Raw genomic sequence first — 57,315 nt, 5'->3', positions numbered from 1 at the left:
TACGGCTCCCAGGTCCAAGCAGACATAAGCAAAATCCACTACGTGGCGAAAAAGCATGCCACTCCGTGAATTCTGCTTATGCTGTCGGACCTAACCGGTCGCCTTCGCTTTTCTATTTATGTTATAATATTGTAATAGATAATTAATGAAAATTCCTTTTTAATCCGGAGTTGAGATAAATAATGAGATGTCCGAACTGTCAATACAAAAATACGAAAGTGCTCGATTCAAGGCCTATTGAGGAAGGCGGGTCTATTAGGCGTCGGCGTGAGTGCGAAAAATGTCAATATCGTTTTACAACATTTGAACGGATTGAGGAAATTCCGTTGATTGTTGTAAAAAAAGAAGGGACGCGCGAAGAATTTAGCAGAGAAAAACTCTTACGGGGGTTAATTAAAGCCTGTGAGAAGAGACCTGTTGCACTTGAGAAGATTGAGAATGTGGTTTCGGATGTAGAAAAAGAGTTGCGAAATCAAGGAGATTCAGAAGTTCAGAGTGATAATATCGGTAAGATGGTAATGGATCGCTTAAAGGAAATTGATGAAGTGGCATATGTCCGATTTGCCTCTGTCTATCGTCAATTTAAGGATTTGAATGTTTTTATGCAGGAATTAGAGGAATTAATTAAAAGGACTAATCGTAATGATCAGGATATTTGAGTTAAAGGAGTCTGTTCCTTATGAATGAACGTATAAAAAATTTACTACCGAATGATTGCTATTCCATTCAGCTTCAAACACCATGTCATGAGGACTATGTAATGGCTTTGACTCATTTGTATCAACCATTAATCGGCCTGCAAGCTGTCTCGATTTATCTTACTCTTTTAAATGAAGCCAAAATGAATCAAAATTATACTACACATCATCACATAATGAATATTGTAAATATTGATTTAGATGAATTCTACGAAGCTAGAATTAAATTAGAGGCGATTGGACTGTTAAAAACCTATGTGGAGGATAAAGATGTACGCACCTATCATTACGTACTGATTCCCCCTTTTTCTACCACACTTTTTTTCGAGGACTCCATGTTGTCCATATTATTAGCGCATCATATTGGTCAAAAACAGTATGATAACTTAAAGCAAAAACTTTGTTCAACAACCTTGCCTAACCAGGCATTTGATCAAACAAAATCATTTAAAGATGTATTCTCAACACTTCAAACCCCAACTATTTTTCCACAAGAGAAAGATAAAGAAATGGAGCCAAACGGTGCATCAGAATCTTCTTTTGATGAAGAAGCGTTAATCGTTGATTTTGAATGGTTAGAGCAAAGTATGCGAAAAAATAATATAGATATCGACAAAGTCTTAACAAAGGAAAATAAATCTTTTATTAATAATCTGGCCAAAATCTATCATGTGGATATGATTTATCTAGAGAAAGCCTTCTTATGGTCTGTGAATGAAAATATGGATTTAGTGAAGGACGAACTGCATGAGGCATGCAAAGACTACTATGCCAAAACTTTCCACACAGAAAAACCTGAACTTCAACTCAAGATAAATCATACAAAGGAAAGAAACCAGGAGCAGAAGCAGTCTCCTCAATCCAAAGAGGGAAAGTTAATTCAGCATTTTGAAAATATAACCCATCGTGAAATTCTTGAAGACTTTTCCCGGACGGGAGTTGCGTCTGAACAGGAAGTTAAAATGATAACGAATGCCATGTTTAAACACGGTTTACCCCAAAGTGTGATGAATGTGCTTGTCCATTATGTACTTCAAAAGTCTGATATGAAGCTGACACGTAATTATATAGAAAAAATAGCAACTCATTGGGCACGTAAAAATGTAAAAACCGCTAAACAGGCTATGCAATTAGCAAAATCTGAGGCAAACCTTTATCAATCATGGGGAAATAAAAAGAAAACTTCCTATAAGAAAAAAGAAGTACTTCCAGAGTGGTTTAAAAAAGAGGAGAATTCGGAACAACCCAAAACAAAGAAGCAGGCCAAAAGTGACCAGGAAATTGAAAAAGAGAAACAGGAATTACAAAAAGCATTGAATAATATGACCACGAAATCTTTTAATCGTTAAGGGTGATTGGGAATGGAATCAATACAGTCAGCACTCAAAAAATGGCTAAATGAAAGCAATAGCTTCCAGGAATCCTATGAAAAAATGAAGAGCGAAATTTTGAAAGAACCAGAAGTGCAGGAATTTCTAGAGGAGAATAATCAATTAAAAAGCAGTGACATAGAGCGACAGTTGATTAAGCTGTATGAATATACTTCGCAATCTAAAGCATGCGAAAAATGCCCGGCATTGAATGAGTGCTGTAATTTAGTACAAGGTTATGCACCAAAAATTTCAACGGAAGGTAAGAAGATTCAGTTAACCTATGATAAGTGTCCCCGTAAGCTGCAGCATGATGAACAGCTTCGTAAAAAATCATTCGTACAAAGCCTTCATATGCCAAAACGGTTATTGGAAGCAAGCCTGGATCAAGTGGACTTGGATGATCCAGAGCGTTTTGAAGCCATCCGTAAAATGGAGCGTTTTCTGCATGAAGCAGAAAACAATCCTTCCAAAGGTCTATACTTATATGGACCATTTGGTGTTGGGAAAAGCTACTTATTAGGCGCACTAGCCAATGCATTAGCAGAACTACAAATTCAATCTTTATTTATTTATATGCCTGAATTCGTCAGGGAAATTAAATCATCCATAAACGACTCAACCATTAACCAAAAAATTGACCGTTTTAAACGTGTACCCGTTTTAATTCTTGACGATATTGGTTCTGAACATCAATCTCCCTGGTTCCGTGATGAAGTGTTAGGTGCTATATTACAGTATCGGATGATGGAAGAATTGCCTGTTTTCTTCACCTCTAATTATAGTTTGAAGGAGCTGGAGGTGGTGTTAGCCTCCGCAAACAAGGTGGAAGCGGAAGAATTAAAAGCCAGGAGAATTATCGAGCGAGTGAAACAGGTAAGTGAACCAATAGCAATGCTTGGTGAAAATAGAAGATCTTAAATTAAAATCAAATGGGTTATCCAAACATAGTATATGAAGTGAAATTTTTGTTCGGTGGGACAGTGACAAATCTCGGCGGATAGAAGTTTCACTTTATTTTTTGTTCATTTTATTTGTCTTTATCCCATATAATGTAACAGTTTGTATCGGAAAGAGGGATGAAGTTCATGGGTTTGGTGATTCATTTTTTTAGCGAAGAAGAAGCAGAAGCATATTTTCATCGAATCTACAGCGATGACGAGCATCGAATACAATTTGAAAGAGGGGAGGGACCAGCGTATTTTGTTAGAGTAGATGGGCAGTTTGAAAAACCTATGTTGGAGAAAGTGATTTATGGACTCCTTTATGTATTTATTCAATACCGATTGCCTGCTCTCTCAAAGGATATTTTAAAAAAGGTATATTACTTTTCGGATGAACACGAACTGATGCATATTATTCCTATATTACAATCTGTGATGCAAAATCCGAAAGGCTATGGTACACAGTCTGAGCTGCAATCGGCTATGGAGTTTTACTACATATTCGAACAGCAAATTGGTCAGAATCAGATTGTATCATTTGACGTTATGATGGAGAATAATCAGCAGTATTTCAAGGAACAATTGATAGAAGTGACGGGCTATGCGATTGAGGAATGGAAAAGAGAAGAAGATTATCAGGATTTTATTCAACGTTTACGCGATTATTTAAAAGACAAAGAACCAAAAACGAAATTGCTTGTGATTACATATCATCACGAATTTCATTTTTTTAAAGAAGATGGAAGACGTTATACAACAAATGAGCTGAAGGCTCTGCAAAATAAGGAATCTTTACATTTTATTGATTTATTATCATCTGAATTTCCTTTACCATCAATACTTGGTGTTGCGCCAAAGAGGGTTGTCGTTTATACATCTAGACCTTCAGATCCTAAAATTATCTTTCTTCAAAGCATCTTTCAGGAACATGTAAAAGTATTATCGATGGAAAAATTCCCTTTTATCGGGAAAAAAGCTTGACAAAAAATTTAATTATCCATATAATTCATTCATAATTAAAAAGTAAAAAATGCATTCGGTAATGATAAGGACATGAGCAATGGAATTCGACTTCACAGAGAGGGAGGTCACAGGCTGCAAGCTTCCTAAGACGAGACATTGTTTACCACCTTTGAACTCTGATTATGAATGAAGTAATAATCAGCGCTTGGTCCACGTTACGGATTCCATAAGTGCCGCATGTTAGCGGAACTAGGGTGGAACCACGGGTAAGAACAAGCTCGTCCCTTTTTACAGGGACGGGCTTTTTTTATGTATATATCCATTTAAAAATGATAAAGGAGTGATTCAAATGGCTGAACAAGTAAAGATTACATTCCCTGATGGTGCTGTAAAGGAATTTCCTGAAGGTACCACGAGTGAAGATATTGCTCAATCCATAAGCCCTGGTCTTAAAAAGCAAGCTTTAGCTGGAAAGGTAAATGGCGAGCTTTATGATTTACGCAGACCAGTTCACGAGGATGCGAGTGTTGAAATTGTGACGTTACGTGATGAGGAAGGGATAGATATCCTTCGTCATTCAACAGCTCACCTTATGGCTCAGGCGATTAAACGATTATATAAGAATGTTAAGCTTGGAGTAGGACCTGTTATCGAAAATGGCTTTTATTACGACCTTGATATGGAAGAGAAAATAACTCCAGAAGACTTAGAGAAAATCGAGAAAGAGATGAAAAAAATTGTAGATGAAGCTCACGAGGTTCAAAGAGTGGAAGTGAGTCGTGAGGAAGCTAAGGAAATGTATCGTGAAATTGGCGATAACTTAAAACTGGAGCTCATTGATGATATTCCAGAAGGTGAGCCGATTACGATTTACAAACAGGGAGAGTTCTTTGATTTATGCCGAGGTCCCCATGTTCCTCATACGGGTAAAATCAAAGTGTTTAAGCTCTTGAATATTTCCGGTGCTTACTGGCGTGGAGATAGTGATAACAAGATGCTTCAACGTATTTATGGAACTGCCTTTGAGAAGAAAGGTCAGTTAGAAGAGTATTTGAAGATGCTTGAGGAAGCAAAGGAACGGGACCATCGTAAGATTGGAAAAGAATTAGATTTATTTACAGTTAATCAAAAAGTCGGACAAGGTCTGCCTCTATGGTTACCTAAAGGGGCAACGATTCGCCGTACTATTGAACGCTATATTGTAGATATTGAAGAAAGGTTGGGCTATAACCACGTTTATACACCTGTACTTGGCAGTGTGGATTTATATAAGACTAGTGGGCATTGGGATCATTATCAGGACGATATGTTCCCAACATTAGAAATGGATAATGAAGACCTTGTATTACGGCCAATGAACTGTCCGCATCATATGATGGTTTATAAAAATGAGCTCCACAGTTACCGCAACCTGCCAGTACGAATCGCAGAATTAGGTACGATGCATCGTCATGAAATGTCAGGAGCGTTAGCAGGATTGCAGCGTGTGCGAGCAATGACGCTAAATGATGCCCATATTTTTGCTCGTCCAGATCAGTTAAAAGATGAATTTACCCGTGTGGTTAATCTGATAAGAACGGTCTATAAGGATTTCGGAATTAAAGATTATTACTTCCGTTTATCCTATCGTGACCCGGAAGATAAAGAAAAATATATTGACAATGATGAAATGTGGAATAAGGCACAATCCCTGCTAAGAGAAACGATGGAGGAAATGGAGCTTGACTATGTAGAAGCGGAAGGTGAAGCGGCATTTTACGGTCCTAAACTTGATGTACAGGTCAAAACAGCAATGGGTAAAGATGAAACGCTATCAACTGTGCAATTAGATTTCCTTCTCCCGGAACGCTTTGATCTGACTTATATTGGAGAAGATGGAAAAGAACATCGTCCCGTTGTTATTCACCGCGGTGTCGTATCTACTATGGAGCGATTTGTAGCTTTCCTTATTGAAGAATACAAAGGAGCATTCCCAACCTGGCTTGCACCAGAACAAGCACGAATCATTCCCGTTTCCATGGATGCACATTTTGACTATGCAAAAGAGGTACAGGATAAACTGCGAATGGAAGGATTACGTGTAGAAGTCGATGAAAGAGATGAGAAAATCGGCTATAAAATTCGTGAAGCACAAACGCAAAAGATTCCTTATGCTTTGGTCGTAGGGGATAAAGAAATCGAACAAAATGCAGTAAATGTCCGCAAATATGGACAGCAGGACTCCGAGACCATCGAGCTACAACCATTCATCGAAAATATGAAAGAGGATGTAGCAGATAAATCTAAATAAAATGATTCTTATAGAGGGGATGATGATCCCCTCTGTAAAAAATATTGACAAATGAGTCATGTCCGTCATATAATACTAAGAGTGAATTGAATAAGGTCTATGTAAAAAGTAGAAGCACCCGCTTCTCGCCTGATCGACGCTAAAAAGCAGTTGGCAGGTTAAAAAACGTTTCTTCGTTTATTTGAAGAATATGTGAAGTGTGGGTGCAGTATGTGTACCGACACTTTTTTTGTTTAGTGGCAGGGTTAAATAGAGGCCCTTCTACTTTTCTTGATAAATTGTCGGACTGCCAGACCTGATCTTTTTTAAATTATTTATGGAGGTGGCTTACGATTAGCAAAGGCGAAACATTAATTAATGAGCGAATTCGAGCACGCGAAGTCCGTTTAATTGGTGCAGATGGAGAACAAATCGGCGTGAAATCACGTCAGGAAGCTCTAAAAATTGCAGACCAGGCAAATCTTGACCTTGTATTAGTGGCTCCAAACGCAAAACCACCTGTTTGCCGAATTATGGATTATGGTAAATACCGTTTCGAGCAACAGAAGAAAGAAAAAGAGAAACGTAAGAAGCAAAAGGTCATCAATATTAAAGAGGTACGCTTAAGTCCTGGGATTGAGGAACACGATTTCAACACCAAATTACGGAATGCCCGCAAGTTCCTTCAAAAAGGTGACAAGGTGAAGGCAGCTGTTCGATTCCGCGGTCGTGCTATTACCCATAAAGAGCTTGGTCAAGAGGTTCTAGAGCGTATGGCTGAGGAATGTAAAGATATTGCTACGATTGAGACCAAGCCAAAAATGGAAGGTCGTAACATGTTCATGATGCTTGCCCCTACCAATGAAAAATAAGCTGGCGTAACAGAGCAGCACTAAATCAAAGGAGGATAACATTATGCCTAAAATGAAAACCCATAAAGGTACACAAAAACGTTTTAAGAAAACTGGTAATGGAAATGTAAAACGTGCACATGCGTTTACAAGTCACTTATTTGCCAATAAAACGACAAAACAAAAGCGTAAATTGCGTAAATCTGCACTTGTTTCAAACAGTGATATGAAGCGTATTAGCTCAATGCTACCTAAAAAGTAAGTAAAAACAACGATGATATAAGAATATTAGGAGGGAACAACTATGCCACGTGTAAAAGGCGGTACAGTAACACGCAGACGTCGTAAACGTGTTCTAAAGTTAGCGAAAGGTTATTATGGTTCAAAGCATGCTTTATTTAAAACAGCAAAGCAGCAAGTAATGAAGTCCGGTCAATATGCATACCGTGACCGTAAACAAAGAAAACGTAATTTCCGTAAACTATGGATTGCTCGTATTAACGCAGCGGCTCGTATGAACGATATTTCTTATAGCCGTTTGATGCACGGTCTAAGAGAAGCAGGCATTGAAGTAAACCGTAAGATGCTTGCTGATTTAGCTGTAAACGATGAGCAAGGCTTTGCTAACCTTGTAACAAAAGCGAAAGAAGCACTTAAATAATAACAATAATATGAAAAAGACTGGCTTCTGTAAATTGACCTCTATAAAGGGTACACTTTATTGATCCAGTCTTTTTTATGTTCCTCAAGTGGATATAATTCGTTTATAAAGATATGATAATGATAAGAGAGTCATTTTAGTTGCAAGGGAATATGAATGTTTGTATAATCAATTTTGTTCAAAATAGAAATCCAACTAAACAGATAGGGGAAATAGACATGAAAAAAGGATTATGGATATTGATGTTAGGTATAACACTTGTACTTGCAGCATGTGGAACAAGTGATGAAGATAATTCTACATCTAATCAGGACACAAACGCAGAAGGTGCAAGTTTATATGACGAAATTATGGAGAAAGGTGTAATTAATGTCGGAACAGAAGGAACCTATGCTCCATTTACTTTTCATAATGATGAAGATAAATTGACTGGATATGATGTGGAAGTAATGAGAGAAGTGGCAAAACGTATGGGGATAGAGGTTAATTTCATGGAAACCCAATGGGATTCCATGTTTGCTGGATTAAACTCTGCACGATTTGATGTGATTGCAAATCAAGTAGGAATTAATCCTGAGCGAAAAGAAAACTATGATTTTTCAAATCCTTATACTGTATCATCAGCTGTTGTCGTTGTACCTGAGGATAATACCGATGTTACTTCGTTTGACGATATAGAGGGAAAAACTTCTGCTCAGTCTCTTACAAGTAATTATGAAAAAATAGCAAAAGAACATGGTGCTGAAATCCAGGGTGTTGAAGGTCTGGCACAAGCCATTGAAATGATTAAGCAAGGTCGTGTACAGATAACTGTAAATGACCGATTGGCTGTATTAGATTATATGCAGCAGCAGCCTGACGCAGGTATAAAAATAGCGGCACAACAAGACGAGGTGTCTGAAACCGCGTTTGCATTTCGAAAAGGAAATGAAGAGTTAGTACAAGCGTTCAATGAACAGCTGGAAGCCATGAAAGAGGATGGTACTTTAACAGAAATCGCGAAGAAATGGTTTGGTGAAGATGTTTCTCAATAGTCTTTTGTTTACTATATCAGCAAATATGAAAGGTTGGGATTTATTTGTTAATTCCTTATGGCCCATGATTCAAGGGGCCATTAAGGGAACAATACCTCTAACCTTGATTTCATTTACAACCGGAATTATGCTTGCTCTAATAACCGCCATCATGCGATTATCAAGTTATAAATTCCTTACCATTCCTGCGCGGGTTTATGTTTCAGCTATTAGAGGAACACCCATGCTTGTACAACTCTTTATTGTGTTCTATGGTTTAGGACAGCTTGGTTTTACCATTAATCCCTTTCCTAGTGCGATTATTGCGTTTTCACTAAATGTTGGTGCCTATGCATCAGAAGTGATTAGGGCATCTATTTTGTCAATTCCTAAAGGACAGTGGGAAGCTGCACAGACTGTTGGGATGAGCTACGGGCAATCCTTAAGGCGAATTATACTTCCTCAAGCTGCTCGTGTCTCTATTCCTCCATTATCAAATACGTTTATTAGTCTGGTAAAGGACACATCATTAGCATCATTAATTTTAGTAACTGAGTTATTTCGAAAATCCCAGGAAATCGCTGCGCGGACTTATGATTTTATGTTGCTTTATGTTGAAGCTGCACTTCTTTACTGGGTTATTTGTTTTATCCTATCACTTGTGCAGGATCGTATTGAACAACGCCTTGAACGTTATGTGTCTTAGGTGGGAGGAATTTTTTTGTTTTTAAGTGTAAAAGGATTAAAAAAGGCATTTGGGGACCAAGAGGTGCTCAAAGATATTAATTTGGAAATAGAGAGAGGAAACATTCTTACTATTATTGGTCCTTCTGGTTCAGGAAAGACAACGCTATTACGGTGTTTAAATGCATTAGAAAGACCAGATAAAGGCACGTATTCGTTTGATGATGGCCTGGAGCTTCATTTTTCTGATCATATCAAGAAAAATGATATGACGCGCTTACGTCTGAAATCTGGTATGGTATTTCAGTCCTATAATTTATTTCCACATAAAACAGCGTTAGAGAATGTAATAGAGGGACCTTTAATTGTACAGAAAAGGAATAAGGATGCAGTCATGACGTTAGCTAGGGATTTATTAGAAAAAGTTGGACTCTCAGATAAGATGGATTTATATCCTCATCAATTATCCGGAGGCCAGCAGCAAAGGGTTGGAATTGCCAGAGCTTTAGCGATTCAACCTGAATTAATGTTATTCGATGAACCAACGTCTGCGCTTGATCCTGAATTAGTAGGGGATGTATTAAAAGTCATAAAAGATTTGGCCAATGAAGGATGGACGATGGCTATTGTTACCCATGAATTGCGATTTGCTGAACAGGTTTCTGACCGCGTTTTATTTATGGATAATGGCTATATCGTTGAGCAGGGTTCTCCAAAAGATGTACTAAGGAATCCAAGTGAAGAACGTACTAAACAATTTATTCAAAGGATTATGAATCCATAAAACTATGTATTAAACCAAGTTTTTCTTTTTTGGTCATTTTCTTAGCTTATGCTGGCCTTGAGCCTGGAAGTCACAGCAAGATACGGAAAAGCGACTGGTCAGGTCCAGAACAACATTCTTCAAAAGAAAAGAAGTCCCCTGCCATAGATTAGACAGCGGGACTTCTCTTTTATGATTAACTAACCCTGTTCATAGGGGGGGATCCTTGGCCCATTTCATCGTCTTTATGGAAAAAATCTTCCCATCGCACAACAATCTCTTTTTGTCTTAATAAGTAAATCATAGGGAGAATTGCAATTACAACTGCACCCATAATCATTGGTGACAAACTTGCAATCCACTGACCAAAAGATGTATAAATAACCGCTAAAGGAACATTTGAGAGCAATGATAGCTTAAAGTACTCCTTATAATTTCGTGATATTTCCAGGATACACAGGGACAACAAATGAAAATGGATAAATGGCATTAGACGTAACAGGACGATTTGCCCTTTGGAAATTTGCCTTTGTTTTCCTAAGATCTTCGTTTTAAGTCTCACTAATCTTTTGAAGGTTTTGGGCATGAATACCAGAAAACGATAAAAGAAAATACTTGATAAGGTAATGCCAATCACCGAATAAATTGTCCCAGATACCATACCAAATAATATACCACCTGATACACAAATAAAGGCAACAGGCATGAATATAAGGGGTCTTAATAAATGCATGCCAATAAACAGTACCGGAGCAAACATTCCACTGGACTCTACGATTGTAAATACCCAAGAAGTCAGCTGTTCCATGATAGAGCCCCTTCCCTGATGGTGTTTGTTTCATGTATATGACATAAGACGAGCCTTTATGACAGGTTCTTATATAGAGAAAATAACGCAGCAATGGTTAACCCAGTCAATAATGGAAATCCTGCTTTAAATTTCAGCTTATTTGTTTTATGTCTAAATAGAAACATACCAAAAGTACTTCCAATTGCACCGCCAATAAAAGCAATAAGAAATAGTTTTGCTTCTGAAATCCGCCATTTGCCTTTAATTGCTTTCCGCTTGTCCCACCCCATGCTTAGAAATCCAATTCCATTCATCATAACAATATAGGATACGAAAAATCGTTCAAGCATTGCTCTTTCCTCCATTAAATAAACAACTTATGATATGCGATAAACTCGGGGCCTGACCAGTCATCTTCGCTTTTTTGTGTCCAACTACGGCCCCTAGGTCCATCTCCTCCGCTTTTCTATTCATCAGTAAATATTTTTTTGATTGGGTGGCGCCATTCAACTTTTGCATGGGGATAGTGGATGAGAATTTCTTTTTCTATGAAAAAAAGATCTTCGCGGGAAATCCCGACTAATTGATCAGGATTGCTTGTACTTACCGAGATGGTAACGACTTCAAAGGCTGTTTCTGTAGTTCCTAAGTATTTCTCTCCTTCAAATAGAGCTCCTTTATACGTAAGTAAAAAGTTTTTCTTTACATTCTCTTCATCATAAAAATAAAAGGATTGATTTTCTTGAGCGATTTCAAGTTTACGTTTAGGATTTACGATATACTTATAGGCCGCATAGATAAAAAAGATAATGGCGAAAATGATCAATAGGCGAAACAAAATGATGATCATGATGAAATCGACTCCTACAATAAAATTTTTAGACTATATTATATATGATTACGGTTAATAAGGAAATAAGGTTTCACTTTTTGATATAATTAAGTAGATATTAGAATTCAGATTTTACGGACTGTTTACCTATGTTTGTATGGAGGAATTCTTAGTCCAATATATATATAAAGGAGTTAGACATAATGAACTGGGATCTTCTATTTAAAATGCAGGACGAATTAGATCAGCGAATTAAACAGGAGCATCAGCTTGAAAATACAGATGTTGTTCATGAAAAAATTCTTGCTTTACTTGTTGAAGTTGGTGAATTAGCTAACGAAACAAGATGCTTTAAGTTTTGGAGTCATAAAGGCCCTAATGATCATGCTGCCATCTTAGAAGAATATGTAGATGGTTTGCATTTTATCATTTCCCTGGGACTGGAACTTGGCTTTTCTTATGAAGGTTCAAGAAATGAAGTACAGGAAAGTCTTGCAAGTACTTCAGATGAGTTTCTTCAAGTATACGAAAATACGATTGCGTTGAAAAATAAACAGACTGAAGCAGCTTATGAGCAATTATTTCATTCCTTTCTAGTATTAGGAGAGGGTCTTGGGTTTGAGGAGGAAATGATTAAAAGAGCTTACGTAAACAAAAATGAAGTTAATCATCAGCGCCAGGATACAGGGTATTAATAATCCTTCCTTTTTGTTAAATAAATGAAAGATAGGTATAATAAGGAATGGATGTATACATATAAAGGAGGAGCAAATAGATGGTAAAACTCGATGAAACCTTGACTATGTTAAAAGATTTAACCGATGCTAAAGGAATTGCAGGTCATGAAAAAGAACCAAGAGAAGTTATGCGTAAATACATAGCTCCATATGCAGATGAATTATTTACGGATGGATTAGGCAGCTTAATTGCCAAAAAAACCGGTGATGAGAATGGACCAAAAGTGATGGTTGCAGGTCACCTGGACGAGGTAGGCTTTATGGTAACCCGAATTGATGATGATGGGTTTGTTTATTTCCAAACAGTCGGTGGCTGGTGGAGTCAGGTCATGCTTGCCCAACGTGTGACGATTTTGACGAAAAAAGGGGAAGTAACAGGAGTTATTGGTTCAAAACCTCCACATGTTCTTTCAGCAGAGGCAAGAAAAAAACCAATCGAAATTAAGGATATGTTTATTGATATCGGGGCTTCAAGCAAGGAAGAGGCCACAGAATTTGGTGTTGTACCTGGTGATTCGGTTGTTCCATATTTCGATTTTACCGTTATGAATAATGAAAAGATGCTTCTGGCAAAAGCATGGGATAACCGTATTGGCTTAGCTATCGCGATTGATGTATTAAAACAGCTAAAAGATGAGAAGCATCCAAATGTCGTTTATGGAGTTGGGACGGTACAAGAGGAAGTTGGCTTACGTGGAGCGAAAACAGCTACACATACCATCCAGCCAGATGTCGGATTTGCAGTGGATGTAGGAATTGCAGGTGATACACCAGGTATTTCCGATAAAGATGCATCCAGTAAAATGGGGGATGGTCCTCAAATTATTCTTTATGATGCATCGATGATTTCTCATAAGGGACTTCGTGATTTTGTTGTGGATACAGCTGATAAACATAATATCCCTTACCAATATGCTTCCTTGGCAGGTGGAGGTACAGATTCAGGTTCCATCCATTTAACTGCAAATGGTGTGCCTGCCTTATCCATTACCATTGCTACACGCTATATCCACACACATGCGGCTATGCTTCATCGTGACGACTTTGAAAATGCCGTGAAGCTTATTGTGGAAGTGATTAAAGGTTTAGATGCTGATACGGTAAAAGAAATTACGTTTGATTAATTATTTTATAAGCATGTGGTCTTTATTTTAAGGATCACATGCTTAATTATTATCTTAAGGGATTAAATGTCCTGATTCTGGACCAATTACCAAAAGTCCTGCAGAATTCTCCATAAGATTTCTCCATCAACGTCCTATACGGATAGTGCTATCGGTCGCTTCCGCTTTATTCTCCTTCTTCTGTAAGGGTTATTAAACTTAACGTATTATGGTACAATGATATTGCTTTAATTAGGAAATTATGGAAATATCATATGATATTTAAGGGGGAATTATATATTTTGGAGGCAAAAGCAAAAGCAAATAAAAGCATATGGGGCTGGCTTACAGTTGTTGGTTTATTTTTATTATCCAAGCTTAAATGGGTGGTTGGAATATTTAAGATTGGCAAATTCGCTACTCTCGGCTCGATGTTTGTCTCTCTTGGTGGATATGCGATGGTTTTTGGCTGGAAGTTTGCTCTCGCCATTGTTTATCTCATTTTTGTTCATGAAATGGGGCACTTGGCAGCTGCAAAAATGAAAGGAATCCCTACCAGTCCCGCTATTTTTCTTCCTTTTGTTGGTGCAATAATTGGAATTGACCCGAAAAACATTAAAAATGCAAAGCAGGAATTTTTTATAGCATATGGTGGCCCTTTGGCTGGCTTATTGTCTATCCTTCCTGCTGGTTTACTCTATTTGTTTACCTCAGATCCTTACTGGGGACTTGTGATCGAATTAGGAGCACTTATTAATTTATTTAATTTATTTCCGGTATCACCTTTGGATGGAGGACGGATCGTAACCGTTCTATCTACTAAAATCTGGTTAATAGGGTTGCTGATTCTTGTACCTATTATTTTTATTTCTCCAGATCCGATTTTATTTTTAATTCTTATTTTTGGAGCCATTACATGGTGGCATCGTTATCAGGAAAAAGATAAGACTAAACTGTTATCATCTGAACAAACATTTTTAACGGAGCTCGAGAATGAAAGAAAAGCAATGTTACAAATAGAAGAACGTGGTAATCGGATTATAATGTTGAAAAATCATCTGCTATATAAGCATAGAAAGCTGCAATCTTATTTACAACAGCATACGAATACATCGAAAAATAAAATAGAAATCAAGCAAGCTAAATTAAAAGAAGAATGGGTACAAAAAACAATGAACAAATTGGATTTTTATGAAGAAGAAGATTATCCGGTTTTTCAGGACCTGGCAGAAACCTATCAGACTCGACTAAAAGAGCTTGATGAAGAACTGGACCGACTCCAGACTTATTATGAAACCTCTTTAAAAACAAAGGTTATATCCCTTCTTCTATACCTTGGATTAATCTTATTTTTAGTTGTTTTCCTTTTATTGGGTATGGCAATATTAGAATACAATCAGCATCTGATCTTATAAGGAAAAATAAAGAAGTATGTGTTCTGTTAGTCGACACATACTTCTTTTTGGTGTTCTTTTACAAACGTTTTCTTTTGTGTTACTTATTTTTTAATCCATCTTCAATAACATCCAAAACGTCCTCTTTCTCTGATTCATCAGCATTCTTCCAGTATACTTCAAAAAGAACGCCTAAGCCTGGCAGGGTCTTTTCCTCTCCACCCTGAATGGCATCTACAATGGTTGCTTCTATTTCATCGGCACTGTTTCCTGAAACATTGTGAAGGACAGCTTTTCGTAAATCCAAATCCATCAAATGTCACCTCATTCTTTTCAACTTTGATAGGCATAGTTTGACCGTTTGTAAGAAAAATATGTATGATAAGAAGGATAAATAAGCATTTACTTACTAAAATGTGCGGGTGAGTGATTACATGATTGATTCATTACAAAATAAAAAAGTAAAGCGTTGGAATAAATTAAAACGAAAAAAAGAACGAATGAAAAACGGATCTTTTTTAATTGAAGGAGAGCATTTAATTGAAGAAGCCTTACATAGTGATTGGCAGATTAAAGAAATGATTATCAAAGAAGGCTATACTAGTAAAGTGCGAACAGCTGAAGATATTCCCATTATAGAAGTGAACGAAAAAGTATTTTCGGAGCTGACAAATACAGAAACCCCACAAGGTGTAATGGCTGAAGTGGAAATAAAGCAATCTCAAATTCCTGAAGAGGCTAAAAAGCTCGTTTTGTTTGATGCTGTTCAGGACCCGGGCAATCTCGGCACGATGATTCGTACAGCAGATGCATTTGGATTTGATGGAATTGTCTTAGGGAAGGGTTGTGTGGATTTATTTAATGATAAAGTGATTCGTTCTACACAAGGCTCATTGTTTCACCTTCCCATTTTGTTTGAAGACTTACCTTCTAAGATAGATGCTTTGAAAGGTGATGGGTTTTCGATATGGGTGACAGCCCTAAGAGATGCAATATCCATAGAGGAACAAGCTGTACCTGACAGAGTGGCGGTAATATTAGGAAATGAAGGCAATGGTGTGCAGGAGGAATTATTACATCAAGCAGATCAAAAGGTGTATATACCGATAAAAGGTCAAGCTGAATCGTTAAATGTAAGCATTGCTGCAGGGATTATGATGTACAAAATTCAACTGTAACTTGCAATTTTTATTCTTATTTTCTATAATATCATCATAACGAAAGATGAGAAAAAGCGTAGAAAGAGTCTAGTAAATCGTGATAAAGACGGTATCAAGGGAGAAAATGCCACAGACTGAAAGCATTTTTTGCCGCCTCATGATTGAAACTTCGCTCTGGAGCTGACGCCAGGACCTTGCTTTATGCAAGTAAAGGTGTACCGGTTTAATCCGTTATGAAAATGAAGTGGGCATACTACTATATACGTATGTCAACGAGGGTGGTAACACGGAATGTAAAGTCTCGTCCCTTTTTATTAAGGGATGGGGCTTTTTTTAATACGGCCTCGCACCTTTTTTGGCAGTATTTTATAAACCGTCTCATTACGCAAAGTCAAATTTAAGGAGGATGGAACATGAGAGAACGTCTTGAGGAATTAAAACAAGAGGCTTTAAGTAAAATTGTTGAAGCTAAGGATACCAAACAGTTACAGGAAATCCGCGTTTCTTACTTAGGAAAAAAAGGCCCCATAACTGAAGTTTTACGAGGGATGGGAAAGCTTCCAAAAGAAGAAAGGCCGGTTATTGGGCAATTAGCCAATGAGGTGCGTGAAGTCATTTCAAAAGAATTAGATGCCAAACAGGAACAATTAGATCAGGAAGCACTGGAAGCGAAGTTGGCGGAGGAATCCATTGATGTTACCCTCCCTGGTTATCAGCAGCCATCAGGTGGACCTCACTTATTAACCAAGCTGATAGAAGATATAGAAGATTTATTTATTGGCATGGGATTTGAAGTTGCAGAAGGTCCAGAAGTAGAACAGGATTACTATAATTTTGAGGCGCTGAATCTTCCAAAAGGTCACCCTGCTCGAGATATGCAGGATTCCTTTTATATTACAGAGGAACTGTTAATGCGTACCCATACATCCCCTGTTCAGGCAAGAACGATGGAAAAGCATAAAGGGAAAGGACCTGTGAAAATCATTTGTCCTGGTAAAGTATATAGGCGTGATACAGACGATGCAACACACTCCCACCAATTTACACAAATTGAGGGATTGTATGTTGATGAAAATGTACGCATGAGCGACTTAAAAGGCGTATTAAATTCCTTTGCCAAGCAAATATTTGGACAAAATCGTGAAATTCGCCTTCGTCCCAGCTTTTTCCCGTTTACAGAACCATCTGTTGAAATGGATATTTCCTGTAAAATGTGTCATGGAGAGGGATGCTCGGTTTGTAAGCATTCAGGCTGGATTGAAATTTTAGGAGCAGGTATGGTTCATCCGAATGTATTACGTATGGCAGGATTTGATTCAGAAATATATTCCGGCTTTGCTTTTGGAATGGGACCAGAACGAATTGCCATGTTGAAATATGGAATTGAAGATATAAGACATTTCTATACGAATGATGTTCGCTTCTTAAAACAATTCCATCATGCATAAAGGAGGAAATGGAGAATGCTTTTATCATTAAATTGGTTAAAACAATATGTTGATCTTGATGATATATCCCCGGATGATTTGGCCGAAAAAATTACAAAAGGCGGAATTGAAGTTGACGGTGTTGAAACGTTTGGGGAAGGTTTGAAAAATATCGTTGTCGGTTATGTGAAGTCCTGTGAACAGCATTCAAATGCTGATAAGCTGAATGTATGTCAGGTGGATGTTGGAGATGAAGAATTACAGATTATTTGTGGTGCCCCTAACGTAGCGACAGGTCAAAAAGTGGTTGTTGCCAAGCCGGGTGCCAGACTTCCAGGCGGAATGAAAATTAAAAAGACAAAGCTTCGCGGTGAAGTATCAAATGGGATGATTTGTTCACTTCAGGAGCTTGGGATTGATCAAAAATTTATTCAAAAGGAATTTGAAGATGGCATTTTTGTCTTTCCAGAGGATACTGAAGTTGGAAGCAATGCGGTTGATTTACTAAATTTGAATGATACTATTTTAGATTTAGATATTACACCAAATCGGGCAGATAGCTTTAGTATGATGGGAATGGCTTATGAAGTTGCGGCTATTTTAGACAAAGACCTTCACCTGCCTGAAGTTGAAGTCAATCGAATCGATGAAAAAGCAGAGGATTATGTGAAAGTCCGTGTAGAGGATGCGGATTTGAACCCTTATTATGGCGCCTATATCGTAAAAAACATCAAAATTGGACCATCTCCATTATGGATGCAAAATCGCCTGATTGCCGCTGGAATTCGTCCGATAAATAATGTTGTCGATATTACAAACTATGTACTTATGGAATATGGACAGCCACTTCATGCCTTTGACTTTAACCGGTTTGGTTCAAATGAAGTTGTCGTTAGAAGAGCACGTAATGGAGAAACCATGACAACGTTAGATGGGGAAGAACGGAATTTACAGAAAGACCATCTTCTCATTACAAACGGTAAAGAAGGAATGGCTCTTGCAGGTGTTATGGGAGGAGTAGATTCCGAGGTTAAGGATGACACGTCTACAATTTTAGTAGAAGCTGCGTATTTTAATCCTCTAACGGTTCGGAAGGCCGCCAAAGATCACGGACTTCGCAGTGAATCCAGTATACGATTTGAACGGGGAGTAGATCCTAATCGGGTTAAGGAAGCAGGTCTTCGAGCATGTCAGCTTATGCAGAAATATGCAGGTGGAGAGGTGTTAGAAGGTATTGCGGAATTTGATGAGCAAGCTGTTGAACAATCCATCGTTGAATTCGATGCTAAAACCATTAATCGTCGCCTTGGAACAGCTATTTCTGTTGAAGAAATGAAAAATATTTTACATCGTCTTCGCTTTTCATTTGAGGAAGCAGATGCTCACTTTACGGTTTACGCTCCATCTCGTCGAGGTGACATTCAAATTGTAGAAGATATGTTGGAGGAGATTGCCAGAATTTACGGATATGATCAGCTCCCTTATACATTGCCTGAAGGGACCTCTAATGCTGGCGGTTTAACTACAAAACAAAAATTAAAACGAAGCATTCACCGCTATATGCAAAGTGCTGGACTAAACGAAGCAATGACCTATTCACTAACAAAAGAAGAGAATACAGCTAAATTTATGGATCAATATATCCGTGCTCTACAGCCAAAAGCAGTTAAGCTAGCAATGCCGATGAGTGAAGCCCATAGTCATTTGCGTTTAAGCATTTTGCCTGAGCTTTTATCTAGTGTTCAATACAATTTAGCCCGCCGGCAACAGAATGTAGCACTTTATGAATTAGGATCCATTTATGTAAATAAGGAAGAGAACATTTCTAAACAGCCAGATGAACAGCTTCGCCTTAGTGCGGCCATTACAGGTATCTGGGTTAACCAGCAATGGCAAAAGGAAGTGAAGACTGTAGACTTCTATGTCCTAAAAGGTGTAGTAGAAGGATTGTTAGATCTACTTGATATTCAACATGCTTCTTTTGAATCACTAAAAATGGAGCAAATGCATCCAGGCAGAACCGCGGCGATTCTGGTTCAGGATGAACATGTTGGCTTTATCGGACAAATCCATCCAGCTGTACAAAAAGATATGGATCTTACAGACACCTACGTTTTTGACTTGGATGTAGATCGGCTATTAGAGGTAGCCATGGAGAACGAAGGATCTTATGAACCCATTCCACGCTATCCATCTGTTTCACAGGATTTAGCTTTTGTTGTGGATGAAGAAATACCAGCTAAACGTATCATGGATGTAATTTCAGATGCAGGGAAACCATATCTTAAAGATATTCAAGTGTTTGACATCTATCAAGGTGAGCACATGGATGCAGGGAAAAAATCAATTGCCTTTAGTGTTCGATTCCAGGACCCTGAGGCTACCCTTAAGGATGAGCAGGTAGAAGAAGCACGTAAACAAATTGTTAATACAGTTGAAGATAGCTTCCATGCAGTGCTAAGAGGTTAATTATACATGAAAAATGGCCTTAATAAGGAATGCCTTATTAGGGCCATTTTCATCAAAAAACTCATAGTTTTCCTCCATCAGACAGATACTACATAAAAACATTTAAAGAAACGATGGTGGATATGAAACGCATCAGCAGTCGAAATACATGGCCATATCTTATTTTAGGGGTTATACAAAGTCTTCTTTTACTTTTTACCTTTTACAAATATAACAATAAAAAACAATTGATTGTTCTGGTTCTTTCTTGTGTAGGGTTTGCATGTATATTTGAATTTGTGAATTTAAATTATCTCAGAGCTTATCAATATAAGCCCAGGTTTTTAAAAAATCCCTATCTCGACAATATTTTTGGGGCAATCCTATCACAAGTGATTTATATTCCTTTTACCGCTGTTTTTCTTTCGGCTTTCCAGGCTGGATGGAAACTAAAATTCTTTTTCACTGCCTACTTTGCTTTTATTGAACTCACGTTTATCTATATGAAAGTATATCAGCATAACTGGTGGAAACTTATTTACACGGTAATATTGATTCCGACATTTTTTAAACTTAGTGATGTATGGTTGTTTTTCTTAAAGCGAAAAAATGTCGTTGTTCGTTTATTGTCACTATTTTGTATGTCGACAGCTACAACTGTAAATATATTGTTTGGATTAACTGCCAGTAGTAAGATTCGATTCAAACCAGGAAAAACCTTTACATGGCATAATCACTTTAAAATAGAACCGCTATATGCATTGACGATTTCTTTTGTTTCTACTCTTTTCATTAAGCTTTTTAAAGAAAGAACAGCAAGTGTTAGTTCTTTTTTGGCTTTAAAAGCGGTGGACTATGTTATGAATCAACTCCATGTCATCCAAACGATTCAAAATAAATGGCTGCACAATTTTTATCATCTATTCATTATTGTTATGACAAGGTACTATTATCGCTTAATTTATAAGTAGGCTTCTATGGATGTACATCCATTATCTTCAATAGTCATTCATTCCGAGTAAAGAATCTTACTTCATGTGATTTTTGTGTATTCTGCTTATGTGGTTGGGCGTAACCGGTTTCTTCTGTCCAATTGTTCTCGCAGGTTCTAGTTGATTTTTAGGTGTTACGTTTATTTTTCAACAAGTTTTCTGCCTTTTGATAAGTAGAAAAATGAATTTTGGAGCAATCATGAAGGGTTTGTTTCCCCTTCTTTTGGATAATTCTTGCTGCTTGTTCATCTACTTTTTTACTGGCACCTTTTGGAAGGTGAAACCCGATTTCCCGGGATAGTTGGTCCATTTCTTTTACAAACTTAGCCCGGGCAATAATAGAAGCAGCAGCAACCGCTATAGAGTAACTCTCTGCCTTAGTCATAAAATGAAATTGGTTAGGCATGCGTTTTTGTTCCGAAGCCAAATGTCGTTTGAATACATGGGGCTCGGAAAACTGATCGACGAGAATGCCTTTAAGCTGGGACGTATCCATTTTCTGTCTAACTTTCATGATGGCGTGATAATGAAGCATGACCTTCATTTTCCCTTGTGTCCATCCCTTTTGCTGCAAATGATTATATTTTTGATTATGTAATACCATTAAACTGTAGGGGATTTCTGCCTGTCTTATTTTTTTAGCAAGTTCCATAATCTTATCATCTGACATCGTTTTCGAATCCCCTACCCCTAATTCTTTTAATAAAGGTATCTTAGTCTCTTCAACATAGGCTGCTGCTGTTGTTAAAGGCCCAAAAAAGTCACCGGAACCTGCCTCATCTGAACCGATATGACTTTGGTTAACAAAGGAGGGAATCTGCCGGTCTGGTTTTGTTTGATATTTCTGCTGTGTATTCTTTGAACTACCCCATTTATTAGCCTCTATTTCATGGTTTTTTCCTTGAAATAAAACTTTTCCGGATTTATAAGCGGTAATCGCACAACCGTTTACTTTGGCGGCAAAAAAAGTGTGTACAGGCGGATCAGGCTTTAATTGATCCTTATAGTATTCTTGCATTTTATATAAAACGTCTTTTGAAGCCTTCATTACGCTTTGCGACATAAATATACTCCTTTTTCTAAAATCTACATTGAACAACATCTACTTTTTTATCGTTTTCTCATCGTTTGTTATTCTTCTGACGCAGGTGAAATATACTACGTTCTGGTGATGAGCTGTGAACCTCTTCGCTTCACACCAGACTACTCTTCCCGCAGGAAAAAGAATGCTTCGATGCTTTTACATAGTACGAGAAAAATGTGTATAATTTTATGAGAAGTCTTCGGATAATTGGCCTGTTGTATAGCGTGCTATCAATGAATTGACTTTTTTTAAGAAAACGCTTCTTTAGAAAACGGCCAAACGGAAAGACTTTTTACATATGTTTTATTATATCAAATGAAATCTTTCTGCCTATTCTATTATTGTTTGATTTCCATCTTTTAAAATTCGTGTTAATATATTTTTTAGGATGTAAAATAAGGGGGCTTTGTAAGTGTCTCATTCAGATCAAAATAAAACAACGGTATACATTCATAATAGAAAATATACGATTGTTGGAGATGAACCTCCCCATCAAATACAACTTATTGCCGATATGGTAGATGAAAAAATGAGAGAAATTCAAGAAACCAATCCGCGACTGGATACAGCAAAATTAGCTGTATTAACGGCTGTAAATACGATGAATGATTATATACAATTAAAAGAAGAAAATCGATTGCTTGCTGAGCAAATGAGAAGAGGGGAACGGAGAAAAAATGGTTGACATCATACTTCTTGCGATGCTACTGGTTGGACTTCTTGTTGGCCTGAAACGAGGTTTTATTATGCAGGTTCTTCATCTAACCGGTTTTATCGTTGCTTTTATAATTGCCGTATTATACTACGACAATCTGGCACCAATCTTAAACATGTGGATTCCTTATCCTGATTTTGGACAAGAGGGATTTGGTGCTTTCTTTCAAAATATGCCTTTAGAAACAGCCTTTTATAATGGTATAGCTTTTGTTATTTTATTCTTTATCGTAAAGATTATATTACAAATCATCGCCAATATGCTTGATTTTGTGGCTGATTTACCTATTTTGCATAGCTTAAATGGTTTGTTGGGTGCTATTTTAGGCTTCGTTGAGACATACTTTATAATGTTTATTATTCTTTATTTTGCTGCGCTTATTCCGATTGACTTTATTCAACAATATGTAGGTGATTCATTGATTGCTCAATTTATGGTTGAGCATACACCGTTATTCTCTGAGCAAATTACGAATTTGTGGGATAATCACATCTCAGAGGCTTTACAAAACTTCTCCGACTAGAGAGAAGTTTTTTCTTTACCGGAAATGATAAAAAGCAGGTGATAGATATGAATGTAAATAAAAAACAGGTTATTCAATTATTAGAAAAAATTGCTGTATATCTTGAGTTAAAAGCGGAAAATCCATTTAAAATTTCAGCTTATCGAAAAGCAGCCCAGGCTTTGGAAACAGACGATCGCTCCCTTTCAGAGATGGATGATTTTACAAAGATGAAAGGAATCGGCAAAGGAACGGCCGCTGTTATTCAGGAGTTTATTGACAATGGACATTCTGATACGCTAAGACAGCTTGAGGAAGAGGTTCCAGCAGGTCTGATTCCATTATTGGACCTGCAGGGATTAGGAGGAAAAAAGCTTGCTAAGCTTTATCAGGAGTTGAATGTAATCGATGCTCAATCGTTAAAAGAAGCTTGCGAAAATGGCCAAGTAGAAGCTCTTAGTGGATTTGGAAAGAAAACGGCCGAAAAAATCCTTAAAGCTTTAGAGGATCAATCAAAAAGACCAGAAAGATTGCCCATTGTATTTATGCTTCCGATTGTAGAAAGAATTGAAAAAGAGCTTGAAAATTTTCAGCATGTTGTTCAATTTTCTAGGGCTGGAAGTATTCGAAGATATAAGGAAACCATAAAGGATTTAGATTTTATTATTTCCACCAATCATCCTGAAAAAGTCAAAAATCAATTGCTTGATTTGGATAATATTGAGCATGTGGAGGCAGCAGGTTCTACAAAAGTAACCATTATTTTAAATGAAGGCTATGAAGTTTCAGTAGATTTCAGGCTTGTTGAGCCTCAGGAATTTGTTACTACTCTGCACCATTTCACCGGTTCAAAGGATCACAATGTATCCATGCGACAAATAGCGAAGGAAAAAAACGAGAAAATTAGTGAGTATGGTGTAGAGGATATGGATATAGGAGAAATCTTTACCTTTGAAAGTGAGAAGGAATTTTTCCACCATTTTGGTTTAGAATACATCCCTCCTGAACTTCGGGAAAATACTGGGGAAATCGAAGAAGCGAAGGAACCTATTTCAATCATTTCCCATGAGGATATCCGGGGAGATTTGCATATGCACACGACATGGAGTGATGGTGCTCAATCTTTAGAAGAAATGGTTAACAGGGCTAGAGAAAAAGGATACTCCTTTATTGCCATAACAGATCACTCGAAGTATCTACGAGTTGCTAATGGACTTAACGAAGAGCGGCTCAGAAAACAGCGGGAAGAGATCAACCGTGTTAATGCAAAATATGATGATATCCATGTGTTTGCAGGAATTGAAATGGACATTTTGCCAGATGGTTCTTTAGATTTTTCCGAAGACTTTCTTAAAGAAATGGATTTTGTTATTGCTTCTATTCATTCTAGCTTCACCCAATCCAGAGATAAAATTATGCAGCGTTTAAAGAATGCGATGGATTGTCCTTATGTGAATTTAATCGCCCATCCAACAGGTAGATTAATTGGCAAAAGGTCTGGTTATGAAGTAGACTATGAAGAGCTTATTCAATACGCTAAAAAAACCAATACAGCTTTAGAATTAAATGCAAATCCTAACCGTTTGGATTTAGCCTGGAATTGGTTGATGAAAGCGCAGGATGAAGGTGTTCGAATCGCTATAAATACAGATGCTCACAGCTATAATATGTTAGAAGATATGTCAATTGGGGTAAGCTTTGCAAGAAAAGGAAAACTAAAGCCGGAAACCGTATTAAATACGTGGTCAACAGATAAATTAGCCGAATTGATCACAAAAGGAAAAATCTTAAAGGAGTAAAGGCAACATGAATGATAGAGTCTTGAAAACACTTGAATTCGATAAAATGAAAGATCAGCTAATTAGCTTTGCCGGATCATCTTTAGGCAAAGAAAAAGCTTCAAAGCTCTACCCTTCAAGTCAATTAACAGAGGCAGTGAGATGGCAGGAAGAAACCGATGAAGCAAGACAAGTTTTACGATTGAAAGGACAGATTCCCTTAGGTGGCATTTTTGATATTCGTCCCCATGTAAAACGATCCAGTATCGGAGGAATCTTAACCGCTTTTGAATGTCTTGATGTGGCCAGTACAATGAGAGCTGGTAAAGTGATTAAGCAATTTATAGCAGATATTGAAGAAGAAGATCTCTCACTTCCAATACTTAGGGATTTAACGGAGCAGGTTGTGGTGCTAAATGAGTTAGAACGAAATATCAAGTCGTGTATTGATGATCATGGCCACGTTATGGATGGGGCCAGCGAAGCGCTCCGTTATATTCGTACTAAAATACGCTCCCACGAAAACAGTGTCAGGGACAGATTAGAACAATATACAAAGTCCAGAAGTAAAATGCTGTCCGATGCTATTGTTACCATTCGAAATGATCGATATGTTCTTCCCGTAAAACAGGAATATCGGGGCTCTTTTGGAGGGATTGTACACGATCAATCCTCTTCTGGAGCTACATTATTTGTTGAACCACAGTCTGTTGTGGAATTAAATAATAAATTACAAGCTGCAAAAGTAGAAGAAAAGCAGGAAATGGAGAAAATTTTGCAGGAATTGTCTGCTCACATCGCTAATGACCAAGGATTTATTTTACAAAATGTTCAGGTATTACAAAAAATCGATTTCATGGCAGCTAAGGCCAAATTTAGTAAAGAGGTGGATGCTGCTAAACCTGCAATGAATGACCAAGGATTTATTAAAATGAAACAGGCACGCCATCCACTAATAGACCCGGATGAAGTGATACCTAACGATGTGGAAATTGGAAAGGATTATACCTCAATTGTCATTACAGGTCCTAATACAGGTGGTAAAACGGTTACATTAAAAATGATTGGCTTATGTACCCTTATGGCACAGTCAGGTTTACAGGTCCCTGCTTTAGACGGCTGTGAGATGGCTGTATTTGATGATGTATTTGCCGATATTGGAGATGAACAGTCCATTGAGCAAAGCCTGAGTACTTTCTCATCACATATGACCAATATTGTGGACATTTTAAAAGGGGTACATGAAAAGACTCTTGTTCTATTTGATGAGTTAGGAGCTGGAACAGACCCCCAGGAGGGGGCTGGCCTTGCGATGGCTATATTAGATGAAGTCATTTCCAGAAATGCAAGAGTTATTGCAACAACACACTATCCTGAATTAAAGGCTTATGGATTTAATCGGGAAGGAGTTATGAATGCTTCTGTAGAATTTGATGTTAAAACCCTGCGCCCTACCTATCGATTATTATTAGGGGTCCCTGGCCGCAGTAATGCTTTTGAAATATCCAGAAGGCTTGGATTAGATGAAAATGTAATTAACCATGCTAAATCACTAACCGGGCAGGATTCACAAAGTGTAGAAAATATGATTGCTTCACTTGAAGAGGCTCGTAAAAAAGCAGATGAGGACTACGAGCAGGCTGAAGCGATTTTGAATGAATCTTATCAGCTTCGAAAGGATTTAGAAGAGAAGTGGCGTCAGTTCGAGCAAAGAAAAGATAAGCTGTGGGAAAAAGCGGAACGAAAGGCAGAAAAGGAAGTTACCAAGGCTCGAAAAGAAGCTGAAGAAATTATAGAAAAATTACAGAACATGAAAAACAATGCCGAGGTTAAAGAACACGAGCTTATTGATGCCAAAAAACAACTATCTGAAGCCTATGTCCATTTAACTGAGGAGCAAAAAGATCAGACGATTGAACAGAAGGATGATACGAAAGAGCTTGAACCAGGAGATGAAGTTAAAGTTAAGTCATTAAATCAACAGGGATCTATAGTTGAAAAAACTGGTGATAAAGACTATCAAGTTCAGCTTGGTATGATGAAGGTGAAAGCAAAACGCGATAATTTACTATTTGTGAAACGACCAGAGCCTGTAAAAGAAGAGAAACCTACAACCAGTGTAAAAGGCAGATCCTATCATGTAAAAACAGAGCTTGATTTAAGGGGCAAACGTTATGAAGATGCTCTGCAGGAGTTAGAAAAATATGTTGATAATGCCTTACTCGCGGGTTACCCCCGTGTATCCATTATTCATGGAAAAGGAACAGGTGCTTTACGGAAGGGTGTACAAAAATTTGCGGAGCGCCACCCGTCAATTACAAGTCAGCGACTGGGTGGAATGAGTGAAGGGGGTTCAGGTGTAACCGTACTAGAATTAGGATAGATAGGATCGAGGAGGAAGCGACTTATGTTTTGGGAAAATCCATTTGTGGAAACAGCAGCAAGGTACAGTGTAGTTATTCTTTGTTTAATCGTGTTTATGGCTGTATTCGAACTCGTTACGAAATATAATAACTGGAAGGAAATTAAAAAGGGGAACTTTTCGGTTGCAATGGCAACAGGAGGTAAGATCTTTGGTATTGTGAACATTTTTCGTTTTTCATTTGAACATAATGATTCCCTGTTGGAAAGCATTGGCTGGGGGATATATGGCTTTATACTATTATTAATTGGATACTTTATATTCGAATTTTTGACGCCAACCTTTAAAATTGATGAAGAAATTCAGAATGATAACCGCGCAGTTGGTTTTATCTCCCTTATTATTTCCATAGGATTATCGTTTGTGGTAGGGGCAAATATCATTTAAGGAGAAGTAAGCTATGAAACAATTAGCCATCGTACTCATGATTGTAGGGATTATCTTTTTAGTAGTAGGCGTTGTTTATTTGGTGACCGCTTAGAACATTTATATAAAGATTATTACATTAGGGGATATTAGCATAGACTGTATCCCTGTTTTATATAAAATCATATGGAAGGAAGTTAGGGGCATCGGCAGGGGGGCGAGAATCCCTCATGAGCAATCTCAAGCGGGAGCTGAAGGACAAAGAATATGATTTTTATGAAGGAAGTGTCCTTCATGGAAGATATGAAGAACAAAAGAATATATAATCAGCCAAAAATGTCTTTCATTTGAATAATGAAAGACAAAATTTTGATTAAACACCTTTTCTTTGTCCTTCATACGAATGATGAAAGACAAATCTCTGTAAAAATAAAGATTATTGTCCTTCATTCAGACAACCGGTATTCTTCATAGGCAGTCTGGGCAGAGCAAGGCCCTTTCGTTATTCTTATGTCCAGCTACGGCTCCTGGGGCATAGTGGAGGTAAGCCAAAGTCCTTCCGTGACCAAACCCACTCCGTGTTTTCGTCTCATCACCTGATCACCAGCCTTCGCTTTTCTATCTGTGAAAAATATTTTAAATTATCTTTCAATTTGTATATAATAAGGGATAGAGATTAGAAAAGGAGGCTTTTTAATGGGAGAGGATACAAGGTTATGGTATCAGCATTATCCAGAAGAAATTGCTACTTCAATCGATTACGATGAAAAACCACTTCACGAAATTCTTCAAGATACGACAAAAAAGTACCCAAAATTGCAAGCGCTTCATTTTATGGGGAAAGAATTAACCTTCCAACAGCTTTGGATTCAGACTGAAAGAGTAGCCGGCTATTTACAGAGTTTAGGCTTAAAAAAAGGGGATAGGGTAGCGATAATGCTGCCAAATTCACCCCAATCCGTTATCGGTTATTATGCAGCGATGATGGCTGGAGCGACCGTTGTGCAAACAAATCCTTTGTACACGGAAAGAGAGCTTGAGTATCAATTAAAAGATTCAGGTGCAAAGATGATTATTTGCCTGGATGTTTTGTTTCCAAGAGTGAAAAAAGTAAAGGAAAGAACGGACTTAGAGCATATCATCGTCACCGGTATAAAAGATTATCTTCCCTTTCCAAAAAATCTTGCCTATCCATTTATCCAGAAGAAAGAGTACGGTAAATTTGAAAAGCCTTTACACGGCAGTTATGGCGGCCATGTTCACCAATGGGTTCATCTATTAAAAGAATCCATTCGTAATGTTGAGAAAGTGGAGGTAAATCCTAAAGAAGATATTGCATTACTCCAATATACAGGTGGAACCACTGGATATCCTAAGGGTGTAATGCTCACTCACTTTAATTTAGTCGCCAATACGCAAATGTCACAGCAGTGGATTTATAAAATTAAACAAGGAGAGGATATTACACTAGGTGTGCTTCCGTTTTTCCATGTATACGGAATGACAGCAGTTATGAATCTATCCATTATGATGGCAACAAAAATGATTCTGATACCGCAATTTCATGCTGAGGATATTTTAAAGATTATTGAAAAAGAGAAACCAACCTTATTTCCAGGTGCTCCAACGATATATATCGGACTTCTTAACCATCCAAAATTAAAGGATTACGATATATCCTCCATAAAGGCTTGTATTAGTGGGTCAGCTCCATTGCCTGTAGAAGTACAAGAAAAATTTGAAAAAGAAACAGGTGGCAAACTCGTCGAAGGATATGGATTAACGGAATCTTCACCAATCACACATGCGAATCTTCTTTGGGATAAACGGGTAAATGGCAGTATTGGTCTTCCTTGGCCGGATACGGACGCGAAAATTTTTGATAGTGCAGAAAATATGGAAGAAATGGAAATTGGTGAAGTTGGAGAGTTGGCAGTAAAAGGCCCACAAGTGATGAAGGGGTATTGGAATCGGCCTGAAGAAACAGAGAAAGTGTTAAAGGATGGTTGGTTGTTTACTGGAGATATGGGTTATATGGATGAGGAAGGCTTTTTCTATATTGTTGATCGAAAGAAGGATATGATTATTGCTGGTGGATACAATATTTACCCACGTGAAGTAGAAGAAGTATTGTATGAACATGAAGCGATACAGGAAGTTACAGTAGCAGGAATTCCAGATCCTTATCGCGGAGAAACCGTAAAAGCCTATGTTGTGCTGAAAGAAGGAAGCAACGTTACTGAAGAGCAGCTAAATAAGTTTTGTCGAAAAAGCCTGGCAGCTTATAAAGTTCCGAGAATATATGAGTTTAGAGATGAACTGCCAAAGACTGCGGTAGGAAAAATATTAAGGAGACAATTAATTGAAGAAGAAAAAGCAAAGCAGGAAAATCAACAGTCTGTTTAATCCATTATTCCATAGAAATGTTCCCCTTATTATTGACAGTAATAAAAATTCCATTTAAAATGTAAATGAATGACCATTCATTCATTTATTGAAAAGTGATTTTCATTTTAGTACGATTATTGTGGAATAATATATCACTTTTCTTAAATGTAAGGAGAACATTATGAAGAAAAACAAACCTAAGTACAAGCAAATTATTGACGCAGCAGTTGAAGTTATAGCAGAAAATGGATACCATGCCTCACAGGTTTCCAAAATTGCTAAAAAAGCTGGAGTAGCTGATGGAACTATCTATCTTTATTTCCGTAATAAGGAAGACATTTTAGTTTCCTTGTTTCAGGAGAAGATGGGGAATTTTATTGAAAAAATTAAAGAAGATACGGAGAAAAAAACAAGTGCAGATGAAAAACTACGTACATTAATTGAAATGCACTTTAGCCGTTTGGCAAGTAATCATCATTTAGCTGTTGTGACTCAGCTGGAACTAAGACAATCGAATAAAGATTTACGTCTGAAAATTAACGATGTTTTAAAGGGCTATCTGGAAATTATTGATGATATTCTTAATGAAGGTATTGAGGAAGGTCTCTTTCATCCGGAATTAAATATAAAACTCGTTCGCCAGATGATTTTTGGTACATTAGACGAGGTGGTAACAAATTGGGTGATGAAGGAAGAAAAATATGATCTTATTTCACAAACAAATGATGTTCACTACTTAATCACGAATGGATTAAAAAAATAATTTAAGAGGGGGCGGGAGATGGTGGATCATTTGGTCTATCAAGTAGAAGGAAACAAAGGCCTGATTACTTTTAATAGTCCACCTGCTAATGCCCTTTCCTCCAAACTTTTGGATGAACTGTCACACACTTTAGATCAAATGGAAAAAAATCCAAAGGTAAAAGCAATTGTTATTCGAGGGGAAGGGAAGTTCTTTTCAGCAGGTGCTGATATTAAAGAATTTACACAAGTTGATAATGATGACTATACTTCATTAGCAAAGAAAGGCCAGCAGATTTTTAATAGGATAGAGCATTTCCATATTCCGATTGTTGCTTCTATTCATGGTGCTGCATTGGGAGGTGGTCTGGAATTAGCTATGGCTTGTCATTTAAGGATAGTTACGAAAAATGCCAAGCTGGGTTTGCCTGAAACAACTTTAGGTATCATTCCAGGTTTTGGAGGAACCCAGCGCTTACCTCGTTATGTTGGTTTACCTAAAGCCTATGAAATGGTCTTAACAGGTGATCCGATAAGTGGTGAAGAAGCAGTTCAGTGGCAATTAGCCAATTATTCTGTTTCTGAGGAGGAATTAGAGGAACATACAGAGAAACTAGTTAATAGACTAGTAGACAAAAGCAGACCATCCGTCCAGGCAGTAATGAAATTATTACCTTATGCACATACTTCCCAATTTCAAAAAGGTGTTGATGAAGAGGCAACACAATTTGGACATATTTTTGGAACAGATGGAGCAAAGGAAGGCATTCAGGCTTTTATTGAGAAGAGGAAGCCCAATTTTAAAGATGAATAGATCTGAGGAGGTAATAAAATGAACATTTATGTATTAATGAAAAGAACTTTTGACACAGAAGAGAAAATTGTCATTGAGGATGGCCGAATTGATGATGAAGGGGCTGAATACATTATCAATCCTTATGACGAATATGCGATTGAGGAAGCCATTCAACTTCGCGATGAACATGACGGAGAGGTTACAGTCGTTACCATTGGCGGTGAGGACGCAGAAAAGCAATTACGTACTGCGCTAGCTATGGGAGCTGATAAGGCTGTTCTGATTAATACAGAAGACGATGTAGAGGAAAGCGATCAATACACAACAGTTAAAGTATTAGAAGCCTTCTTCGAGGATAAAGATGTTGATATTATACTTGCTGGTAACGTAGCTATTGACCAGGCAAGTGGTCAAGTAGGTCCACGATTGGCAGAATACTTAGATATCCCTTATGTGACAACGATTACAAACTTGGAGATTGATGGGGATACCGCTCACATTGAACGAGATGTAGAAGGAGATGTCGAGAAAGTAGATGCTCCTGTTCCATTGCTGGTAACTTGTCAGCAAGGATTAAATGAACCTCGTTATCCTTCACTTCCTGGGATTATGAAGGCTAAGAAAAAGCCTTTAGAGGAATTGGAAATAGATGACTTAGACGTGGATGAAGAGGATGTTGAGGCAAAAACGAAGACCATCGAGATTTTCTTACCACCTGAAAAAGAGGCTGGAAGAGTTCTTGAAGGTGAAATAGACGACCAGGTTAAAGAATTAGTGAACTTATTAAGAAACGATGCGAAAGTGATATAAGCGTAACCTAAACATCTTCGGAAAGGGGAATAAGTATGAGTAAAAAAATTGTGGTATTTGGGGAAGTTCGTGATGGTGAACTTCGTAATGTTTCCTTTGAAGCTGTTGCTGCAGCTCGTAAAATCAGTGAAGACGGTGAGATTGTAGCAGCGATTTTCGGTAATGAAGGTTTGGAAGAAGCTGCAAATGAAATGATTTATTATGGGGCAGATCGTGCCGTAACAGTTCAAGATGAAAAATTAGAAACGTATACTTCTGAAGGATATGCACAGGCGGCATTAGCTGTTATTGAAAATGAAGATCCAGAGGGAATTGTTATGGGGCATACCGCTGCAGGAAAAGATTTAACACCAAAATTGGCCAGCAAGCTTGAAAGCGGTTTAATCTCAGACGTAACAGATATTGAAGTGACAGGAGATAATGTAGTCTTTACGAGACCTATTTATTCCGGTAAAGCGTTTGAGAAGAAAATTGTAACGGATGGTATTATTTTTGCTACTATTCGTCCAAATAACATTTCGGCACTTGACCGTGATGATAGCAGAAGTGGTGATGTTTCAAGTAAAGAGGTTGACATTAAAGATCTACGTACGGTTATCAAAGATGTATTACGTAAAACTACTGATGGCGTAGATCTTTCAGAAGCCAAAGTAATCGTTTCCGGAGGACGAGGAGTGAAAAGCAAGGAAGGTTTTGAACCTCTACAGGAACTTGCAGATGTTCTTGGAGGAGCAATAGGTGCTTCGCGGGGTGCATGTGATGCTGATTACTGTGACTATTCCCTTCAAATTGGCCAAACTGGTAAGGTTGTAACCCCGGATTTATATATTGCATGTGGAATTTCCGGTGCGATTCAACATTTAGCCGGTATGTCTAACTCAAAAATCATTGTCGCTATTAATAAAGATCCAGAAGCCAATATCTTTAACGTAGCGGATTATGGAATTGTTGGTGACTTATTTGAAGTAGTTCCTAAATTAACGGAGGAAATTAAAAATCTAAAAGTAAATGCATAGTATCACAGAGTGCCAGAAGCCTTTATGATAAGGAACTTCTGGCACTGTCTTTAAAAATATCTACATGATAAATGAAAAATTTTCAAGGAAGTCGTAATAAGAAACAAACCATTGGCAATGATTAGATAATAGGTGGTATACTTGGAATGAAATTAGCTTCGCTAGGAGGAATGTAATATGGCTATTGCACATGCAAATGATCAAAGTTTTGGCCAGGAAACTTCAGAAGGACTTGTACTTGCTGATTTTTGGGCAACATGGTGCGGACCTTGTAAAATGATTGCTCCTGTACTTGAAGAATTAGACAGTGAAATGTCCGAAAAGGTTAAAATCGTAAAGTTAGATGTGGATGAAAACCAGGAAACTGCTCAAAAATATGGTGTTATGAGTATCCCGACTTTACTTCTTTTTAAAGATGGGGAAGTGGTTGACCAAGTTGTCGGCTATCAGCCAAAGGAAGCACTTGTTGAACTTGTTAATAAACATGCATCCTAATCTAACATAAACGAAGTGGTCCCTTGTCATATTAATGACAGGGGATTTTATTTTGGATTGGTTCATAATATAAAGTATAAATCTGAGTACGTTATTTTTCAATTAAGTCCAATTAAAATATAATATAAGATATAAAGTGAAATGTCGGATTGATTAGGAGTGTGCGAAATGAATAAAGCCATTCAAGATAAATTAGCGGTTCTCCCTGATCAGCCAGGGTGTTATTTAATGAAAAATAAACATGATGAAGTCATTTATGTAGGGAAATCAAAAAAATTAAAAAATCGGGTTCGCTCCTATTTTACAGGAGCGCATGATACAAAAACACAACGCCTGGTTCAGGAAATTGACCATTTTGATTATATTGTAACATCCTCTGAAATAGAAGCACTTATTCTTGAGATGAACTTAATTAAAAAATATGATCCGAAGTACAATGTGCTGTTGAAGGATGATAAAAGCTATCCTTATTTAAAAATCACATCTGAAAAGCAGCCAAGACTTATTATTACTAGACAGGTGAAAAAAGATAAGGGAAAATATTTTGGTCCTTATCCAAATGTTTCGGCAGCCAGGGAAACGAAAAAGCTTTTAGATCGTCTTTATCCACTAAGAAAATGCAACCAAATGCCTGATCGTGTTTGTCTTTATTATCATATTCATCAATGTCTAGGTCCATGTGAATTCCATGTATCTGATGAAACCAATGAGGAAATTGTTCAAAGCATTACGAAATTTTTAAGTGGCGGACATTCAGAAATAAAGAAAGACCTTAAAAATAAAATGCAAGAAGCCTCTGAGAACCTGGAGTTTGAAAGGGCTAAAGAATACAGAGATTTAATTGAACATATTGAGTCTGTAATGGAAAAACAAAAGATGACACTAAATGACCAGCAGGACCGGGATATTTTTGGTTTCGATTACGATAAGGGCTGGATGTGTATTCAAACCTTTTTCATAAGACAAGGAAAACTAATTGAACGCGATGTTACTCTATTCCCATTTTTCGATGACCCAGAAGATACTTTCCTGAGTTATATCGGACGTTTTTATCTTCACCAAAATCATCCGAAGCCTAAGGAAATCCTTGTTCCACTGGGTACGAATAAAGAATTGTTAGAGGGTTTACTGGATACCCATGTTAAGATTCCTATGCGAGGAAGAAAAAAAGAACTGGTAGAATTAAGCATGAAGAATGCCAAAATAGCCTTGAAAGAGAAGTTTTCTATTATTGAACAGGATGAAGAAAGAACGATTAAAGCAGTAGAAGGACTGGGAGAACGATTAAATATTGAAACCCCTCATCGTATAGAAGCCTTTGACAATTCAAATATTCAAGGTACAGATCCTGTTTCTGCTATGGTAGTCTTTATTGATGGCAGGCCAAGCAAAAAAAATTATCGAAAGTATAAAATTAGGGATGTAGAAGGTCCGGATGACTATGAAACCATGCGTGAAGTTATTAGGAGAAGGTATAAGCGAGTTCTCAAGGAAAAAATGCCGTTACCTGATTTAATCCTCATTGATGGTGGAAAAGGACAAATGAGTGCTGCTTTGGATGTCCTGGAGAATGAACTCGGTCTAGATATTCCGTTGTGCGGTCTTGCTAAGGACGACAAGCACCGTACAAGTGAGCTGTTGTATGGTGAGCCTCCTGAAGTTGTTAATTTGGACCGTAAATCACAGCCCTTTTATTTAATCCAGCGTATTCAGGATGAAGTCCATCGTTTCGCTATTTCTTTCCACCGTCAATTAAGAGGGAAGAGCTCATTTCAGTCAGCATTGGATGAAATCGAGGGTGTTGGACAAAAAAGAAAGAGACTATTGTTACGACATTTTAAATCCATTGATGATATCAGGCATGCTGATATAAATGAATTAAAAAGGTTAGGTATTCCTCATCCTGTTGCTGAAAAAATATTGGATGCTTTGCAAACAGAAGAAAATGACTCACAAGAATAGCCTGTTATTATCTAAAAAGCCCAAAATGAGTGCTAAACTTATTTTGGGCTTTTCTAATGCTGTATAGTTTTGAAGTGTAAAGAAAAGATGTTTTCCTGATCCTATAAAATTCTCAATATCAAGGATAAGATTCTGATGTAAAAACCAAGCTGGTAGAAGCCTATTTCAGGTTAGGATAATAATTTCATGGACAGAATCAAGTCAAAAACGCTCATATAATTGCTTTATATCTAGTTCCATTAAATCATCTTTAATATAGACTCAAATTCTTTCTACTGCATAAAAAGTAATGGTTTTCTGTCGTTTGTTTTCTTCATCCATACATTCGATATCATCATTTAATATATAGGAAAGCTGTTGAGCAATAAACCCAGCTTCTAATCGATATGAAACAGGTTCTTGATAGGAAAATCGTTCTTCAATTAATGGACCTCTTAGCTCAAACTCAAGCTTCTTACGTTTTTGTTTAATCAGGTCTAAATGGCCGAAACCAGCATCATGAAAAAAGAGTTGAAGATCTTCTATTTGCTTCAACGGATACTGTCTGGCTAAGTTCTTTCCTAGATAATAGTGAACAAAATTTGCATCTTCACCTAGAATTGTATTTAACGTAAGTTGTCTAATCAATTCATATCCAAACGAGGGAATTTGGATGTCTTTAATATTTTCATTTTGAAGTAAAGATTTCTCTTTTCCCACTGTTCTCCTCCCTTTCTACTATTCATTATCATAGGGAATGATAAATATTGCAATACTAATATTATTGTAAAAGAACACCACACTTCAGGAAGTGCATTACCTGCTATACTGCAGAACTAGTGAAAATATTAAAATAAATTCGACTTTAGGCAGAAGTTTCCTTGACGCTATTAAAGGGTAAGAGTAAAATATAAAATGTTATGAAAGGAATTTTTCATAAAGCGAGAAGGGGGATTTTCCAGAAAATATATTTTTTTTGGAAAAATAAAAGCGCTTTACTCAGTGATTGTATCCAAACAATATTTTCATCTATTGAGGGGGGTTAAGATGGCGCAAAATCGTGAATTTTTTTATCGAAGACTACATTCTTTATTAGGGGTTATCCCAATTGGGCTCTTTTTAGTTCAGCATTTATTTGTTAACCAATTTGCAAGATGGGGTCCTGAATCCTTCAACACAGCAGCTGGAGTGATGGGAAACTTACCCTTTGTATTAGTTCTGGAAATTGTTATTATTTACCTTCCGCTCATTTTCCATGCTATCTACGGTGTTTACATTGCTTTTACAGCTAAGAACAACGTAACTAGATATGGATATTTTCGTAACTGGATGTTTTATTTACAACGTATAACAGGGATTATTACCTTAATATTTGTTGTATGGCATGTATGGGAAACAAGAATTGCCCATGCCATTCATGGTACAGAAGTAAACTTTGACATGATGGTCAATATTTTGGATCATCCTTTCATGTTTTGGTTCTATATTATTGGTGTCATTTCAGCAGTATTCCATTTTGCTAATGGATTATGGTCCTTCTCCGTAAGCTGGGGACTTACCATTACACCACGTTCTCAACGCATAGTTACATACGTGACGATGATTATTTTCGTAGCATTATCCTATGTGGGTGTAAGTACACTAATAGCTTTCGTAAGTTAATGAAAGAATCTTTATCTTTATTGAACAGGGAGTGAATTTTATGAGTAATCGTAACATCGTTGTTGTTGGCGGCGGATTGGCTGGACTAATGGCAACAGTAAAAGCAGCAGAAGCAGGTGTGCATGTTGATCTTCTATCACTTGTACCTGTGAAACGCTCCCACTCTGTATGTGCACAAGGTGGAATTAATGGTGCAGTAGATACAAAGGGGGAAGGAGATTCTCCTTGGATTCATTTTGACGATACCGTGTATGGTGGTGACTTCTTAGCCAACCAGACTCCTGTAAAGGCGATGTGTGAAGCCGCACCTGGCATTATTCATATGTTTGATCGTATGGGGGTTATGTTTAACCGAACACCTGAGGGTTTGCTTGATTTCCGTCGATTTGGCGGAACACAGCATCATCGTACTGCGTTTGCTGGAGCAACAACAGGTCAACAGCTGCTTTATGCTTTAGATGAACAAGTCCGCCGTCATGAAGTAAATGGGCTAGTAACGAAATATGAAAACTGGGAGTTTCTATCAGCAATTGTTGATGATGAAGGAGTAGGTCGTGGCGTTATCGGACAGGATTTACATTCACATGAGATTAAGGCCTTCAAAGGTGACGCTGTCATCGTGGCTACCGGTGGACCAGGAATTATTTTTGGTAAATCCACGAACTCCATTATTAATACAGGTTCAGCGGCATCAGCTTTATATCAGCAAGGTGCCATCTACGCGAACGGAGAATTTATCCAAATCCATCCAACCGCCATTCCTGGAGATGACAAATTACGCCTAATGAGTGAATCGGCTAGAGGTGAAGGTGGACGTGTCTGGACTTACAAAGATGGTAAGCCTTGGTATTTCTTAGAGGAAAAATATCCGGCATACGGTAATTTGGTTCCTCGTGATATCGCTACTCGTGAAATTTTTGATGTATGTGTAAACCAGAAGCTCGGTATTAACGGGGAGAACATGGTTTATCTGGATTTATCACATAAAGACCCGAAAGAATTGGATGTTAAACTTGGTGGAATTATTGAGATTTACGAAAAATTCGTTGGAGACGATCCAAAGAAAGTACCAATGAAGATTTTCCCTGCCGTTCACTATTCAATGGGTGGTTTATGGGTAGATAATAATCAAATGACTAATATCCCCGGAATTTTTGCCGCTGGTGAGTGTGACTTTACCCAGCATGGAGCTAACCGTTTAGGTGCAAACTCACTATTATCATCTATTTTTGGTGGAAGTGTTGCAGGTCCTAATGCCGTAGAATATATAGAGGGCTTAGATAAAGCAACGGAAGATATTTCTTCGACTTTCTTTGAACAAAAAGTTAAGGAAGAAGAAGAGCATTTTGAAGAAATTATGGGGATGAACAGCGGTAATGAGAATGCTTATCAAATCCATAAAGAACTTGGGGAATGGATGACCGATAATGTAACCGTTGTTCGCGAAAATAAGAAACTGCTAGAAACAGATGAAAAGATTCAAGAATTACTAGAACGCTATGAGAATATCAATATTAATGATACATCCCGCTGGAGTAACCAGGGTGCTATGTTTACAAGACAATTGAAGAATATGCTTCAACTTGCCAGAGTTATTACGCTTGGGGCTTATAATCGTAATGAAAGTCGTGGTGCTCATTATAAGCCTGAATTCCCTGAACGTAATGATGAAGAATTCTTAAAAACAACTATGGCAAAATATGATGCGGAAAATAATCAGCCAGACCTATATTATGAAGATGTTGATATTTCCTTCATCAAACCAAGAAAGAGAGACTATACGAAAAAACATTAATCACAAATGAGGGGGAGGAGAATCATGAGTGATACGAAAAAGATAAATTTGATTATAACACGTCAGGATAGCCCCGATTCGAAGCCATATGAAGAGGAATTTAGTATTCCCTATCGTAAGAACTTAAATGTGATTTCAGCTCTAATGGAAATTCGTCGAAATCCGGTCAATGCAAAAGGGGAAAATACATCACCGGTATTTTGGGAAATGGGTTGTTTAGAAGAAGTTTGCGGTGCTTGTTCTATGGTTATTAACGGCAAGCCACAACAAGCTTGTACCGCACTAGTCGATCAATTGGAACAACCCATTCGTTTAGCACCTATGACTACGTTCCCAGTTGTAAGAGACTTAGCGGTTGACCGTAGCCGTATGTTTGATTCATTGAAGAAAGTGAAGGCGTGGATTCCGATCGATGGAACCTATGACTTGGGACCAGGTCCTCGTATGGCTGAAAGTAAACGCCAATGGGCTTATGAGCTTTCTAAATGTATGACTTGTGGTGTTTGTTTAGAAGCTTGCCCAAATGTTAACAGTGATTCTAACTTTATTGGACCTGCACCATTATCACAGGTTCGTCTATTCAACTCCCATCCAACAGGAGAATTTCATAAAAGCGAACGTATGGAAACCATTATGGAAGATGGTGGGCTCGCTAATTGTGGAAACTCACAAAACTGTGTACAGTCCTGCCCTAAAGGTATTCCTTTAACAACTTCTATTGCTGCACTTAATCGTGAAGCAACTCTACAATCATTTAAGAGCTTTTTTGGCAGTGATAACGTCAACTAATGTACAAACGCTGAGCCTCTTCTCACAAAGAAGAGGCTCAACTTATATTATAGGAGGAAGGTATGTGAAGGCTGTTAATTATATATCCGATTTTGAAACATGGCAGAAAGAATTTTCCTTTTATATTCCCGTTAAGGTTCGTTTCTCAGAAACCGATATGTTCGGTCATGTAAATAATGTATCTCCGTTTATATATTTTGAGGAAGCACGTATTTCATTTTTAAAGCATTTAGGTGTCTTTCAGGATTTTAATGAGGAGCAGGAGGGAATCCCTGTTGTAGCTGACTTACAATGTGATTATCATAAGCAAATCTTTTTTGGTGATTCACTGAAATTGTATGTAAAAACCAATTATGTAGGAAATACCTCAGTAGATATCCACTATCTCGGAATAAATCAAAAGGAGGAAGTGTGTATAACAGGGCGTGGACGTCTTGTAAAAATAAACCCACAATCTGGATCTCCCACTCCGTTTAATTTCACAGAGTTAGAAAAGTTAAAAGGGTGAAATGTATAATTCTGGATGCTTGTATACACATTTGACTATTTTTGTTTGCTAACCAAGTTTTATGCTGAAATGAGGGCACGGTGGTTTTGACTTATACATACGATACTATGACTAAATAATTCCCCTTATTCCTTGCGGCTCATGAAACAGCAAGGAGGGGTTCCCGATTGAATGATAAAGAATATAAACCGAAGCAGCTTTTAACAAAACGGGAAAAAGAAGTTTTTGAATTGCTAGTTCAGGACCGAACAACCAAAGAAATAGCTGAGGAGTTGTTTATTTCAGAGAAAACGGTCCGAAATCATATATCTAATGCAATGCAAAAACTTGGTGTAAAGGGGCGTTCGCAAGCTGTTGTTGAGCTCCTTCGCATGGGGGAGTTAAAGCTTTAAAAAATGAGGCTGATATCCAGGAATATCCTGGATACAGCCTTCTTTTTGTTTGCAACAAAAACGTAACTTGATATTTTTAATAAAAACATAGAAAATAGAATAGAAAAGCGGAGGCGACTGGCCAGGTCTGGTGGAATAAGCCAAAGCCATGGCTTGGATTAGGCCGTGGAATGGCTAATGGCTTTGGCTAATGTTCGCCCAGACCTAGGAGCTCGAGCTGGACAAGTTAGCTAACATGTAGGGGGATCAGAAGTGCCGAAACCAATTGACATTGAAACGATTGCACATTTAGAAAAAGATTTGCGCAATATTTCTTATATACTAAAACAAAAAGGCAGGGAAATTTTGGCTCATTATCCCATCACAACCCCACAGTTTATTGCATTACAATGGTTATTAGATGAAGGAGATTTAACCATAGGTGAATTATCGAAAAAACTATATTCAGCGTTTAGTACGACTACAGATTTAGTGGATAGATTAGAAAAAAACGAATTAGTGAAACGCGTCCCGGATTCTGAGGATCGGCGAGTCGTACGGATCCATTTGCTAGAAAAAGGAAGAACAATTATCGATGAAGTCATCTTAAAACGACAACAATATTTAGAAGAGGTTTTACAAAGCTTTAACCAGGAGCAAATTGATTTATTAAAAGAAGTATTATGTCAGTTAAACAAGGAAATATCCTTCCATAGCACAAGTACTGACGATTAAATTATACAAAGAAAGGCGATTCAACCGTGAAAGAACCAATCGGAATTATTGACTCTGGAGTAGGGGGATTAACCGTTGCAAAGGAGCTCATTCGTCAATTACCAAAGGAAGAATTTATTTATTTGGGTGATACGTTAAGATGCCCCTATGGACCAAGACCAAAAGAGCAAGTTAGACAATATACTTGGGAAATGGTTCACTATTTAATTCATGCTGATATCAAAATGTTAGTCGTTGCCTGTAACACAGCTACCGCATTTGTTTTAGAGGAATTGAGGAAAAAACTTCCAGTTCCGGTGATAGGCGTTATACAGCCGGGAGCGAGGGCTTCCATTAAAACGACTCATAATCTAAATGTTGGGATCATTGGCACAGTCGGAACAGTGGAGAGTGGTGCCTATCCAGAAGTGCTCAAGCAAATTAATTCTTCAATTGATGTTTATAGTTTAGCCTGTCCAATGTTAGTCCCTCTTGTGGAAAGTGGTGAATTAGACGGGGAGAATGCCTATGAAACGGTTTATCAATCGATTTCACCGCTATTAAAGACGAATATCGATACATTGATTCTTGGCTGTACTCATTATCCACTTTTAAAACCGATTATCCAAAAAGTTTTGGGAGAATCGGTTGCAGTGATTTCTTCTGGCGATGAAACGGCAAGAGAAGTAAGTACGATATTATCTTATCACAATCTTTTATATCAGGGAGATAGAGTCCCTCAACATAAATTTTATACGACTGGTAATCTTAAACTTTTTGAACAGATTGCATCAGTATGGTTCGGACATCCTCTAAGACATGTTCATAATGTAAAATTATAAGAAATCATTAACTTCCTCATTACTTTGAGGAAGTTTTTTAATGTGTATGATTTTTCTATTCCCTGAATTTTAACGAAAATCTCTCCTTCTACCTATGCTTTTCTATTATTTTTTGGTCTAAATTTTGAAATAGCTCGTATAAATAGTAGTACAAACCATCTTGGGAGGGAAAAGCATGAAAAAACGATCGATCTGGATAGGAACGGCATTCACATCCAGTATTGTACTATTATCAGGTTGTTTTCAAGGGGAGCAATCATTAGAGGAGCTCATGGATCCACCTCAAAATGTTCAAACGGTAAATGATTTAGATAATACTGAGGATAACAATCAGGCATCGGAGGAAAACAAAAAGAAAGAAACGAGTGATGAATCCAGTGAAGAAACAAAGGAAACGACAAACAGAGAGCTGTACTTAATTGACCAAAATGGTATGGTGGTTTCTCAAACATTACCACTTCCTCAGGTAGACTCTAAGGAAGTTGCCAAACAGTCTTTGGAATATCTCGTTAAGGATGGTCCTGTTTCCAGCATTCTTCCAAATGGCTTTCAAGCTGTTTTACCTGCGGGCACTAACATTAATAGCTTAAATTTACAGGATGATGGTACTCTAGTGGTAGATGTTTCCAAGGAGTTTAAAGAATATAAAGCTGAAAATGAGCTGAAAATTTTGCAGGCGATGACCTTTACATTAACTCAGTTTGATTCTGTGAAACGTATGAAATTACAGGTGGATGGTGTTGAACAGGACGTTATGCCTGTGAATGGAACCCCACTGGGCGATGGATATTCCCGCGCAGATGGTATTAATCTTCATACTGGAGATGTGTCGGATATCGTAAATAGTGAGGCCGTTACAGTTTATTATCCAGCTCAACAGGATAGTCATTATTATTATGTACCTGTTACAACCCGTGTAGAAGAAACTGACAGCACGCAGTATGAAGCGGTAATTAATCAACTTATAGAGGGGCCGGGGTATGAATTAACAGGTCTCTTAAATGTATTTCAAAATAATGTCGAATTGACAGAAAAGCCTGTTAATGAGGATAGCGTTCTATCTTTAACCTTTAGTAAATCCATCTTTAGTGATGAAGAAAATAAAACCATTTCTGATCCTGTGTTAAATTCAATTGTTCTTTCTTTGACGGAACAACCTGAAGTTGATTCAGTTCAAATTCAAGTAGAAGGGACAGAACAAGTATATAATGAAAATGGGGAAGCTTACACTGAACCAGTAACACGTGAGGATATTTCGGAACCAAGTGGTATTTAAGGCAAAAGATGTATATAATAAAGATGTCAGAATGAGGCTGGCCAGACAGCCTCTTTTTTATGCAGGAATTTCCGTAACGGGTTTGTCTCAAATTCCGGGAAATGATATGGTATAGTCTCAAGGAGTGTTAGGAGGAAAAAGCAATGAGAATTGATAACAGAGAGATTAACGAACTACGAAAAATACATATGGAAACGAACTTTACAAAACACCCTGAAGGCTCGGTTCTTATTAGTGTAGGAGATACAAAGGTTATATGTAATGCAAGCATTGAAGATCGTGTTCCTCCATTTCTTAGAGGACAAGGAAAGGGCTGGATAACAGCAGAATATGCGATGTTACCAAGAGCAACTGAAAGTCGTAATATTCGTGAATCCTCTAAAGGAAAAGTTTCCGGTCGTACAATGGAAATTCAACGCTTAATTGGTCGGTCCTTAAGGGCTGTTGTTGATCTTGATAAGATTGGTGAGCGTACAGTATGGATTGATTGTGACGTAATCCAGGCTGATGGGGGTACTCGTACAGCTTCCATTACAGGTGCGTTTGTAGCCATGGTTCATGCTTTTGGTAAACTACTGGAGAATAAAACCATAAAAGAGTTTCCAATTAACAATTACTTAGCGGCAACTTCTGTTGGAATTTTACCCAACGGAACGGAAATACTGGATTTGTGCTATAAAGAGGACTCAGAGGCTAAAGTAGATTTGAACATCGTCATGAATGGAAGCCGTGAGTTTGTAGAAATTCAGGGTACAGGTGAAGAGGATACCTTTACATATGATGAACTTAACAAAATGTTAAAGCTTGCGGATGATGGTTTGAAGGAAATTTTTGAGATTCAACGAGTCGCTGTTGGAAAATGGCATGAGTATCTGCTGAAAAATCAACAAGCTGTCCAAGAGGAAGAATAGAAATGAAAAAAGTCATTCTTGCAACGAAAAATAAAGGAAAAGCTATAGAGTTTAAGGAAATCTTTTCGCAAATCGGCATGGAGATTGTAAGTCTGCTCGACATAAGTGAATCCATCCCCGATATCGAAGAAACAGGAGAAACATTTGAAGAAAACGCCAGAATAAAAGCAGAGGCCATAGCAGATCGCTTCGAACTCCCGGTTTTGAGTGATGATTCCGGTTTAGAAATAGATGCTTTAAATGGACGGCCCGGTGTTTATTCGGCCCGTTATGCGGGATTGGATAAAAATGATCATAAAAATGTCGAAAAGGTTTTAAAGGAACTAAACGGAATAGAGACGGAGAAGCGAACGGCTCGTTTTGTTTGTGTATTAGCTTTTGCCCGGCCGGGAATAGATACGGTTATGAAACGGGGAATATGTGAAGGGTCTATTGGCAAGGAAAGGAAGGGCGAACATGGGTTTGGGTATGATCCCATTTTTTATCCAAAAGGTTACGATCGTACTCTTGCCCAATTGTTACCTGAAGAGAAAAATAAGATTAGCCATCGCAGGCATGCTATAGATCAAATGATTGATTGGCTCGAAACAGAAGGAAAAATGGAGTGATTTATGGTGTCTGTTGTCATTATTACAAGCGATAGTCATGGTTTAGTGGACGAGTTGATACAGATTAAGAATCGACACAAAGATGAGGCAGCGGCCTTTATTCACTGTGGTGATTCTGAATTAGAATATCATTCTGATGAAATGAATACCTTTCATAAAGTAAGAGGGAATTGCGATTTTGATCGGAATTATCCAGAAGACACTCATCTTACTGTTGATGGACAGCATTTTCTCATTACCCACGGCCATCTGTACCAAGTAAAAATGAGTTTAATGCCTTTGTCTTACAGAGCAGAGGAAGCTGGGGCAAACATTGTGTGCTTTGGACATTCCCATTTAGCGGGAGCTGAAAAAGTAAAGGATACTTTATTTATTAATCCTGGTAGTATTCGTGAGCCTCGGGGTGGAGCTGCCGGGAGAACACCTACTTATGTACGTTTAGGATGGGAGGATGCTAAAGAGCTCCAGGTCGAATTTTTGAATCTTAAAGGCGAAGTTGAAGCTACCACAAGCATTCATTTTTAATCGGTATTCTACATCAGTGGGGATTAAGGAACAAAATGTATTCATAAACAAAAAATACTCACATTGTATTGTCTAAGCAATTATTGTGAGTATTTTTTCTAATTATCATTATGTAAAAATGTCCCAGGAGAGATTCGAACTCCCGACCCACAGCTTAGAAGGCTGTTGCTCTATCCTGCTGAGCTACTGGGACATGGAGCGGGTGATGGGAATCGAACCCACGACATCAGCTTGGAAGGCTGAGGTTTTACCACTAAACTACACCCGCAACGGACAAAACCTATTATAAGAAGATTTCACTGTAATGTCAATAAGTTTTATGAAAAAACTTTCTAATGCAATAGGAAATGAACAAATGGACCAATGAACCAATGGAAGATGACCATTATGATCTATATTTCTTAAATGCAACACTAATGCTTTCAACTACCATTCAGAAATGGGATCAATCCACTTTACGAAAGCTTAGTTTCATATTTTTTATGGTATTGGGAAGACTTTAAGAGGGAAGAGGGTGTATTCATTATGACTTTAATCGATTTATAGAAGATGTGCAAATATTGAGTAAGAAGAAATGGGCATTAAGCTGCTTATGCTTAATGCTTTTGTTTGCTTTTGAGGAGAGATGAAAGAAAAGGGGGATTACATGAAACCTCGTTTTTATTCTAATATTTACTGGCATTTTACAGGAGGGCCTGTATCTAAGGATGGTTCTAAGGTTTGGCATCATTATCGATGTTTAAGAGAAGTTAAGGAAAATACTACACTAAGACACCCGGAAAAGGCTATGGAAAATTTAAAAAATATTATCCAGAGTAAAGTTCTCCAAGCTACAACAACAGAAAAGGTTCTAGAGGCAGTTGAAACGGATGAGTTTTGTTGTGTTTGTGATATTCCTCTAAAGGATTTAATGTTTCATCGGCAATATTACGGTGATTACGCAGTAGGATTTAATGCAAAGAAAATTCATGATAATTTCCACCCAGTATTATATTTTGAGCCCTATCCAACTAAGATGATAAAAATAAAGCCCAAACAAACCCAACAATTAAAAACTGAAGGTGACGAAAATCAGATAAACTTTCTTGAATTATTAGGGATAAATCAAAGTAATCCACTTGTCAATTTCTTAAAGCTTACTCACTTTGATTCGGACTATGATGACTCCTTTTATGGTGAAAGAGAATGGAGATGTTTAGATGACTTCCATTTTACCCGTCGGGATGTTGAAGCAGTTATTGTACCAAAAGATCATGTGAATGATATTGGTGAATTTTTAAATGGAGAAGGGTTTCGCAATATTAGTGTATTAAGCTGGGATTTAATCGAAAACATTTAAAAGTAATAGGAAGTGGTCAAGCTGGAAGCTTGACCATCATATATGAGGAAATACTTTGCTTTCCGGTAAATTTCGTACTTGAATTTCCTCCTCCAAAATTTTAATAAATTCATTTTCCAGTTGTAATTGTAATGCCTTTTGATAAGCGTCTACTAATTTTTCATCTGTTAAATAGGAATATCTAATAAATATCACTCCTATGAATAAACGTAAAGATTATAAGACTTTCCCGTATATTTGTTTATTCATTTAACAGATATGCTTTATATAGGTAACGTACATTGTATATACTTATTAGAATAATTCCCTTTCTTGTTATGTTTCAAACTTGTAGAAATCAATCCTGTTTCTGGGATTATCAAAAGTGGAGAACTTATGATATAGTGTGATGAGTTATAATAAAAATGGACAGTTTGTAACGTTTTAAATTATAGATACAGGGTATCAATTAGTAATACTTCAACTAGAGCATTAAAAAGAACAGGAAGGTGTTTATGAATAAGAAACATCAAGATGTCGTCATATTTCCTGGCTGGAAGAAGGAATTAGAGCAGGATGGTCTGGAGGCTTTAAAAGAGAAAAGATATGAAGATGCACTGGAAAATATCTTGCTTTTAGAGGAATTTGAAGCAGCATCCTATGAAATTTTAACAGGAAAAGTGATTTGTTATATCGAATTAGGACGTTATGATGAAGCTATAGCCTTGTGCAGAAAGTTAATGAAAGAAGATGAAGAGAACTATTATAAGTATTTACATATCTACATTACCGTTTTATTTCAAACTAGTCAGTATGATGAAATCACCAGTTTATTAGATGAAATATTCTCAACTGAAGAAATCCCTTATACATATCGGGAACAATTTCAACAGATTTATGATTTAAGTCAGAATTTTAATCAGGATTATGAGAATGAACATAATGATAAGGAAATCCAATATTTTCTCCATAATCTAGAAGGCGGAAGTTTTCAGGAACAATGGCGTTTATTATCCTTAATAAGAAAAAAACCGGTTGAGGATTATGTAGAAGACTTTATTCCTTATTTTAGCGATACAGACTTAAACCCGGTTTTGAAGACAGGGCTTTTGCAATGGTTTATGGAGCAGGGAATTGACAGAGAAATTGAAATTGACAAATTTAAGCAAATGAAAATGGTAAATCCGAAAGAATTATCAGATATATTGGATCAGTCCTTTGCCCAAGAGGTGATAAAAGCATTGGATTGGGTGGAACAGCAGGATCCAACTCTGTTTGAATTTACCAAACAAATCCTGTTTCGTTTCCTTTATGTTTATTTTCCTTTCTTACCAAATGACAAAGATCGTCCAGTGATAACCGATGCTATATTATCATTAGCGGTAGAATACCTGCAGATGGATGATCAATATTCTCTCGATACAGATGAGAGTGATGAGCGGGAATATTGGAAAAATGAAATTAAAGAATTAGAAAAAAAGTATTTTTCTCAAATTGAATAGTGTACGAACGATTGGTTAATTTGTTGAAAGCTGTAAAGAATATGTTATAATATAATGGTTGCATTATGCATTCGTACTTATAAAATTGAATACTACCCAATGATTTTCAATTTTAATGATCAATTGAATAATAGATGTTGGAGGGAAATCTATGTCAGTAAAATGGGAAAAACAAGAAGGCAATGAAGGAGTACTAACTTTTGAAGTAAGTGCAGAAGAATTTGATTCTGCTTTAGATAAAGCCTTCAAAAAAGTAGTAAAAGATGTACAAATTCCAGGTTTCAGAAAGGGAAGAGTACCCCGTCCAATTTTTGAAAAACGTTTTGGTGTTGAGGCCCTTTACCAGGATGCAGTGGATTTAGTATTGCCAGAAGCATATTCAAAAGCTGTTGATGAAGCGGGAATTGATCCTGTTGATCAGCCAGAGGTTGATATTGAACAAATTGAAAAAGGTAAAGATCTCATTTTCACAGCTAATGTTACGGTTAAGCCAGAAGTAAAACTAGGAGACTATAAAGGCCTTGAAGTTGAAGAACAAGATACAAACGTAACAGACGAAGATGTTGAAAATGAATTAAAGCAACTGCAAGAACGCCATGCTGAACTAGTAGTGAAAGAAGAAGGCAAAATCGAAGAAGGCGATACGGTTGTTTTCGATTTTGAAGGATTCATGGATGGTGAAGCATTCGAAGGTGGAAGTGCAGAAAACCATTCCTTAGAGATTGGTTCCGGCCAGTTTATTCCAGGCTTTGAAGAGCAATTAATTGGTAAAGAGGCTGGAGATGAGAGCGAAATTGAAGTAACTTTCCCTGAAGACTATCATGCAGAAGATCTTGCGGGTAAACCAGCTACCTTTAAAGTAAAAATTCATGAAGTTAAAGCAAAAGAGCTTCCTGAGCTTGATGATGAGTTTGCTAAGGATGCTGATGATGAAGCTGAAACGATTGATGACTTGAAGGATAAAACGAAGAAACGCCTTCAGGAACAAAGAGAACAAGAAGCAGATAATCAAAAACGGGAAAGTTTAGTCGAACAAGCCAGTGAAAATGCAGAAGTTGATATTCCTGATGCCATGGTTGAATCAGAACTTGATCGTATGCTTCAGGAATTTGAACAGCGTCTGCAAATGCAAGGCATGACCCTTGATATGTACCAGCAATTCTCCGGCCAAGGTCAGGACGACTTGAAAGAACAAATGAGAGAAGATGCTAAGAAGCGTGTTCAAACAAACTTAACCCTTGAAGCTATTGCTGAGACAGAAAACCTTGAAGCAACAGAAGAAGATGTAAATGAAGAGCTTGAGAATATGGCTAAATCCTATCAAATGGAAGTAGATCAAATTAAACAGGCTCTAGGTGGAAATACAGATATGCTTAAAGATGAGCTTAAGCTTAGAAAAGCCATTGATTTCTTAGTAGAACAAAGTAAAACTGCATAAAAAAATAAGACAAGGTGCGAGAAATCGTACCTTGTTTTGTACATACAGAATACCGAACATGTTTAGTATACAATGCATACATATAAGCTATACTGTATCTTCTTTAGAAACAAGCAGAAATCTAAGTTTTCATAATCATTGACTTCTAAAGACATGACGTACATAATGATTACATATCTATATAAAAAGACATATAAATGTAGATGTTTATTACTTTCTTCCACACACATATATTTGATATGATGTGCTAAAGACTAACAAAAGAAGTACTGAACTTAATGGTAAAGAGATACAGATTTATTGGTGAGGTGATTGAATGCTAAAATTTAATGATGAAAAGGGACGCTTGAAATGCTCTTTTTGTGGAAAAACACAAGAGCAGGTTCGAAAATTAGTAGCAGGCCCTGGTGTTTATATATGTGATGAATGTATTGAACTTTGTACTGAAATCGTGGAAGAAGAATTAGGTAATGAAGAAGAAGTTGAATTTAAAGAAGTTCCAAAACCAAAAGAGATTAACGATATTTTAAGTGATTATGTTATCGGTCAGGAAAGTGCAAAAAAATCTTTATCTGTAGCTGTATACAATCACTACAAGCGAATTAATTCAAATCAAAACAATGATGATATTGAGTTATCAAAAAGTAATATCGTACTTATGGGACCGACTGGAAGCGGTAAGACGCTACTCGCGCAAACATTAGCTCGTATTTTAAATGTTCCATTTGCTATTGCGGATGCTACTTCACTAACCGAAGCTGGTTATGTCGGCGAAGATGTAGAAAATATCCTTCTCAAACTTATTCAGGCAGCTGACTATGATGTTGAGAAGGCGGAAAAAGGTATTATTTACATTGATGAAATCGATAAGGTCGCTCGCAAATCAGAAAACCCTTCTATCACAAGAGACGTTTCAGGTGAAGGGGTACAACAGGCGCTATTGAAGATTCTTGAAGGAACCGTAGCAAGTGTTCCTCCTCAAGGTGGACGTAAGCATCCACATCAGGAATTTATTCAAATAGATACCAGCAACGTACTTTTCATTGTTGGCGGAGCCTTTGATGGAATAGAACAAATTATCAAACGCCGTTTAGGTAAACGGGTTATTGGTTTTGGAGCAGATAATTATGGTGAGGAATTAGATAAAGCAGAATTATTAACAAAAGTCTTGCCTGAAGATTTGCTTCGTTACGGCTTAATTCCTGAGTTTATCGGACGTCTTCCTGTTATTGGAGCACTAGAACCATTAGACGAAGATGCATTAGTCGAAATTTTAACCAAACCTAAGAATGCTCTTGTTAAGCAATACAAAAAGCTGTTTGAAATTGATGAAGTAGAGCTTGAAATTGAAGATGAAGCTTTACAAGCGATTGCTCAAAAAGCTATTGAACGTAAAACTGGAGCACGTGGTTTACGATCAATTATTGAAGGAATTATGCTCGATGTAATGTATGAATTACCTTCACGCGAAGATGTTGACAAATGTATTATTACAAAAGATACCGTTCAACTTGAAAATGGTAAACCAAAACTGGTGATGACAGATGGTTCAGTGGTGGACCAGAATGAAGAATCACCAAAGGAAAGTGCATAAGGGTAAAAGATAAAACTGCTCCTAAAGAGTGCCAATAGGGCGACTTTAGGAGCAGTTTTTTTGGTTTATTCGTGCGAACAAGTACGTCTCTTTATGTTTTTTAGCTTATATTACAGCACTTAAACTTAACCCTGCAGCCTTCGCTTTTCCCCCGTTTAATCCTTGTTATTTCAGGAGATACTAGTTGACAATGTATGTATTTTATAATGGGAGGATTACATAATGAGTGGAATTGCAGGTGTTACTATTTTTATTCAGCTACTGGTTGGGATAGTAGTTGGTTTATATTTTTGGAATATGTTGAAAACGAATCGTACGAGTAAAGTTGCAATTGAAAAGGAATCCAAGAAAGAATTAGAAGATTTAAGAAAACTACGTTCCGTTTCTTTATCAGAGCCCTTGTCTGAAAGAGTTCGTCCCAAACAGATGGAGGATGTGATTGGACAGGCGGATGGCATTGAGTCTTTAAGAGCTGCGCTTTGTAGTTCAAATCCGCAGCATGTAATTTTATATGGACCACCTGGAGTTGGTAAGACAGCAGCAGCACGATTGGTTTTAGAAGAGGCAAAAAAGAGACCTGAAACCCCTTTTCGTGAAGGAGCTGCATTTGTTGAAGTAGACGCAACCACTTCCCGTTTTGATGAGCGGAGTATTGCTGATCCCTTAATTGGATCTGTGCACGATCCAATTTATCAAGGGGCAGGTGCCATGGGCCAGGCGGGTATTCCTCAGCCTAAAAGAGGGGCTGTAACCAATGCTCATGGGGGAATCCTGTTTTTAGATGAAATTGGTGAATTACATCCATTGCAAATGAATAAGTTATTAAAAGTATTAGAAGACAGAAAAGTGTTTTTTGACAGTGCTTATTATAGTGAGGAGAATGATAAGATTCCTCTACACATTCACGAAATTTTTCAGCAGGGTTTACCAGCTGATTTTCGTCTGATTGGTGCTACAACCAGAAATCCGGAGGAAATCCCCCCAGCCATTCGGTCCAGGTGTTTGGAAATATTCTTTAAGGATTTAGAAGCAGAACATTTAATGAAGGTTGCTAAGAAGGCAGCTGATAAAGTAAATATCGGAATTAATCAAGAGGCTTTAGAAAGAATTGCTGCTTATTCAAGAAATGGTCGTGAAGCCGTTAATATAGTGCAAATATGTGTTGGGATTGTGAAAAAGCAGCAAAAAGACCAAATTGAAGTTAAAGATATTGAATGGGTAGCCGAATCAAGTCAGTTGACGCCAAAATTGACTCCGAAAGTGCCTGATCGACCAAATGTCGGTATTGTAAATGGCTTAGCCGTTTTTGGACCAAACTCCGGATCTTTACTGGAAATTGAAGTAACGGCCTTACCAGTTACGGACAGAAAAGAAGGCGATATAAGTATTTCCGGAATAGTGGATGAAGAAGAATTGAATCAAGGGAGCAAAACCATTCGTCGTAAAAGTATGGCGAACCATTCGGTTAACAATGTATTGACGATGCTGAAGTCAATTGGAGTTCCTGTTCACCAGTATGATTTACATATTAATTATCCTGGTGGCATGCCTGTAGATGGGCCATCTGCAGGAGTTGCTATGGCAGTGGGTATTTTTTCGGCTATTCATAAAGTCCCTGTTAAAAATGATGTCGCCTTAACAGGAGAAGTAAGCTTACATGGGAAGGTGAAACCAGTTGGGGGGATATTGCCTAAAATAAAGGGAGCGAAAAAAGCCGGTGCAGCAAAAGTGTTAATTCCTTACCAAAATCGTCAGGCAGCTCTTCATCAGATAGAAGAGATTGAAGTTGTTCCAGTACGTGAATTTGAGGAAGTATTAGAGCATGTTCTAACAGCTGAGTTTCATTCTATTATTCAAAATCATGAATATGCCTATCCAAAACGAAAATCCATGTAAATTTTTTATCCTCGGATTATTCCGAGGTCTTTACCCTTTTTGCTAACTGTTCCATTCAATAGCAATTTGTTTACAAACGAAAAGGATTTCTTTATGATGATAGTACAAAATGGAAGTACTGGAGGTGTACAGATTATGGCAAAAGATACAATTACACAGCTTCCCCTCCTGCCTTTGCGTGGTTTAATTGTTTATCCTTCAATGGTTTTACATTTAGATGTCGGCCGTGATAAATCAGTTAAGGCACTGGAGCAATCGATGGTGGAAGACAACCGAATATTTTTAGCTTCACAAAAAGAAATCAATGTTGATGAACCAGCCAAAGAAGATATTTACCGAATGGGGACAATCGCGAATGTCAAGCAAATGTTAAAGCTCCCAAATGGTACAATCAGAGTACTTGTAGAAGGACTGGAACGTGCAGAACTTCTGCAATTTAAGGATGAGGAAGAGGACTACTTTCTTGTTGATGTTGAGGAGATAGATGAAACCCACGGTGATAAAGTAGAAGAAGAAGCTTTAATGCGAACGTTATTGGATTATTTTGAACAATACATAAAAGCGTCTAAGAAAACGAGTAAGGAGACTTTATCCAGTGTTTCCGATATAGATGAGCCTGGGCGTTTGGCTGACATTGTAGCATCTCATCTTTCCTTAAAAATGAAAGACAAACAAAAAATATTAGAAATTACGAATGTGAAAGAGCGCCTGGATCATCTTATTGAAATTATCAATAATGAAAAAGAAGTTCTGCATCTGGAAAAGAAAATCGGTCAGCGTGTAAAAAAATCGATGGAGCGTACACAAAAGGAATATTACTTACGCGAACAAATGAAGGCTATCCAAAAAGAACTTGGTGATAAGGATGGAAAAACGGGTGAAGTCGCCCAATTACGCGAGAAAATCGAAGAAGCCAATATGCCTGAGCGGATTGAAAAGGTTGCCTTTAAAGAACTTGACCGGTATGAAAGGATACCAAATAATTCAGCGGAAAGTTCTGTTATTCGGAATTATATTGAATGGCTTATTGCGCTTCCATGGACCGAAGAAACAGAGGATATCCTGGACATAAAAAGAGCTGAGAAAACATTAAATGATGATCACTATGGCTTAGATAAGGTAAAAGAGCGTATATTGGAGTATCTGGCCGTACAGCAATTAACAGAAAGTATAAAGGGGCCTATATTATGCTTAGTTGGCCCTCCTGGGGTTGGTAAGACTTCACTTGCCCAATCCATAGCTAAATCCATTGATCGAAAATTTGTGCGTGCATCTCTTGGCGGAGTCCGTGATGAAGCTGAAATTCGTGGACATAGAAGAACCTATGTTGGCGCTATGCCTGGTCGTATCATACAAGGGATGAGAAAAGCCGAAACCATTAATCCTGTATTTTTGCTGGATGAAATAGATAAAATGTCGAATGACTTCCGTGGTGACCCATCTTCCGCTATGTTAGAGGTACTGGATCCTGAACAAAATAGTACGTTTAGTGATCATTTTATTGAAGAAAATTATGACTTATCGAATGTAATGTTTATTGCAACGGCCAATACATTGCAAACGGTACCTGGACCATTATTGGACCGGATGGAAGTTATTTCAATAGCTGGATATACAGAAATCGAAAAGCTACATATAGCCAAAGAACATCTACTGCCCAAGCAGATTAAAGACCATGGATTAACAAAAGGGAAATTCCAAGTTCGTGAAGAAGCCCTACTAAAACTCATTCGAATGTATACACGTGAAGCAGGTGTAAGAAATCTTGAGCGTACATTAGCTTCGATTTGCCGAAAAGGTGCAAAAATGATTGTCTCTGGTGAAAAGAAGCGTGTTGTGGTAACCGAAAAAATGCTGGAAGAAATGCTTGGAAAGCCTCGTTTTCGTTATGGTCAAGCTGAAGTAGAAAATCAGGTGGGTGCTGCAACCGGGTTAGCCTATACAACAGCAGGCGGAGATACCCTCTCTATTGAAGTATCGATTTACCCTGGAAAAGGTAAGCTCACACTAACAGGTAAATTGGGGGATGTCATGAAGGAATCTGCCCAGGCTGCTTTTAGCTATATCCGTTCAAGAGCGGAAGAGCTTAATATTGACCCGGAATTTCATGATAAAAGTGATATTCATATCCATGTTCCAGAAGGGGCTACGCCAAAAGATGGGCCATCAGCGGGAATTACAATGGCTACTGCATTAGTATCAGCTCTGACTGGACGTGCCGTGCGTAAAGAAGTGGGCATGACAGGTGAAATTACGTTAAGAGGACGTGTATTGCCAATTGGTGGATTAAAAGAGAAGTCACTAAGTGCTCATCGCGCTGGACTGAAGACGATCTTAATTCCAGCTGAAAACGAAAAGGATTTAGAAAACATACCAGAAAGCGTTCGAAAGGATTTAAACTTTATCAAGGTAGACCATTTGGACGAAGTATTAAAGCATGCACTTTTGGAGGAGCCGGAAGATGAAAGTAAATAGTGTTGAACTTGTGATTAGTGCGGTTAAAGAACAGCAATATCCGAATGATCCTTATCCGGAAATAGCACTTGCGGGTCGATCGAATGTTGGGAAATCCTCATTTATAAACCGGATGATTCAACGGAAAAGCATGGCGAGAATTTCTGCTAAACCAGGGAAGACTCAAACATTAAATTTTTATTTAATCAATGAACAGCTTTACTTTGTTGATGTCCCCGGTTACGGATATGCTAAAGTCTCCAAGAAGGAAAGACAGGCATGGGGGAAAATGATGGAAACCTATTTCTCCAGTCGTGAAGAGTTACAACTCGCTGTGTTAATCGTTGATCTCAGGCATAAACCAACTGAAGATGACTTGCTAATGTATGATTTTCTGAAATATTATGAAATACCAGTACTCATTATGGCAACCAAGATGGACAAAGTGCCAAAGTCAAAACGGCAACGACAGCTTAAACAGATTTCTGAAACGTTAGAAATAGAGTCAGAAGATCAAATCATTCCGTTTTCAGCGGAAAGTGGTGAAGGTAAAGATGAAGCATGGAGAGCCATCTGGTCTTATATAAATGCCTAGATATGAAAAGGACTGCCCAAAATGTGCTGAACCCTAAAAGTTAGACCAAAATATTTAAGCAGCTAGTTGACTGGTATGCAGACGGTATTCCACCGGGCTCATGCCAGTCAATTTTGCTTTTATCCGTTCATTGTTATAGTAAAAAATATAATCAGTTACTGCTTGCTTAAGCTCTTCAAATGATTTATAAACTTTACCGTAATACATTTCCTGTTTCATTAGCCCAAAGAAATTCTCCATTGGTGAATTATCTAGACAGTTTCCTTTTCGGGACATACTTTGAAAGATACCATTATCTTTTAGTTTCTTTACATACCTCTTCATTTGATAACCCCAGCCTTGATCAGAGTGTATAGTAGTTCGA

General features: G+C 37.5%; 57 protein-coding genes, 2 tRNA genes and 2 other annotated features. Of the genes, 49 read left to right on the top strand and 10 right to left on the bottom strand.

Annotation, left to right across the window (positions count from 1 at the left end; all coding sequences use genetic code 11):
* The first annotated feature begins 182 nt into the window (after nt 1–182).
* The 11 genes from nrdR to BMX63_RS12185 all read left to right on the top strand — a co-directional run bounded on the left by nrdR (nt 183) and on the right by BMX63_RS12185 (nt 10,237).
* Entirely contained in the window at nt 183–659 is a 477-nt protein-coding gene (gene nrdR / locus BMX63_RS12235; RefSeq protein ID WP_093136055.1) for a transcriptional regulator NrdR, read from the top strand.
* Between the two features lie 20 nt (nt 660–679).
* Nucleotides 680–2,047 carry a replication initiation and membrane attachment family protein gene (locus BMX63_RS12230; protein ID WP_093136052.1) on the top strand — a complete coding sequence of 456 codons (1,368 nt, stop codon included), beginning with the start codon at nt 680–682 and terminating at the stop codon, nt 2,045–2,047.
* Nucleotides 2,048–2,059: 12 nt separating this feature from the next.
* Nucleotides 2,060–2,989 (top strand): primosomal protein DnaI, encoded by a 930-nt coding sequence (gene dnaI / locus BMX63_RS12225; protein WP_093136048.1) that lies wholly within the window; start codon nt 2,060–2,062, stop codon nt 2,987–2,989.
* A gap of 167 nt (nt 2,990–3,156) precedes the next feature.
* Nucleotides 3,157–3,993 carry a sporulation protein YtxC gene (gene ytxC, locus BMX63_RS12220; RefSeq protein ID WP_177167291.1) on the top strand — a complete coding sequence of 279 codons (837 nt, stop codon included), beginning with the start codon at nt 3,157–3,159 and terminating at the stop codon, nt 3,991–3,993.
* Between the two features lie 331 nt (nt 3,994–4,324).
* Nucleotides 4,325–6,265, top strand: a complete 1,941-nt coding sequence (gene thrS / locus BMX63_RS12215; protein WP_093136043.1) for a threonine--tRNA ligase — start codon at nt 4,325–4,327, stop codon at nt 6,263–6,265.
* Between the two features lie 100 nt (nt 6,266–6,365).
* Nucleotides 6,366–6,501, top strand: a sequence feature (ribosomal protein L20 leader region).
* A 96-nt stretch (nt 6,502–6,597) separates the two neighbouring features.
* A complete protein-coding gene (gene infC / locus BMX63_RS12210; protein WP_093136040.1) occupies nt 6,598–7,116 on the top strand; it encodes a translation initiation factor IF-3 in 519 nt (172 codons plus the stop codon).
* 43 nt (nt 7,117–7,159) lie between these two features.
* A complete protein-coding gene (gene rpmI, locus BMX63_RS12205; protein ID WP_093136037.1) occupies nt 7,160–7,357 on the top strand; it encodes a 50S ribosomal protein L35 in 198 nt (65 codons plus the stop codon).
* Between the two features lie 42 nt (nt 7,358–7,399).
* Entirely contained in the window at nt 7,400–7,756 is a 357-nt protein-coding gene (gene rplT / locus BMX63_RS12200; RefSeq protein WP_093136035.1) for a 50S ribosomal protein L20, read from the top strand.
* A 218-nt stretch (nt 7,757–7,974) separates the two neighbouring features.
* Nucleotides 7,975–8,790: a transporter substrate-binding domain-containing protein gene (locus BMX63_RS12195; protein ID WP_093136032.1), complete on the top strand. Its 816-nt coding sequence runs from the start codon at nt 7,975–7,977 to the stop codon at nt 8,788–8,790.
* Nucleotides 8,777–9,475, top strand: coding sequence for an amino acid ABC transporter permease (locus tag BMX63_RS12190; protein WP_093136029.1), 699 nt, complete (start codon nt 8,777–8,779; stop codon nt 9,473–9,475). The genes BMX63_RS12195 and BMX63_RS12190 overlap by 14 nt, the downstream gene beginning before the upstream one ends.
* Before the next feature lie 15 nt (nt 9,476–9,490).
* Nucleotides 9,491–10,237 carry an amino acid ABC transporter ATP-binding protein gene (locus BMX63_RS12185; protein WP_093136026.1) on the top strand — a complete coding sequence of 249 codons (747 nt, stop codon included), beginning with the start codon at nt 9,491–9,493 and terminating at the stop codon, nt 10,235–10,237.
* 175 nt (nt 10,238–10,412) lie between these two features.
* On the opposite strand, the gene BMX63_RS12180 is transcribed toward BMX63_RS12185, so the two are convergent.
* From BMX63_RS12180 to BMX63_RS12170, 3 genes are all read right to left on the bottom strand, one after another.
* Nucleotides 10,413–11,024 (bottom strand): TVP38/TMEM64 family protein, encoded by a 612-nt coding sequence (locus BMX63_RS12180; protein WP_093136023.1) that lies wholly within the window; start codon nt 11,022–11,024, stop codon nt 10,413–10,415.
* Between the two features lie 56 nt (nt 11,025–11,080).
* On the bottom strand, nt 11,081–11,356 hold the full coding sequence (locus BMX63_RS12175) for a DUF1294 domain-containing protein (RefSeq protein WP_093136020.1): 276 nt from the start codon (nt 11,354–11,356) through the stop codon (nt 11,081–11,083).
* 116 nt (nt 11,357–11,472) lie between these two features.
* On the bottom strand, nt 11,473–11,856 hold the full coding sequence (locus BMX63_RS12170) for a sigma-w pathway protein ysdB (RefSeq protein WP_093136017.1): 384 nt from the start codon (nt 11,854–11,856) through the stop codon (nt 11,473–11,475).
* Nucleotides 11,857–12,041: 185 nt separating this feature from the next.
* On the opposite strand from BMX63_RS12170, the gene BMX63_RS12165 reads away from it, so the two are divergent.
* The 3 genes from BMX63_RS12165 to BMX63_RS12155 all read left to right on the top strand — a co-directional run bounded on the left by BMX63_RS12165 (nt 12,042) and on the right by BMX63_RS12155 (nt 15,093).
* Nucleotides 12,042–12,533, top strand: a complete 492-nt coding sequence (locus BMX63_RS12165; protein ID WP_093136014.1) for a dUTP diphosphatase — start codon at nt 12,042–12,044, stop codon at nt 12,531–12,533.
* Nucleotides 12,534–12,613: 80 nt separating this feature from the next.
* Nucleotides 12,614–13,699 carry a M42 family metallopeptidase gene (locus BMX63_RS12160; protein WP_093136011.1) on the top strand — a complete coding sequence of 362 codons (1,086 nt, stop codon included), beginning with the start codon at nt 12,614–12,616 and terminating at the stop codon, nt 13,697–13,699.
* A 281-nt stretch (nt 13,700–13,980) separates the two neighbouring features.
* On the top strand, nt 13,981–15,093 hold the full coding sequence (locus BMX63_RS12155; RefSeq protein WP_093136008.1) for a site-2 protease family protein: 1,113 nt from the start codon (nt 13,981–13,983) through the stop codon (nt 15,091–15,093).
* A 79-nt stretch (nt 15,094–15,172) separates the two neighbouring features.
* Here BMX63_RS12155 and sspI read toward each other — a convergent pair whose 3' ends face one another.
* Nucleotides 15,173–15,385 carry a small acid-soluble spore protein SspI gene (gene sspI / locus BMX63_RS12150; protein WP_093136005.1) on the bottom strand — a complete coding sequence of 71 codons (213 nt, stop codon included), beginning with the start codon at nt 15,383–15,385 and terminating at the stop codon, nt 15,173–15,175.
* A gap of 109 nt (nt 15,386–15,494) precedes the next feature.
* Between sspI and BMX63_RS12145 the strand changes: the two genes are divergently transcribed.
* From BMX63_RS12145 to BMX63_RS12130, 4 genes are all read left to right on the top strand, one after another.
* Entirely contained in the window at nt 15,495–16,250 is a 756-nt protein-coding gene (locus tag BMX63_RS12145) for a TrmH family RNA methyltransferase (RefSeq protein ID WP_342732809.1), read from the top strand.
* A 50-nt stretch (nt 16,251–16,300) separates the two neighbouring features.
* Nucleotides 16,301–16,544, top strand: a binding site (T-box leader).
* A gap of 101 nt (nt 16,545–16,645) precedes the next feature.
* Complete coding sequence (gene pheS, locus BMX63_RS12140) at nt 16,646–17,680, top strand: phenylalanine--tRNA ligase subunit alpha (protein WP_093136001.1); 1,035 nt, start codon at nt 16,646–16,648, stop codon at nt 17,678–17,680.
* 15 nt (nt 17,681–17,695) lie between these two features.
* Nucleotides 17,696–20,128, top strand: coding sequence for a phenylalanine--tRNA ligase subunit beta (pheT, locus tag BMX63_RS12135; protein ID WP_093135999.1), 2,433 nt, complete (start codon nt 17,696–17,698; stop codon nt 20,126–20,128).
* 113 nt (nt 20,129–20,241) lie between these two features.
* On the top strand, nt 20,242–21,078 hold the full coding sequence (locus BMX63_RS12130) for a hypothetical protein (RefSeq protein WP_220083831.1): 837 nt from the start codon (nt 20,242–20,244) through the stop codon (nt 21,076–21,078).
* A 148-nt stretch (nt 21,079–21,226) separates the two neighbouring features.
* On the opposite strand, the gene rnhC is transcribed toward BMX63_RS12130, so the two are convergent.
* Complete coding sequence (gene rnhC, locus BMX63_RS12125) at nt 21,227–22,162, bottom strand: ribonuclease HIII (protein ID WP_093135995.1); 936 nt, start codon at nt 22,160–22,162, stop codon at nt 21,227–21,229.
* Nucleotides 22,163–22,595: 433 nt separating this feature from the next.
* Here rnhC and zapA point away from each other — a divergent pair, with 433 nt between their 5' ends.
* The 12 genes from zapA to uvrC all read left to right on the top strand — a co-directional run bounded on the left by zapA (nt 22,596) and on the right by uvrC (nt 36,174).
* Nucleotides 22,596–22,868, top strand: a complete 273-nt coding sequence (zapA, locus tag BMX63_RS12120; RefSeq protein WP_093135993.1) for a cell division protein ZapA — start codon at nt 22,596–22,598, stop codon at nt 22,866–22,868.
* Complete coding sequence (locus BMX63_RS12115; RefSeq protein ID WP_093135991.1) at nt 22,861–23,421, top strand: CvpA family protein; 561 nt, start codon at nt 22,861–22,863, stop codon at nt 23,419–23,421. The genes zapA and BMX63_RS12115 overlap by 8 nt, the downstream gene beginning before the upstream one ends.
* Nucleotides 23,422–23,468: 47 nt before the next feature.
* A complete protein-coding gene (gene polX / locus BMX63_RS12110; RefSeq protein ID WP_093135989.1) occupies nt 23,469–25,199 on the top strand; it encodes a DNA polymerase/3'-5' exonuclease PolX in 1,731 nt (576 codons plus the stop codon).
* 7 nt (nt 25,200–25,206) lie between these two features.
* Nucleotides 25,207–27,561 (top strand): endonuclease MutS2, encoded by a 2,355-nt coding sequence (locus tag BMX63_RS12105; RefSeq protein WP_093135987.1) that lies wholly within the window; start codon nt 25,207–25,209, stop codon nt 27,559–27,561.
* 24 nt (nt 27,562–27,585) lie between these two features.
* Complete coding sequence (locus BMX63_RS12100) at nt 27,586–27,987, top strand: DUF350 domain-containing protein (protein WP_093135985.1); 402 nt, start codon at nt 27,586–27,588, stop codon at nt 27,985–27,987.
* 675 nt (nt 27,988–28,662) lie between these two features.
* Nucleotides 28,663–30,372, top strand: a complete 1,710-nt coding sequence (locus BMX63_RS12095; RefSeq protein WP_093135983.1) for a long-chain-fatty-acid--CoA ligase — start codon at nt 28,663–28,665, stop codon at nt 30,370–30,372.
* A 163-nt stretch (nt 30,373–30,535) separates the two neighbouring features.
* Nucleotides 30,536–31,117 (top strand): fatty acid metabolism transcriptional regulator FadR, encoded by a 582-nt coding sequence (locus tag BMX63_RS12090; RefSeq protein ID WP_093135981.1) that lies wholly within the window; start codon nt 30,536–30,538, stop codon nt 31,115–31,117.
* A gap of 18 nt (nt 31,118–31,135) precedes the next feature.
* Nucleotides 31,136–31,909, top strand: a complete 774-nt coding sequence (locus tag BMX63_RS12085; protein WP_093135979.1) for an enoyl-CoA hydratase — start codon at nt 31,136–31,138, stop codon at nt 31,907–31,909.
* An 18-nt stretch (nt 31,910–31,927) separates the two neighbouring features.
* Nucleotides 31,928–32,701: an electron transfer flavoprotein subunit beta/FixA family protein gene (locus BMX63_RS12080; protein WP_093135977.1), complete on the top strand. Its 774-nt coding sequence runs from the start codon at nt 31,928–31,930 to the stop codon at nt 32,699–32,701.
* 35 nt (nt 32,702–32,736) lie between these two features.
* Nucleotides 32,737–33,717: an electron transfer flavoprotein subunit alpha/FixB family protein gene (locus BMX63_RS12075; protein ID WP_093135975.1), complete on the top strand. Its 981-nt coding sequence runs from the start codon at nt 32,737–32,739 to the stop codon at nt 33,715–33,717.
* A 177-nt stretch (nt 33,718–33,894) separates the two neighbouring features.
* Nucleotides 33,895–34,212, top strand: a complete 318-nt coding sequence (trxA, locus tag BMX63_RS12070) for a thioredoxin (protein ID WP_044158457.1) — start codon at nt 33,895–33,897, stop codon at nt 34,210–34,212.
* A 168-nt stretch (nt 34,213–34,380) separates the two neighbouring features.
* Nucleotides 34,381–36,174, top strand: coding sequence for an excinuclease ABC subunit UvrC (uvrC, locus tag BMX63_RS12065; protein WP_093135973.1), 1,794 nt, complete (start codon nt 34,381–34,383; stop codon nt 36,172–36,174).
* 261 nt (nt 36,175–36,435) lie between these two features.
* On the opposite strand, the gene BMX63_RS12060 is transcribed toward uvrC, so the two are convergent.
* Entirely contained in the window at nt 36,436–36,873 is a 438-nt protein-coding gene (locus tag BMX63_RS12060; RefSeq protein WP_093135971.1) for a YslB family protein, read from the bottom strand.
* A 327-nt stretch (nt 36,874–37,200) separates the two neighbouring features.
* Here BMX63_RS12060 and BMX63_RS12055 point away from each other — a divergent pair, with 327 nt between their 5' ends.
* From BMX63_RS12055 to BMX63_RS12005, 11 genes are all read left to right on the top strand, one after another.
* Nucleotides 37,201–37,815 (top strand): succinate dehydrogenase cytochrome b558 subunit, encoded by a 615-nt coding sequence (locus BMX63_RS12055; protein WP_093135969.1) that lies wholly within the window; start codon nt 37,201–37,203, stop codon nt 37,813–37,815.
* Between the two features lie 40 nt (nt 37,816–37,855).
* Complete coding sequence (gene sdhA, locus BMX63_RS12050) at nt 37,856–39,610, top strand: succinate dehydrogenase flavoprotein subunit (protein WP_093135967.1); 1,755 nt, start codon at nt 37,856–37,858, stop codon at nt 39,608–39,610.
* Between the two features lie 24 nt (nt 39,611–39,634).
* Nucleotides 39,635–40,399, top strand: coding sequence for a succinate dehydrogenase iron-sulfur subunit (gene sdhB, locus BMX63_RS12045; RefSeq protein ID WP_093135965.1), 765 nt, complete (start codon nt 39,635–39,637; stop codon nt 40,397–40,399).
* Between the two features lie 64 nt (nt 40,400–40,463).
* The gene (locus BMX63_RS12040) at nt 40,464–40,907 is read left to right on the top strand and encodes an acyl-CoA thioesterase (protein ID WP_093135963.1); all 444 of its coding nucleotides are present in this window, start codon (nt 40,464–40,466) and stop codon (nt 40,905–40,907) included.
* Between the two features lie 167 nt (nt 40,908–41,074).
* A complete protein-coding gene (locus tag BMX63_RS12035; RefSeq protein ID WP_093135961.1) occupies nt 41,075–41,299 on the top strand; it encodes a helix-turn-helix domain-containing protein in 225 nt (74 codons plus the stop codon).
* A 252-nt stretch (nt 41,300–41,551) separates the two neighbouring features.
* Nucleotides 41,552–42,013, top strand: coding sequence for a MarR family winged helix-turn-helix transcriptional regulator (locus tag BMX63_RS12030; RefSeq protein ID WP_093135959.1), 462 nt, complete (start codon nt 41,552–41,554; stop codon nt 42,011–42,013).
* A gap of 26 nt (nt 42,014–42,039) precedes the next feature.
* Complete coding sequence (gene racE / locus BMX63_RS12025; protein ID WP_093135956.1) at nt 42,040–42,834, top strand: glutamate racemase; 795 nt, start codon at nt 42,040–42,042, stop codon at nt 42,832–42,834.
* Between the two features lie 175 nt (nt 42,835–43,009).
* Entirely contained in the window at nt 43,010–44,110 is a 1,101-nt protein-coding gene (locus BMX63_RS12020) for a GerMN domain-containing protein (protein WP_093135954.1), read from the top strand.
* A gap of 143 nt (nt 44,111–44,253) precedes the next feature.
* On the top strand, nt 44,254–45,021 hold the full coding sequence (gene rph / locus BMX63_RS12015) for a ribonuclease PH (protein WP_093135952.1): 768 nt from the start codon (nt 44,254–44,256) through the stop codon (nt 45,019–45,021).
* 2 nt (nt 45,022–45,023) lie between these two features.
* Nucleotides 45,024–45,629: an XTP/dITP diphosphatase gene (locus BMX63_RS12010; protein ID WP_093135951.1), complete on the top strand. Its 606-nt coding sequence runs from the start codon at nt 45,024–45,026 to the stop codon at nt 45,627–45,629.
* Between the two features lie 6 nt (nt 45,630–45,635).
* The gene (locus BMX63_RS12005; protein WP_245732826.1) at nt 45,636–46,154 is read left to right on the top strand and encodes a metallophosphoesterase family protein; all 519 of its coding nucleotides are present in this window, start codon (nt 45,636–45,638) and stop codon (nt 46,152–46,154) included.
* 119 nt (nt 46,155–46,273) lie between these two features.
* On the opposite strand, the gene BMX63_RS12000 is transcribed toward BMX63_RS12005, so the two are convergent.
* Together BMX63_RS12000 and BMX63_RS11995 are read right to left on the bottom strand one after the other, a co-directional pair.
* A tRNA-Arg gene (locus BMX63_RS12000) sits at nt 46,274–46,347 on the bottom strand.
* Between the two features lies 1 nt (nt 46,348).
* Nucleotides 46,349–46,422: transfer RNA gene (locus BMX63_RS11995), tRNA-Gly, on the bottom strand.
* A 79-nt stretch (nt 46,423–46,501) separates the two neighbouring features.
* On the opposite strand from BMX63_RS11995, the gene BMX63_RS18085 reads away from it, so the two are divergent.
* Nucleotides 46,502–46,657, top strand: a complete 156-nt coding sequence (locus BMX63_RS18085; protein ID WP_177167290.1) for a hypothetical protein — start codon at nt 46,502–46,504, stop codon at nt 46,655–46,657.
* A gap of 143 nt (nt 46,658–46,800) precedes the next feature.
* Nucleotides 46,801–47,493, top strand: a complete 693-nt coding sequence (locus BMX63_RS11990; protein ID WP_177167289.1) for an abortive infection system antitoxin AbiGi family protein — start codon at nt 46,801–46,803, stop codon at nt 47,491–47,493.
* 36 nt (nt 47,494–47,529) lie between these two features.
* On the opposite strand, the gene sda is transcribed toward BMX63_RS11990, so the two are convergent.
* Nucleotides 47,530–47,688, bottom strand: a complete 159-nt coding sequence (gene sda / locus BMX63_RS11985) for a sporulation histidine kinase inhibitor Sda (RefSeq protein WP_245732825.1) — start codon at nt 47,686–47,688, stop codon at nt 47,530–47,532.
* Between the two features lie 299 nt (nt 47,689–47,987).
* Between sda and BMX63_RS11980 the strand changes: the two genes are divergently transcribed.
* From BMX63_RS11980 to yihA, 6 genes are all read left to right on the top strand, one after another.
* A complete protein-coding gene (locus tag BMX63_RS11980) occupies nt 47,988–48,974 on the top strand; it encodes a tetratricopeptide repeat protein (RefSeq protein WP_093135943.1) in 987 nt (328 codons plus the stop codon).
* Between the two features lie 151 nt (nt 48,975–49,125).
* Nucleotides 49,126–50,412 carry a trigger factor gene (gene tig, locus BMX63_RS11975; RefSeq protein ID WP_093135941.1) on the top strand — a complete coding sequence of 429 codons (1,287 nt, stop codon included), beginning with the start codon at nt 49,126–49,128 and terminating at the stop codon, nt 50,410–50,412.
* Nucleotides 50,413–50,728: 316 nt separating this feature from the next.
* The gene (gene clpX, locus BMX63_RS11970) at nt 50,729–52,006 is read left to right on the top strand and encodes an ATP-dependent protease ATP-binding subunit ClpX (RefSeq protein ID WP_093135939.1); all 1,278 of its coding nucleotides are present in this window, start codon (nt 50,729–50,731) and stop codon (nt 52,004–52,006) included.
* A 222-nt stretch (nt 52,007–52,228) separates the two neighbouring features.
* The gene (gene lonB, locus BMX63_RS11965) at nt 52,229–53,902 is read left to right on the top strand and encodes an ATP-dependent protease LonB (RefSeq protein WP_093135937.1); all 1,674 of its coding nucleotides are present in this window, start codon (nt 52,229–52,231) and stop codon (nt 53,900–53,902) included.
* A 135-nt stretch (nt 53,903–54,037) separates the two neighbouring features.
* The gene (gene lon, locus BMX63_RS11960; protein WP_093136274.1) at nt 54,038–56,377 is read left to right on the top strand and encodes an endopeptidase La; all 2,340 of its coding nucleotides are present in this window, start codon (nt 54,038–54,040) and stop codon (nt 56,375–56,377) included.
* A complete protein-coding gene (gene yihA, locus BMX63_RS11955; protein ID WP_093135935.1) occupies nt 56,364–56,951 on the top strand; it encodes a ribosome biogenesis GTP-binding protein YihA/YsxC in 588 nt (195 codons plus the stop codon). The genes lon and yihA overlap by 14 nt, the downstream gene beginning before the upstream one ends.
* A gap of 54 nt (nt 56,952–57,005) precedes the next feature.
* Here yihA and BMX63_RS11950 read toward each other — a convergent pair.
* The coding region (locus tag BMX63_RS11950; protein ID WP_143060157.1) for an IS3 family transposase at nt 57,006–57,315 on the bottom strand (310 nt) is incomplete at its 5' end.

This window comes from Salinibacillus kushneri (assembly GCF_900111405.1).
Lineage (GTDB): Bacteria > Bacillota > Bacilli > Bacillales > Alkalibacillaceae > Salinibacillus > Salinibacillus kushneri.
The sequence above is the reverse complement of the archived record's forward strand: the minus strand, read 5'-3'. Positions and strand labels throughout refer to the sequence as shown.

Excerpts from the sequence above, each read along its gene's own strand:
- BMX63_RS12130 (WP_220083831.1), top strand. The coding sequence starts at position 20,242 with ATGGTGGATATGAAACGCATCAGCAGTCGAAATACATGGCCATATCTT.
- BMX63_RS12080 (WP_093135977.1), top strand. The coding sequence starts at position 31,928 with ATGAACATTTATGTATTAATGAAAAGAACTTTTGACACAGAAGAGAAA.
- BMX63_RS12055 (WP_093135969.1), top strand. The coding sequence starts at position 37,201 with ATGGCGCAAAATCGTGAATTTTTTTATCGAAGACTACATTCTTTATTA.
- rnhC (WP_093135995.1), bottom strand. The coding sequence starts at position 22,162 with ATGTCGCAAAGCGTAATGAAGGCTTCAAAAGACGTTTTATATAAAATG.
- BMX63_RS12100 (WP_093135985.1), top strand. The coding sequence starts at position 27,586 with ATGTTTTGGGAAAATCCATTTGTGGAAACAGCAGCAAGGTACAGTGTA.
- BMX63_RS11980 (WP_093135943.1), top strand. The coding sequence starts at position 47,988 with ATGAATAAGAAACATCAAGATGTCGTCATATTTCCTGGCTGGAAGAAG.
- BMX63_RS12075 (WP_093135975.1), top strand. The coding sequence starts at position 32,737 with ATGAGTAAAAAAATTGTGGTATTTGGGGAAGTTCGTGATGGTGAACTT.
- BMX63_RS12115 (WP_093135991.1), top strand. The coding sequence starts at position 22,861 with ATGGTTGACATCATACTTCTTGCGATGCTACTGGTTGGACTTCTTGTT.
- BMX63_RS12085 (WP_093135979.1), top strand. The coding sequence starts at position 31,136 with ATGGTGGATCATTTGGTCTATCAAGTAGAAGGAAACAAAGGCCTGATT.
- clpX (WP_093135939.1), top strand. The coding sequence starts at position 50,729 with ATGCTAAAATTTAATGATGAAAAGGGACGCTTGAAATGCTCTTTTTGT.
- lon (WP_093136274.1), top strand. The coding sequence starts at position 54,038 with ATGGCAAAAGATACAATTACACAGCTTCCCCTCCTGCCTTTGCGTGGT.
- BMX63_RS12090 (WP_093135981.1), top strand. The coding sequence starts at position 30,536 with ATGAAGAAAAACAAACCTAAGTACAAGCAAATTATTGACGCAGCAGTT.
- tig (WP_093135941.1), top strand. The coding sequence starts at position 49,126 with ATGTCAGTAAAATGGGAAAAACAAGAAGGCAATGAAGGAGTACTAACT.
- yihA (WP_093135935.1), top strand. The coding sequence starts at position 56,364 with ATGAAAGTAAATAGTGTTGAACTTGTGATTAGTGCGGTTAAAGAACAG.
- uvrC (WP_093135973.1), top strand. The coding sequence starts at position 34,381 with ATGAATAAAGCCATTCAAGATAAATTAGCGGTTCTCCCTGATCAGCCA.
- BMX63_RS12105 (WP_093135987.1), top strand. The coding sequence starts at position 25,207 with ATGAATGATAGAGTCTTGAAAACACTTGAATTCGATAAAATGAAAGAT.
- pheT (WP_093135999.1), top strand. The coding sequence starts at position 17,696 with ATGCTTTTATCATTAAATTGGTTAAAACAATATGTTGATCTTGATGAT.
- BMX63_RS12020 (WP_093135954.1), top strand. The coding sequence starts at position 43,010 with ATGAAAAAACGATCGATCTGGATAGGAACGGCATTCACATCCAGTATT.
- polX (WP_093135989.1), top strand. The coding sequence starts at position 23,469 with ATGAATGTAAATAAAAAACAGGTTATTCAATTATTAGAAAAAATTGCT.
- BMX63_RS12095 (WP_093135983.1), top strand. The coding sequence starts at position 28,663 with ATGGGAGAGGATACAAGGTTATGGTATCAGCATTATCCAGAAGAAATT.
- pheS (WP_093136001.1), top strand. The coding sequence starts at position 16,646 with ATGAGAGAACGTCTTGAGGAATTAAAACAAGAGGCTTTAAGTAAAATT.
- nrdR (WP_093136055.1), top strand. The coding sequence starts at position 183 with ATGAGATGTCCGAACTGTCAATACAAAAATACGAAAGTGCTCGATTCA.
- thrS (WP_093136043.1), top strand. The coding sequence starts at position 4,325 with ATGGCTGAACAAGTAAAGATTACATTCCCTGATGGTGCTGTAAAGGAA.
- BMX63_RS12170 (WP_093136017.1), bottom strand. The coding sequence starts at position 11,856 with ATGATCATCATTTTGTTTCGCCTATTGATCATTTTCGCCATTATCTTT.
- trxA (WP_044158457.1), top strand. The coding sequence starts at position 33,895 with ATGGCTATTGCACATGCAAATGATCAAAGTTTTGGCCAGGAAACTTCA.
- BMX63_RS11990 (WP_177167289.1), top strand. The coding sequence starts at position 46,801 with ATGAAACCTCGTTTTTATTCTAATATTTACTGGCATTTTACAGGAGGG.
- rpmI (WP_093136037.1), top strand. The coding sequence starts at position 7,160 with ATGCCTAAAATGAAAACCCATAAAGGTACACAAAAACGTTTTAAGAAA.
- dnaI (WP_093136048.1), top strand. The coding sequence starts at position 2,060 with ATGGAATCAATACAGTCAGCACTCAAAAAATGGCTAAATGAAAGCAAT.
- lonB (WP_093135937.1), top strand. The coding sequence starts at position 52,229 with ATGAGTGGAATTGCAGGTGTTACTATTTTTATTCAGCTACTGGTTGGG.
- sdhB (WP_093135965.1), top strand. The coding sequence starts at position 39,635 with ATGAGTGATACGAAAAAGATAAATTTGATTATAACACGTCAGGATAGC.
- BMX63_RS12165 (WP_093136014.1), top strand. The coding sequence starts at position 12,042 with ATGAACTGGGATCTTCTATTTAAAATGCAGGACGAATTAGATCAGCGA.
- ytxC (WP_177167291.1), top strand. The coding sequence starts at position 3,157 with ATGGGTTTGGTGATTCATTTTTTTAGCGAAGAAGAAGCAGAAGCATAT.
- rph (WP_093135952.1), top strand. The coding sequence starts at position 44,254 with ATGAGAATTGATAACAGAGAGATTAACGAACTACGAAAAATACATATG.
- sdhA (WP_093135967.1), top strand. The coding sequence starts at position 37,856 with ATGAGTAATCGTAACATCGTTGTTGTTGGCGGCGGATTGGCTGGACTA.
- BMX63_RS12190 (WP_093136029.1), top strand. The coding sequence starts at position 8,777 with ATGTTTCTCAATAGTCTTTTGTTTACTATATCAGCAAATATGAAAGGT.
- sspI (WP_093136005.1), bottom strand. The coding sequence starts at position 15,385 with ATGGATTTGGATTTACGAAAAGCTGTCCTTCACAATGTTTCAGGAAAC.
- rplT (WP_093136035.1), top strand. The coding sequence starts at position 7,400 with ATGCCACGTGTAAAAGGCGGTACAGTAACACGCAGACGTCGTAAACGT.
- BMX63_RS18085 (WP_177167290.1), top strand. The coding sequence starts at position 46,502 with ATGAACAAATGGACCAATGAACCAATGGAAGATGACCATTATGATCTA.
- BMX63_RS12195 (WP_093136032.1), top strand. The coding sequence starts at position 7,975 with ATGAAAAAAGGATTATGGATATTGATGTTAGGTATAACACTTGTACTT.
- BMX63_RS12160 (WP_093136011.1), top strand. The coding sequence starts at position 12,614 with ATGGTAAAACTCGATGAAACCTTGACTATGTTAAAAGATTTAACCGAT.
- BMX63_RS12175 (WP_093136020.1), bottom strand. The coding sequence starts at position 11,356 with ATGCTTGAACGATTTTTCGTATCCTATATTGTTATGATGAATGGAATT.
- BMX63_RS12010 (WP_093135951.1), top strand. The coding sequence starts at position 45,024 with ATGAAAAAAGTCATTCTTGCAACGAAAAATAAAGGAAAAGCTATAGAG.
- BMX63_RS12230 (WP_093136052.1), top strand. The coding sequence starts at position 680 with ATGAATGAACGTATAAAAAATTTACTACCGAATGATTGCTATTCCATT.
- BMX63_RS12180 (WP_093136023.1), bottom strand. The coding sequence starts at position 11,024 with ATGGAACAGCTGACTTCTTGGGTATTTACAATCGTAGAGTCCAGTGGA.